At 70.9% G+C, this 40952-nt stretch carries 40 protein-coding genes; 17 read left to right on the plus strand and 23 right to left on the minus strand.

Features of this window, described 5'->3' with window-relative positions; genetic code table 11:
* Positions 1–109: 109 nt before the first annotated feature.
* Positions 110–1822, minus strand: coding sequence for a SpoIIE family protein phosphatase (locus VH112_07180; GenBank protein ID HEX4540013.1), 1713 nt, complete (start codon positions 1820–1822; stop codon positions 110–112).
* Between the two features lie 184 nt (positions 1823–2006).
* Between VH112_07180 and VH112_07185 the strand changes: the two genes are divergently transcribed.
* From VH112_07185 to VH112_07195, 3 genes are all read left to right on the plus strand, one after another.
* Positions 2007–2399, plus strand: a complete 393-nt coding sequence (locus tag VH112_07185) for an NYN domain-containing protein (protein HEX4540014.1) — start codon at positions 2007–2009, stop codon at positions 2397–2399.
* 130 nt (positions 2400–2529) lie between these two features.
* Positions 2530–2769 (plus strand): twin-arginine translocase TatA/TatE family subunit, encoded by a 240-nt coding sequence (locus VH112_07190; protein HEX4540015.1) that lies wholly within the window; start codon positions 2530–2532, stop codon positions 2767–2769.
* Between the two features lie 151 nt (positions 2770–2920).
* Positions 2921–3553: a hypothetical protein gene (locus VH112_07195; protein ID HEX4540016.1), complete on the plus strand. Its 633-nt coding sequence runs from the start codon at positions 2921–2923 to the stop codon at positions 3551–3553.
* 24 nt (positions 3554–3577) lie between these two features.
* Here the strand turns inward: VH112_07195 and VH112_07200 are convergent, their stop codons facing one another.
* On the minus strand, positions 3578–4003 hold the full coding sequence (locus tag VH112_07200) for an SCP2 sterol-binding domain-containing protein (protein ID HEX4540017.1): 426 nt from the start codon (positions 4001–4003) through the stop codon (positions 3578–3580).
* 118 nt (positions 4004–4121) lie between these two features.
* Here VH112_07200 and VH112_07205 point away from each other — a divergent pair, with 118 nt between their 5' ends.
* The 5 genes from VH112_07205 (at position 4122) to VH112_07225 (ending at position 9839) form a co-directional block, all read left to right on the plus strand.
* Positions 4122–5384 carry an alkyl sulfatase dimerization domain-containing protein gene (locus VH112_07205; protein HEX4540018.1) on the plus strand — a complete coding sequence of 421 codons (1263 nt, stop codon included), beginning with the start codon at positions 4122–4124 and terminating at the stop codon, positions 5382–5384.
* Between the two features lie 69 nt (positions 5385–5453).
* Complete coding sequence (locus VH112_07210; GenBank protein ID HEX4540019.1) at positions 5454–6824, plus strand: S8 family serine peptidase; 1371 nt, start codon at positions 5454–5456, stop codon at positions 6822–6824.
* 110 nt (positions 6825–6934) lie between these two features.
* Positions 6935–7705 (plus strand): cytochrome c oxidase subunit II, encoded by a 771-nt coding sequence (coxB, locus tag VH112_07215; GenBank protein HEX4540020.1) that lies wholly within the window; start codon positions 6935–6937, stop codon positions 7703–7705.
* Positions 7702–9381 (plus strand): cytochrome c oxidase subunit I, encoded by a 1680-nt coding sequence (ctaD, locus tag VH112_07220; GenBank protein ID HEX4540021.1) that lies wholly within the window; start codon positions 7702–7704, stop codon positions 9379–9381. The genes coxB and ctaD overlap by 4 nt, the downstream gene beginning before the upstream one ends.
* Positions 9381–9839, plus strand: coding sequence for a cytochrome c oxidase subunit 4 (locus tag VH112_07225; protein HEX4540022.1), 459 nt, complete (start codon positions 9381–9383; stop codon positions 9837–9839). Before ctaD ends, VH112_07225 begins: the two co-directional genes overlap by 1 nt.
* A gap of 344 nt (positions 9840–10183) precedes the next feature.
* On the opposite strand, the gene VH112_07230 is transcribed toward VH112_07225, so the two are convergent.
* From VH112_07230 to VH112_07250, 5 genes are read right to left on the minus strand one after another with little or no spacing between them, the layout of a single operon-like run.
* The gene (locus VH112_07230; protein HEX4540023.1) at positions 10184–11803 is read right to left on the minus strand and encodes a ubiquinol-cytochrome c reductase cytochrome b subunit; all 1620 of its coding nucleotides are present in this window, start codon (positions 11801–11803) and stop codon (positions 10184–10186) included.
* A 17-nt stretch (positions 11804–11820) separates the two neighbouring features.
* Positions 11821–12807, minus strand: coding sequence for a Rieske 2Fe-2S domain-containing protein (locus VH112_07235; protein ID HEX4540024.1), 987 nt, complete (start codon positions 12805–12807; stop codon positions 11821–11823).
* A 35-nt stretch (positions 12808–12842) separates the two neighbouring features.
* On the minus strand, positions 12843–13814 hold the full coding sequence (locus VH112_07240; GenBank protein HEX4540025.1) for a c-type cytochrome: 972 nt from the start codon (positions 13812–13814) through the stop codon (positions 12843–12845).
* Between the two features lie 6 nt (positions 13815–13820).
* Entirely contained in the window at positions 13821–14420 is a 600-nt protein-coding gene (locus VH112_07245; GenBank protein HEX4540026.1) for a cytochrome c oxidase subunit 3, read from the minus strand.
* A gap of 11 nt (positions 14421–14431) precedes the next feature.
* On the minus strand, positions 14432–16699 hold the full coding sequence (locus VH112_07250) for an ATP-binding domain-containing protein (protein ID HEX4540027.1): 2268 nt from the start codon (positions 16697–16699) through the stop codon (positions 14432–14434).
* 112 nt (positions 16700–16811) lie between these two features.
* Here VH112_07250 and hemE point away from each other — a divergent pair, with 112 nt between their 5' ends.
* The 4 genes from hemE to lnt all read left to right on the plus strand — a co-directional run bounded on the left by hemE (position 16812) and on the right by lnt (position 21734).
* A complete protein-coding gene (gene hemE / locus VH112_07255) occupies positions 16812–17846 on the plus strand; it encodes a uroporphyrinogen decarboxylase (GenBank protein HEX4540028.1) in 1035 nt (344 codons plus the stop codon).
* Positions 17843–19252, plus strand: a complete 1410-nt coding sequence (gene hemG, locus VH112_07260; protein HEX4540029.1) for a protoporphyrinogen oxidase — start codon at positions 17843–17845, stop codon at positions 19250–19252. The genes hemE and hemG overlap by 4 nt, the downstream gene beginning before the upstream one ends.
* A 101-nt stretch (positions 19253–19353) precedes the next feature.
* Positions 19354–20184 (plus strand): Ku protein, encoded by an 831-nt coding sequence (locus tag VH112_07265; GenBank protein ID HEX4540030.1) that lies wholly within the window; start codon positions 19354–19356, stop codon positions 20182–20184.
* Positions 20185–20207: 23 nt separating this feature from the next.
* Positions 20208–21734: an apolipoprotein N-acyltransferase gene (gene lnt / locus VH112_07270; GenBank protein ID HEX4540031.1), complete on the plus strand. Its 1527-nt coding sequence runs from the start codon at positions 20208–20210 to the stop codon at positions 21732–21734.
* On the opposite strand, the gene cobT is transcribed toward lnt, so the two are convergent.
* The 3 genes from cobT to VH112_07285 all read right to left on the minus strand — a co-directional run bounded on the left by cobT (position 21718) and on the right by VH112_07285 (position 24562).
* Complete coding sequence (cobT, locus tag VH112_07275; GenBank protein HEX4540032.1) at positions 21718–22779, minus strand: nicotinate-nucleotide--dimethylbenzimidazole phosphoribosyltransferase; 1062 nt, start codon at positions 22777–22779, stop codon at positions 21718–21720. The two genes, lnt and cobT, sit on opposite strands and share 17 nt — an antisense overlap.
* Positions 22780–22790: 11 nt before the next feature.
* The gene (locus tag VH112_07280) at positions 22791–23312 is read right to left on the minus strand and encodes a GtrA family protein (GenBank protein HEX4540033.1); all 522 of its coding nucleotides are present in this window, start codon (positions 23310–23312) and stop codon (positions 22791–22793) included.
* Positions 23313–23383: 71 nt separating this feature from the next.
* Positions 23384–24562: a glycoside hydrolase family 1 protein gene (locus VH112_07285; GenBank protein HEX4540034.1), complete on the minus strand. Its 1179-nt coding sequence runs from the start codon at positions 24560–24562 to the stop codon at positions 23384–23386.
* A gap of 73 nt (positions 24563–24635) precedes the next feature.
* Between VH112_07285 and tesB the strand changes: the two genes are divergently transcribed.
* Entirely contained in the window at positions 24636–25481 is an 846-nt protein-coding gene (tesB, locus tag VH112_07290) for an acyl-CoA thioesterase II (protein ID HEX4540035.1), read from the plus strand.
* A 13-nt stretch (positions 25482–25494) separates the two neighbouring features.
* Here the strand turns inward: tesB and VH112_07295 are convergent, their stop codons facing one another.
* From VH112_07295 to VH112_07305, 3 genes are all read right to left on the minus strand, one after another.
* Positions 25495–26766: a citrate synthase gene (locus VH112_07295; GenBank protein HEX4540036.1), complete on the minus strand. Its 1272-nt coding sequence runs from the start codon at positions 26764–26766 to the stop codon at positions 25495–25497.
* 65 nt (positions 26767–26831) lie between these two features.
* A complete protein-coding gene (locus tag VH112_07300; GenBank protein ID HEX4540037.1) occupies positions 26832–27266 on the minus strand; it encodes a GNAT family N-acetyltransferase in 435 nt (144 codons plus the stop codon).
* On the minus strand, positions 27267–28817 hold the full coding sequence (locus VH112_07305) for a citrate synthase (GenBank protein ID HEX4540038.1): 1551 nt from the start codon (positions 28815–28817) through the stop codon (positions 27267–27269).
* An 86-nt stretch (positions 28818–28903) separates the two neighbouring features.
* Here VH112_07305 and VH112_07310 point away from each other — a divergent pair, with 86 nt between their 5' ends.
* Positions 28904–29749: a PAC2 family protein gene (locus VH112_07310; GenBank protein ID HEX4540039.1), complete on the plus strand. Its 846-nt coding sequence runs from the start codon at positions 28904–28906 to the stop codon at positions 29747–29749.
* Positions 29750–29837: 88 nt separating this feature from the next.
* Here the strand turns inward: VH112_07310 and VH112_07315 are convergent, their stop codons facing one another.
* Positions 29838–31247 carry an amidase gene (locus VH112_07315; GenBank protein ID HEX4540040.1) on the minus strand — a complete coding sequence of 470 codons (1410 nt, stop codon included), beginning with the start codon at positions 31245–31247 and terminating at the stop codon, positions 29838–29840.
* Between the two features lie 60 nt (positions 31248–31307).
* Here VH112_07315 and VH112_07320 point away from each other — a divergent pair, with 60 nt between their 5' ends.
* Complete coding sequence (locus tag VH112_07320; GenBank protein HEX4540041.1) at positions 31308–31781, plus strand: hypothetical protein; 474 nt, start codon at positions 31308–31310, stop codon at positions 31779–31781.
* Positions 31782–31787: 6 nt separating this feature from the next.
* On the opposite strand, the gene VH112_07325 is transcribed toward VH112_07320, so the two are convergent.
* Positions 31788–32465, minus strand: coding sequence for an NUDIX hydrolase N-terminal domain-containing protein (locus VH112_07325; GenBank protein HEX4540042.1), 678 nt, complete (start codon positions 32463–32465; stop codon positions 31788–31790).
* A 25-nt stretch (positions 32466–32490) separates the two neighbouring features.
* Positions 32491–32937, minus strand: a complete 447-nt coding sequence (locus tag VH112_07330) for a hypothetical protein (GenBank protein ID HEX4540043.1) — start codon at positions 32935–32937, stop codon at positions 32491–32493.
* Between the two features lie 62 nt (positions 32938–32999).
* Here VH112_07330 and VH112_07335 point away from each other — a divergent pair, with 62 nt between their 5' ends.
* Positions 33000–33281 carry a hypothetical protein gene (locus tag VH112_07335; GenBank protein HEX4540044.1) on the plus strand — a complete coding sequence of 94 codons (282 nt, stop codon included), beginning with the start codon at positions 33000–33002 and terminating at the stop codon, positions 33279–33281.
* Positions 33282–33290: 9 nt separating this feature from the next.
* Here VH112_07335 and VH112_07340 read toward each other — a convergent pair whose 3' ends face one another.
* From VH112_07340 to VH112_07365, 6 genes are all read right to left on the minus strand, one after another.
* Entirely contained in the window at positions 33291–33530 is a 240-nt protein-coding gene (locus VH112_07340) for an NIL domain-containing protein (GenBank protein ID HEX4540045.1), read from the minus strand.
* A complete protein-coding gene (gene larE / locus VH112_07345; GenBank protein HEX4540046.1) occupies positions 33527–34387 on the minus strand; it encodes an ATP-dependent sacrificial sulfur transferase LarE in 861 nt (286 codons plus the stop codon). Before larE ends, VH112_07340 begins: the two co-directional genes overlap by 4 nt.
* Positions 34387–35070: a chlorite dismutase family protein gene (locus VH112_07350; GenBank protein ID HEX4540047.1), complete on the minus strand. Its 684-nt coding sequence runs from the start codon at positions 35068–35070 to the stop codon at positions 34387–34389. Before VH112_07350 ends, larE begins: the two co-directional genes overlap by 1 nt.
* A gap of 88 nt (positions 35071–35158) precedes the next feature.
* Positions 35159–36781 (minus strand): chaperonin GroEL, encoded by a 1623-nt coding sequence (groL, locus tag VH112_07355; GenBank protein HEX4540048.1) that lies wholly within the window; start codon positions 36779–36781, stop codon positions 35159–35161.
* A 194-nt stretch (positions 36782–36975) separates the two neighbouring features.
* A complete protein-coding gene (locus VH112_07360; GenBank protein HEX4540049.1) occupies positions 36976–37251 on the minus strand; it encodes a ubiquitin-like small modifier protein 1 in 276 nt (91 codons plus the stop codon).
* A complete protein-coding gene (locus tag VH112_07365) occupies positions 37248–38498 on the minus strand; it encodes a threonine synthase (protein HEX4540050.1) in 1251 nt (416 codons plus the stop codon). The genes VH112_07360 and VH112_07365 overlap by 4 nt, the downstream gene beginning before the upstream one ends.
* Before the next feature lie 206 nt (positions 38499–38704).
* Between VH112_07365 and VH112_07370 the strand changes: the two genes are divergently transcribed.
* Positions 38705–39610 carry a glucosyl-3-phosphoglycerate synthase gene (locus VH112_07370; protein HEX4540051.1) on the plus strand — a complete coding sequence of 302 codons (906 nt, stop codon included), beginning with the start codon at positions 38705–38707 and terminating at the stop codon, positions 39608–39610.
* On the opposite strand, the gene VH112_07375 is transcribed toward VH112_07370, so the two are convergent.
* Positions 39589–40629: a glycerate kinase gene (locus VH112_07375; GenBank protein HEX4540052.1), complete on the minus strand. Its 1041-nt coding sequence runs from the start codon at positions 40627–40629 to the stop codon at positions 39589–39591. The genes VH112_07370 and VH112_07375 overlap by 22 nt on opposite strands.
* Positions 40630–40952: the final 323 nt, after the last annotated feature.

Below are 40952 nucleotides of genomic sequence, written 5' to 3' on the forward strand. Positions count from 1 at the left end.
CCGCCGAGCAGCGCGCGCCGGGTCACGCCCAGACGGCCGTCATCGACGACGTCGCCGGTCGCCGGTTGTGGTTCGTGCCCGATCGGATTCATCCCCAGCCTTTCCGGCGTCAGGCGGCGGGCCCCGGTCGTCGCCGCACCAGCAGAAGGGCGGTGTCGTCGGCACCGCCCGCCACCCGGGCCATGGACTCGATGGCCTCGTCACACAGTCGGTCGAGCGACGAGCCGTCACCGCTGAGCACGTCGGCGAATGCCCTGATCCCGTCCTCGAGGTCGTGGCCGTGGGACTCGACGAGCCCGTCGGTATAGAAAGCCAGGATGGCGTCCTCGGGAAGGGACCACGTGTGCTCCTTGTACCCGCCGACGCCGGCGCCGAGCGGCGGTCCCTGGTCGGCCTCGAGGCTGCTCGTCAGCCCGCCGGGGCGGGCGACGAGAGGCGGCACGTGTCCGGCGTTGGCGAACCGAAGCTGGCAGGTGGCCGGATCGAGCACTGCATAGATGCACGTGGCGATCTCGGCCTCTCCGACATCGATCATCAGCTCGTCGAGCGCTCGCAGCACCTCGCCGGGCGGCAGGCCCAGCTTGGCGTAGGCCCGCACCGCGGTGCGGATCTGACCCATGATCGCGGCGGCGTGGACGCCTCGGCCCATCACGTCGCCCATCACCAGCCCGACACCACCCGATCTCGACCGTATGACGTCGTACCAGTCACCACCGACCTCGGCGTGGCCCGCCGCCGGTACGCACCGGGCGGCGACGTCCAACCCGTCAACCGATGTCACGTCGGCGCGCGGCAGCATGCTGCGTTGCAGGGTGGTCGCGATCTCCTGCGACTGATGGAAGCGCAGCCCATGCTCGACGGCGACGTTGGCCCGAGCCGAGAGCTGGTCCATCATGCGCAGGTCGTCTCCGTTGTAGCTCGGTCGCTCGCCACAGGCCCCGAAGAGAACGACCGCGACGACCTCACCGCCGGCGATCACCGGCACGCCGACCGTGGTGTGCGGCCGCTCGCGCGGCAACTGCGTACGGGGGCACAGCGCCTGGATCCATCCCGGTGGCGTTTCTGCATCGACCCGGTGGAGCGCCGGTGTGCGACTCCGCGCTGCCCTGGTGACCGGATCGTCTCCCGGGAACCGGATGCTCACACCGGGGTCGGGACGAGCGCCGCAGAGCTCCCGGGTCGCTGCGAACGCGACGGGTTCCGCCGTCACCTCCGGTCCATCGCTCCAACCATCTCGCCGCGCCGCCGGCAGCACGAACACCGCACACATATCGGCGATCGCGGGCACGACGGCATGAGCCAGCGCCTGCAGCTTGGCTCCAGGGTCCAAAGCCGCGTTCACCTCTGCCGTGACGCCCGAAAGAAGCTCCAGCCGCTCGCGATCCCGGGAGACTGCGTGCTCCGTCAGCTCCAGCTCGGTGATGTCCTCGGCGATCGCTCCCACGCCGCACCTGGTTCCGTCAGAGCTGTCGATAGGGATGTAGCTCATCCGCCACACGCGCGCCGTCCCGGGGGCGTGCCGCAGCTCTCCCTCCACGCGCTCGCCGAAGATCGGCCTGCCGGTCTCCAGCACCTGGCGCAACGACCGATCCACTCCGGACGCCAGGTCCGGGTGGACCTCACGGACCGTCCGGCCGCACCGCTCGTCGGAGGTGCCGCCGTCCATCGCCAGCAGGGCGTCGTTGACCCGGGCGAAGCGGAGCTCGGTGTCGAAGATCATGAGCCCGACCGGAAGGCCGCGGAACAGCGCGTCCAGCGCCGCGGGCGAGCCGGCGTCGATGACCTCGCTGGCGTCGGGAGACGCCTCGCCGGTCATCGGCATCCGTCGCTCCGGCCTGGTGTCACAACAGCATGATGAAGACCGCGTGTAAGGGTGCTCCCCATCCTCCCCGTCTCCTGACCCCGACTCACCCGTCCGGCGCCGGGCGCACACCCTAATCCCTCGGCCGATGCCCGATCGCTCCACCACTGTCGAGACCACCTGGACGCCGTAGGGTAGCCCGGAGATGGGCCGGATCCTCGTCGACGGCATGAACGTGATCGGCTCCCGTCCGACGGGCTGGTGGCGCGACCGGGCCGCCGCGGCGCGGGAGCTCTTCGGCCGCCTGCAGCGCCTGGCCGCCGCCACCGGCGACGACGTGACCCTGGTGCTCGACGGGCGGCCACAGCCCGAGCTGCCGGAGGGCGAGCACCCCGGGGTGCGGGTCCTCTACGCCCGGCGCTCGGGCCCCGACGCCGCCGACGAGCGCATCCTCGAGCTGCTGGCCCAGGAGCCCGAGCCGGGGTCAGTTCGGGTGTTCACCTCGGACCGGGCCCTCCGCCAAGAGGCGGAGCGGCTCGGCGCAGCCGTGGCGGGGGCTGGGACCCTCCTCACCCAGCTCGACGAGCTGGCCGGCTGAGCGTGCTGGCGCAGGGTCGCCCCGGCGGGACCGCGCCAGGGCAGCCCCGCAGTCGTCATCTTCCGGCCCGGCTGCACCAGCCCGCTTCGGGCCTCTAGCCTGGTGGGCACCGCAGTGGAAGGAGATGCGTGTGCTCGCCAATATCGCCGGGCCCGACCTCTTCATAGTCCTGGCCGTGGTCGCGCTGCTCTTTGGCGGGACCCAGCTTCCGAAGCTGGCCCGCTCACTGGGATCGGCGTCCCACGAGTTCCGCAAGGGCGTCGAAGAGGGGGGCCACGCGGAGGACAAGGCGACGGACGACAAGGCCGAGGGCAAGGGCAAGGCCCAGGAAAAGGCCACGACGGAGGACAAGGGGCAGGCAAGTACCTAGGCGGTCCCAGTCCGATCTGGCACAGTCCAATCGGGCACAGTCCGATCGCGCCCGGTCCGAACGGGCCGGACTTCCGTTCGGGCTTCATCAGGGGGCCGAGTACGTCTTCGCCGCGCTCCTGGTCGAGACTTCACTGCACGTACGCGGACCCATGGGAAAGGTCCTCCTAGCTGCCGCCGCCTATCTGGTGGCGATGGCCCTGCTGTCCCGGGGCCCCCTCGGCCTGGTCCACATCGTGGGCCCCCGCCTCCACCAGGGCCTCGATCTGGTGCTGGTCATCGGTCTGGCCGTCTCGCCGGTCATAGCCAGGAACGACCTCGACGTGGCGGGGGTCATCGTGGCCGAGGCGCTCGCCATCATCCTCCTCCGGTTGGCCTTTCGCACCCGCTACGTCCCGGCCGCCGCCGCCGTCGGCACCGGGGGAGCAGCCACCCGGGCTGTTCCGGCGTCCAGGGAGCCGGGCCGCGCCCCCGTCTCGGAGGGCAGCGGCAGTGCTGGGCCTCCTGGCGAGGCGGCGCAGTCGCCGGCAGCGAGTGCCGGCGACGGGGCTGCCGCCCCCTCTGCTCGCCGTTCACCACGAACAGCAGAGGGCGGGAACGGGTCCCCCTCTGGGCCTGCGGCGCCGCCGGCGACACAGCGCCCCGTGCCCACGACGGCCTGGACGCTGGGGGTCCTGGCAGCACGGGCCCGCCGACGAAGGGCCGGTCCGGACCGCGCCCTGGGCGAAGGGGCTCGCAGGCTCGGCACGGCGCTGGGGCGCGCCAACCGGCGGCGAACTGACTGACGCGAGCCCTCTATGAGGCGAGCGCTACTGGGCGAACCACGTCTGCATGGTCTGGGCGAAGAACATGTCGCCAGTGAGCTTGAGCTTGCCCGACATGAAGGCCTGCATGCCGTCGAGCTTGCCCGACACGAAGCGCACGAAGTCGGCCAAGGCCAGCCCCAGGGTGACCCGAGGAGACTCGCCGGCGCCCTTGGCCACCGAGCACGCTCCGTTGTCCACCTTGAACTGGTAGCTGCGGGTCCCGTCAGGAGTGGCGATGTCCCACTGGACGAGGGCCGACTGGCCGGCCGCCTTCTCGGGGAGGAAGGCCTCCTGCATCCCCTCGAAGATCTGGTCCAGCACGGTGTCCACGCCGGTCGCGGAGACGAACTCGTTGATCTCCTCGTCCGACCTTCCATCCACGAGCTCAGCCAGCTGCTCCCGGCCCAGCTGCTCGGCGTTCTCGGCCATGGACGCTCCTCCTGCTCGTCGGTAGCGGCGAATCCTAGGATCTCGATGGTCGGGGCCACAACGGTCCGGCGTGCGCCCGCCCGGGAGGCGGCGCAGGAAACAACTATCGGGGGCGACGATGACGAACAGCGTGCTGGAGACGGCCGACCGCCTGTGGCGCGGTGAGGCGGACATCGCCGAGCAGCATCAGTTCTTTCCCGACACGAGCCTGACGGAGATCGCCGACGGGGTGGTCTTCGTGCGCTCCTTCGCCAACGTCAGCGCCGTGGCCACCGGCGAGGGGCTGGTGCTCGTCGACACGGGCAGCCCGTTCTTCGCCCTCGCCATTCATAGCCAGCTGCGGCGGTGGTCGGCCGACCGCCTGCACACGGCCATCTATTCGCACGGCCACATCGACCACGTGTTCGGCGTCGGTCCCTTCGAGGAGGACGCCCGGTCGAACAGCTGGCCCGCACCGACCGTGGTGAGCCATGAGGCCCTCCCCCCGCGCTTCGACCGCTACCTGCTGACCGCCGGCTACAACGGCATCGTCAACCAGCGCCAGTTCCAGGCGCCCGACCTCGTGTGGCCGACGAGCTACCGCTACCCCGACCACACCTATCGCGAGCAGATGAGCCTCGAGATCGGCGGGCTGCTGTTCGAGCTGCATCACGACCGGGGGGAGACCGACGACCACACCTGGACCTGGATCCCCGAGCGCCGCGTGCTGTGCTGCGGTGACTTCTTCATCTGGGCGTCACCCAACGCCGGCAATCCGCAGAAGGTCCAGCGCTACCCGAGCGAGTGGGCGGCGGCGCTGCGCAAGATGGCCGCGCTCGGTCCCGAGGTGCTCCTGCCTGGCCACGGCTTCCCGATCGTCGGCGCCGACCGGGTCGCCCGGGCCCTCACCGACACGGCCGAGCTTCTCGAGAGCCTGCACGACCAGACCGTGGCCCTCATGAACCAGGGAGCCCGGCTCGACGAGGTGATCCACAGCGTCGCCGCCCCCCGCCATCTCCTCGAGCGACCGTACCTCCACGCCATCTACGACGAGCTCGAGTTCGTGGTCCGCAACACCTGGCGCCTGTACGGCGGCTGGTACGACGGCAACCCGGCCATGCTCAAGCCTGCCCCCGAGGCCGACCTGGCCGGGGAGCTGGCCGATCTGGCCGGCGGGGCCCAGCGGCTGGCCGATCGGGCCCGACAGCTCGCCGAGGCCGGCGATCTCCGACTGGCTGGCCATCTGGCCGAGGCCGCGGCGCTCGCCGCCCCCGCGGATCCCGAGGTGCACCGGGCTCGAGCTGAGGTGTACGAGCGACGGGTGGCCCACGAGGACTCGGTCATGTCGAGGGGCATCTTCGGCTGGGCCGCCGCCGAGTCGCGCCGCCTGGCGCAGGGGTGACGCGGGTCCCCTTCGGCATCCCCCGAAAAAGGCAGGGAGTGGGCCGAAAGGGGCGAATATACACACGCAATGACTCGTCGCTCGGTCTTCCGTCGCGCCGGGGTCGTCGCCTCTGTCTTCGCAACGCTTCCCGTCCTGGCGTGGGCCTGCTCCGCCTCGGGTACCCCCGCAGCCCCCAACGACCCGTTCTGGCCCCAGCAGTGGAACATGACCCAGATCGGTCTACCGGCGGCGTGGGGCGCGAGCACCGGCCGGGGCGTGCGCATCGGGATCGTCGACTCGGGAGTCGACCTCGGTCACCAGGATCTGACCGGCAAGGTCGTCGCCGGCACCAACTGCATCAACTCCGGCGGGGACTCCACCAAGTGCAACGGGAGCCCCCAGGACGACAACGGGCACGGGACGCACGTGTCGGGGATCGCCGCCGCCTCGACGAACAACGGGCTGGGAGTGGCGGGCACCGCGCCGGACGCCCAGCTGGTCGTGGCGAAGGTCCTTGACGCCCGTGGGTCGGGCAACTTCTCCGACGTCAACGCCGGCATCATGTGGGTCGTCGACCATGGCGCCCGGGTGGTGAACCTGAGCCTGGGTGACTCCACGCCGATCGTCCCCGGCCTGCTGGGGCAGAACTCGCTGGAAACCGGCATCGAGTACGCCTGGAGCCACGGGGCAGTGCCGGTGCTGGCCTCAGGCAACACCAACTACTTCGGTCTCGGCAGCCAGAACTACGGCAACACCGACGCCGTCGTGGTCGGAGCCACGGGGTCCAACGGCCAGCCGACCAGCTATTCGAGTCCGCCCGGCAATGCCAAGTGGTCGTTGGTCGCGCCGGGCGGTGCGGGCTACGACTCAACCGGCCAGCCGACCTGCGACGGCGCCGCCCGGGCCCAGTGCATCATCTCGACCTACTGGAGCTCGGGCCAGGCCAACTCCTACGGCTATGACGAGGGAACATCCATGGCGACCCCGCACGTGACGGGGACGGTGGCACTGCTCCTGGCGATGGGGCGAACCCCGACCCAGGCGGTGTCGGACCTCCTGTCCTCGGCCAACAAGGCAACGGCCTGCGGGTCCGGCTGCGCCGGCCGCCTCGACGCCTCCAGCGCAGTCGGTGCCGGTCCCGCCCCCGCGGCGCCGTCGGGGCCCGCCGGCGGCTCGTCCGGCCACGCGGCCACCTCAGGGGCGGCCTCCGCCCGACCCGCAGGCTCCGGATCCACGGGCACCCAGGCGCCGCGGCCGGGAACATCCCCCACGGTGTCAGCCATCGCCAGCCCGCCGCCCGGCTCCCGGGCGAGCGCAGCCGGGAACCTGGGCATCCCGACCGCCGGCCAGGGTCGCGATGGCCGAATGTCCGGCGCCGCCGGCGTCCTCGCCGTGGTCACCTTCCTCGTGGCCGGGTTCACCGCGGCCTTCCGGGTCCGGCGGCAGTTGCGGGGCTGAGCCGTCCGACGCGGCCCGTACCAGCCGGACGACGTGGGCTGTGACCAGCGGCGAAGTGCGGGCCCCTCCGGCTTTCGATTTCGCCGGCACGTCCCGCTAGATTGCCCCGCGTGATCCGCGAGCTTCGCCGGGCGGGTGGCCACGGCTCCTCTTCGCGACGGGGACTCTGGGCGGCAATCGGGCTGCTCCTCGTCGCCATCTCCGGCTCCGCCTGCACCATCCCCACCTTCGGTGCCTTCAAGGGCGCGACGGACCAGGGCCATGCCGCGTTCCACATGTGGGAGTGGTCCCTCCTCGCCGCCATGGGCGTCGGGGCCATCGTGTGGATACTCATCTTCTGGTCGATCATCCGCTACCGGAAGCGGGGCGACGAGCTCCCCAAGCAGATCCGCTACAGCACCCCCGTGGAGATCGTCTACACCATTGTCCCGATCCTCATCGTGATAGGGCTCTTCTACTTCACGGTCATCGTGGAGGACCGGATCGACGCCGTGAGCCCCACTCCGGCGGTGACAGTGAAGGTCACCGGCTATCAGTGGGGGTGGCGCTTCGACTACCAGGGATCGGGGGTGTCGCTGGTCCCGTCGCCCAACCACCCGGCCCAGCTCGTGCTGCCGGTCGGCGTGAGCACGAGGATCAATCTCGTCTCCAACGACGTGGTGCACGGCTTCTACATTCCAGCGTTCAACTTCAGCCGGTACGCCCAGCCCGGAGTGACCAACACCTTCGACTTCAACCCCACCGAGAGCGGGACTTTCATCGGTCGGTGCGCGCAGTACTGCGGGCTCTACCATTCGCAAATGCTGTTCAGCGTCAAGACGGTGAGCCGGGGTCAGTTCAGGACCTGGCTGGCCGGCCAGACCTCGGGAGCGGCGGCATGACGATCATCGGCGAGCGTCCGGCGACCATCGTTCACGAGCCTGACCACGAGGCCGAGCCCTCGGGGATCTACAAGTGGCTCACGAGCACCGACCACAAGGTCATCGGCAAGAGCTACCTGATCACCTCGTTCCTCTTCTTCCTCCTGGCCGGCGTCCTGGCCATGGTCATGCGCACCCAGCTGACCGAGCCCAACAGCACCATCGTGAGCCAGCACGCGTACAACGAGCTGTTCACGATGCACGGCAGCCTGATGATGTACCTGTTCGCCGGGCCGTTCGCCTTCGGCGGCTTCGCCAACGTCATCGTGCCGCTCCAGGTGGGCGCCCCGGACATGGCCTTCCCCCGCCTGAACGCCCTGTCGTACTGGCTGTACCTGAGCGGCGGGCTCATGATGATCTCGGGCTTCTTCACCGCCAGCGGCGCCGCCGACTTCGGCTGGGTGGCCTACGCGCCCCTCTCCAACGTGACGAGCACGCCAGGGGCGGGCCCGGACCTGTGGATCATGGCGCTGATCCTGACCGGGTTCTCGGCCATCTTCACCGGGGTCAACATCATCACCACCACGTTCTACCTGCGGGCGCCGGGCATGACGATGTTCCGCGTCCCGATCTTCACCTGGAACATGGTCGTCACCGGGATCCTGATCCTCATCGCCTTCCCCGTCCTCACCAGCGCCCTCGTGCTGCTCATGGCCGACCGCCACTTGGGCACCCACGTCTTCACAGTGCAAGGCGGTGGTGTGCCCGTGCTCTGGCAGCATCTCTTCTGGTACTTCGGGCACCCGGAGGTGTACATCCTCGCCTTGCCCTACTTCGGGATCGTGACGGAGATCCTGCCCGTCTTCTCCCGAAAGCCTGTCTTCAGCTACAAGGGCCTCGTCTTCGCGACCATGGCGATCGCGGGGCTGTCCACCGGTGTGTGGGCCCACCACATGTTCACCACGGGAGTGGTCCTGCTCCCATTCTTCAGCGGGCTCTCCTACCTCATCGCGGTGCCCACGGGGATCAAGTTCTTCGCGTGGATCGGGACGATGTGGCGCGGCCAGCTCACGTTCGAGACGCCGATGCTGTTCGCCATCGGGTTCCTGGTGACGTTCCTGCTCGGCGGCCTCTCGGGCGTGCTCCTGGCCTCGCCGCCGGTCGACTTCTTCGTCCACGACACCTACTTCGTGGTGGCCCACTTCCACAACGTGCTGTTCGGGACGGCGGTGTTCGCAGGCTTCGCCGGGATCTACTACTGGTATCCCAAGATCACCGGGCGCAAGCTCCACGAGGGGTGGGGCAAGTGGCACTTCTGGCTGACGCTGGTCGGGTTCACCGTCACGTTCATGCCCCAGTACCTGCTCGGGCTCAAGGGCATGCCCCGCCGCATCGCCGTGTACTCGCCCACCGACGGGTTCACCTTCCTCAGCCGCATCTCGACGGCGGGGGCCTACATCCTGTTCCTGTCCGTGGTGTGCCTCCTGATCAACTTCTACGTCTCCTGGCGCCGACCGATACCCGCCGGTCCCAATCCGTGGGACGGGCACACCCTGGAGTGGGCAGCCGACTCGCCGCCCGCACACCACAATTTCGAGCGGCTCCCCCTCATCCGGTCCGAGCGCCCGGTGTGGGACATGAACCACGGAGAGCCTGACGCCCCAGGGATCGAGGGACCGACTGGGGTCACGGTTTGATGAGCAACGTCCCGCCCGAGGGCACCATCCCGGAGGACAAGGCGTTCACGCGACGCCGGCGGGCCTGGATCGTCGAGGCCCGGTTCCTGGTCGGCGTGGCCGTCTTCTTCGCCGCCGTCTGCGCCATGTACTGGTTCGGGTCCTACGAGAACGCAGGGACCGTCCTGCTCGTCTTCACCGCCTTCCTTGGTCTCCTCCCCGGGGGCTACCTGCTGTGGTGGTCACGGCGCATGCGCCCTCGGCCGGAGGACCGCGATGATGCTGTCCTCGACGAGGGGGCCGGCCACATCGGCGCTTTTCCCGACTCGAGCATCTGGCCCTTCATCTTCGGCATCGGCGCCGGCGTCTTGGCGTCGGGCTTCGTGTTCGGGGCCTGGCTCTGGGTCCTGGGCGTGAGCATGATCATCTCGGCCATCGTCGGCGTCGTGATCGAGAGCCGCCGCGGCGGCACCGTCTGAGCACGGAGTTCCCGCCGGACGTCGGTGCGGGAGCGTCACCCTCGGCTTGGCCCCGTTCTTTCGAAATGGGGGCCAGCCGAGGTGCCGCTCCCTCGCCTCCTACAAGCGAGGCAGTGGAGCCCGCCCGTCAGAGCGCCCTGAACGCGACACGTTCGCTCATCGACGGCCTCAGCAGCTCCTCAGCAGCTCGTCGCGATCGGGGCACAGAAACCTCGGCGGCGAAGGCGCAAAGGGCCGAGCTCACCGGGCGAGCTGGCCGGCGCATCGGCGGCGATTTCGTAGAACGCCGACGATGCGACCGGGCCAGATCGCCCGCGCGGGCCGGCCGGCGCTGGACGCCGGGGTCAGCTGCTGCCGGCGGGCCGGTGCCGGGGCCGCAGGAGGCCTCCGAACCGGCGCGGAGGCGTGACGCCGGTGGCCTCCGAGCGGTCGGCTCCGACGCCGACCTCCTCCTCGCCGCCCTCCGGCCCACGGCCGCCACCGCGGCGCACCGCCTCTTCCGGCAGCTCCTCGGGCGGCGGCTCGCGGACGTCGTCGCCGGGGTGGATGTCGGCCGGGACCGTCGTGTACCCGCCGTCGGGCGACCGCACGACAACGTTCGAGCGCTTGCGCAGTCCCGCGCTCGGAGCACGCGACAGCTCCTTGCAGATCTGGTACGTCGCCAGGCCCACCACGATGGGAATCGTGGGGGTCCCGATGCGGAACGTCCACAGGACCCCGTTGAGCGACACCTTGAGGGTGTTGGCCAGGACGTCGGTCGAGCTGGCGAAGAACAGCATCACGTAGAACGTAAGGACGCCGACCCCGAGCCCGGTGCGGACAGGTCGATCGCGGGGCCGGTCGAGCAGGTGGTGCTCCTGGGTCTTGTCCTCCGGCCTGAACCTGGCCTCGATGAACGGCCAAGCGTAGAGGATGCCGAAGGTGAGCCCGGGCAGGATGACTGCCGGGTAGAAGGGGGCCGAGATCAGGTACCGGCTGGCGAACTGGGTCTCCCACGCGGGCATGATCCGCAGGGCCCCGTCCAGCCACCCCATGTACCAGTCGGGCTGCACGGCATAGCTGACCTTGAAAGGCTCATAGGAGCCGTAGAGCCAGATGGGGTTGATCTGGAACAGGCCCCCGAGCAGGGCGAGACCGGCGAAGATGATGAAGAAGTACCCGGTCGTCTTGGCCACGTAGGTCGGCCAGAAGGACGACCCCACCACGGTTCGGTTCGTTTTCTCCTTCCCCGGGAAGTCGGTGTGCTTCTGGTGCCACATGATCCCCAGGTGGGCGGCGAGGAGGCCGGCGATCACAGCGGGGATGATGAGGATGTGCAGCGAGTAGAAGCGGGGGATGATGTCGCCGTTGCCGGGGAAGTTGCCGCCCCACAGGAGAAAAGCCCCCCACGTCCCGATGATCGGGATGGACAGGAATATCGAGAAGGCGATGCGCAGGCCCGCGCCCGAGATCTGGTCGTCCGGAAGCGAGTACCCGATAAACCCGTTGACGATGACCAGGATCAGCATGGTGAGCCCGATCATGTAGTTGAGCTCCCGGGGCCGGCGGAAGGCCCCGGTGAAGAAGATCCGGCACAGGTGCACGACCACGGCGGCGGCGAAGATGTCGGCCGCCCAGTGGTGCATCTGACGCATGACCAGGCCGGCCCGCACGTTGAGGCTGAGGTCCACCGTCGACTGGTAGGCCTCCGAGACCCGCTGGCCCCGCAACGGGACATAGCTGCCGTTGTAGACGACCTCGTGGGTCGACGGCACGAAGAACAGCGTGAGGAAGATCCCCGTGATGATGAGGATCACGAAGGAGTACATGGCGATCTCGCCGAGCAGGAAGGACCAGTGGTCGGGGAAGATCTTGTTCAGCGTGGTCTTCCCGAACCGGGCCACACCGAAGCGGTCGTCGACCCACCGCGCCAGCTCGATGGTGCGGTCCTCGACCGAAGGACGCGGCTTGTCGCGTGACTTCATCGTCGGTCGCTTGATCACTATCCCGCCGCCTTGTTCTTCGGTGGGTTCAACGTCGTCGACGTGTTGCGTTCCCAGTACCCCGGACCGACCGGCTCCTGGTAGTCCGACTGGGCCCTCAGGAATCCGTCGCCGTTGTCCATGATCGGGAGCTGGGGTATGAGGCGGGGCGCGGGGCCGAAGATCGGTCGGGCTCCGTTGAGGATCGTGAACACCGACTGGTGGCACGGGCAGAGCAGCTGCTGCACCTGCTGCTGGTACAGGCTCACCGGGCAGCCGGCATGGGTGCACAGCTTGGAGTAGGCGAGGTAGCCGTGTGGTGACCACGTCTCCCGCCCCGGCAGGGTGGTGATGGGCACCGACGACGCTCTGATGAGCAGCGTCTGGGACACGGCATCGCCCTCGTGGCCCTCCGGGAACACGGTCAGCACCCCACCCACGTCGACGTCGTCGGCCATAACCGGATTGCCGTCGATGCGGACCAACCGGGAGCCCGGACGAAACTGGGTGAAGTCCAGCGCGTTCCCCGGCCTCGGATTGTAGAGAGAGCGGATGAACGGGAAGATGCCGACGATCGAGAAGACCGTTATGGCCGCACCGAGCAGCTTGCCGAGGAAGCCTCGTCGCTCGACGGCCACCGCGCCTCTCGAGAAGGCGGCGCCGAAGGCCTCCTTGTCCTCCTCGGTGGTGGGCAGCTCGTGGCGATCCTCGCGGAATGGTCCTTGCGGCATGAGGTACTTGCCCCAGGCGGCGACGCCAATGCCGATGCCGGCCAGGCCCACCCCCAGCAGGGCCCCCTCAGCTTGGGTCTGGCCGCCCAGCGAGTAGATGATGGCCAGGCCGATGGTGGCCAGCACGCTGACGGCGAAGCACAGGGCGACGAAGTTCTCGACCCGGCGCGGGCGCTGGACCGGGATCTCGAGGCGGAGGTCCTCGACCGCCGTGGCCGTGCCACCGCCGGAGCTCGTGCTGCCCGGGCCAGCGCCACCCGCGCCGCCTGAGCTCACCTGCTCGCTCCTGCTCTCATCCTCGCCGCCAGGGCTCACGTTTCAACCTTCTCGGTGGTCTCTGTCCGCGGGGCACCAGGGGCACTCGTACCCGCGTCCGCTGTTGGAGAGGCAGGGGGCCGGCTGTCGGCATCGGGGGCACCGCTCGTGGAGTCTGAACTGTTCGGTCCTGCTCTGATCCCGATCCAGTAGGCCGCGAGTATCAGCACGCCGAGGCCCACCACGATGGCGATGAAGCCCTCCGTCACCGGCCCCACGTGACCCAGCCCGAGGCCTCCCGGGTTGGCAGGATGCTGCAGGTAGGTCACGTAGCGCACGATGTCGTTGACGTTCTGGTCGCTCAGGGTGCCGGGCCCGAACCGCGGCATGTTCCCCGGCCCCGTCCGCATGGCCTCGGCGATCTGCGTCGGCGTCGCCTGGTAGAGGGACGGGGCGAAGGCGCTGTTGGCCAGGGCGTCACCGACCCCGGTGATCACGTGGCAGCCGGCGCAGTTCAGCCCGAACAGGTCGTTGCCGCTCGACTGGCTGGCCGACGCGGTGTTCACGACGGGGATGCCCGGCCCTCCCGCCCCGAAGGACGTGACAAAGGAGACGATGGCGAGCTGTTGGGTCCTGCTGAACAGCACGGGCTTGCGCACCGCCTGGGCGCCCGGGTACGCCAGCGGCATCCGCCCCGTCGAGACCCAGAAGTCGACGGTCGCCGCGCCCACCCCGACCAGGTTGGGGCCCCGGTCGCTCCCCTCGGCGCTCAGCCCGTGGCAGCTGGAGCAGTTGTTGATGAACAGCTGCTGTCCCGTCCCCGCCAGCGCGGTCGGAACCGGCAGCGTCGACGAGGTGGTCGCGGGGTTGGCGACAGAGGTAGGCGTCGATGAGGCCCCGCCTGGAGTGGTGGTCGGAACGGTGGCCGGCTGCGCCCGCGCTGGCGTCGGGCTGCCTCCGAACGACAGCAGGCCCAGGGCGACCACGAAGGCCACCAGGGCAGCGGGGAGGAGGAGTCGATTGCGCATCACGGTCTAGTGGAGGAGGAACAGCGAAGCGTAGAGAGCTACCCAGACGATGTCGACGAAATGCCAGTAGTAGGCGACGGCCTGGAACGCGGGAACCTCGCCCGGGTCGCCGCGGGGGCCGATCATGCGCCCCAGGAGAGCGACCATCGCCAGCAGGCCCAGGGTGACGTGGAGTGCGTGCAGGCCCGTCATCATGAAGAACATCGACCCGTAGGCGTTGGTCTTGGGAGTGAAGTCGACCGTCAGCCACTCGTACAGCTGGTTGGCGACGAACGCCGCCCCCAGCAGGAAGCTCATGATCGTCCAGAAGCGGGCCGAGCTCCGGAGGAACTTCTCCTCCTGCCACACCGCGTGCTGCATGGTCACGCTGGACATGACCAGGATGAAGGTGAAGATGCCCGCCCGGATGGGATCGACGTGGGTCGCCGTGGGCGGCCAGGGGTTCCCGTCGTGGGCGCGGATGGTGAAGTAGGACGCGAACAGCCCGCTGAAGAACATGAGCTCGGAGGCCAGCCAGATGATGGTCCCGACGCCCACCATGGACGGGCGCTTGGCGTGCGCCGGTCCGAAGCCCGGGGTCCCCTCGACCGGGATGGCCTGAGTCACGGGTCCAGTTCTTAGTCGAAGGGGCCGCTACCGATCACATCGGCGCCGACCGGCTCCGGCGAGCCCGTGGAGGGGGCCATGGCCGACGGCAGGGGATGCTCGTGCACGACAGTCAAACGCCGGGTGGCGCGGGTCAAGGCGACGTAGAGGGCCCGCAGTCCCTGGGGCTCCTCGTCGACGATCGAGGCGGGCTCCACCACGACCACCGAGTCGAACTCGAGGCCCTTGACCACCTCGACGGGGACCACGGTGATGGCGAAGTCGAGCCCGTCCCGGCTGGCGTCGCCGAACGAGAGCCCGGCTCGGCTCAGCCCCTCGGCCAGCGCCGGCGCCAGCGAGCCGGGAGCGACCACTCCAACGGTGCCGCCCCGGACCAGGGCCGCCTCCCTGGCCGACCGCGCCACGACCTCGGCGACGAGGCCGCCCGGACCGGCGGCGACCACTGCCGGGGCCTCACCTGTCACCCGCACCGAGCGAGGTGGATCGACCCACGGTGCTGCCACCCGGAGGACGTGGCTCGACACCCTCATGACCTCGTCGGGCGTGCGGTAGTTGACGCTCAGTTCCACTGTCCGCGCCGCTCGTCCGGGTGCCAGGTGGGCCAGGACGTCCGTCCAGGCCTTGGGCGCAACCGGACCGGTCGCCTGGGCCAGGTCGCCGACGACGGTCATCGAGCCCGACAGCGAGCGGCGCGACACCATGCGCAGCTGCATGGGCGACAGGTCCTGGGCCTCGTCCACCACGATGTGGCCGTACGAGCGAAGGTCGTCCTCGCCACCGGACGACACCGGCCCGAGCAGCACGCGGGCCTCGTCGATGAGGGGGATGTCGGCGACCGACCAGGGGATCTCGTCCAGCGAGCTGCTCCTGGGGCGATGCAGGGCGCCCACCTCGGGATCGGCCAGCCCGGCTCTGCGGCCGGCGAGGCGCAAGAGGGCGGGCGCCCCGTAGAGGTCGTGCAGCAGCTCCTCGGGCCGCAGGCGGGGCCACATGCGGTCGAGCGCCTCGGCCAGGGCCGGCACCCGGCGGACCTCGCTGATGAACTCGTCGTCCTCCAGCTCGAAGCCCGCGACGCGGTCGGCGGCGCCAGCGCGCGCCAACGACTCCCGGTACTGGGCCAGCAGGCGGCGCCCCACGAGGGTCTCCAGCTGCCGCCGCCGGGAGTTGTGGGTGCCCGGACGCCGGCGGACCGCGGTCACCACCTCGGCCGAGACCTGGGCCGTGAAGCGGAGCACCGCAGACCCGAACGGCACCTCGACATCGCGGGTCAGCGCTCGTTGCCGGTCCCGCACCGCCCGGGCGATCAGCGTGGCCATCCGGATCTCGCCCTTCAGGGCGGCGGTGCCCGGGTCGTCCGATCCCCGGGCGTCGACGCCGGGTACCAGGCTCTCGGCCGTGCCGAGCACGACGCCGTTCTCACCGAGGGACGGCAGGACCTGCTCGATGTAGCGGAGGAAGACCCGGTTGGGCCCCACGACGAGCAGGCCCTGGCGCTCCAGAGGGAACCGGTGCGTGTACAGCAGGTAGGCGGCGCGATGAAGGGCGACCGCGGTCTTGCCTGTGCCCGGACCACCCTGGACGACGACCACACCGGGCAGCGGGGCTCGGATGATCTCGTCCTGCTCCCGCTGGACCGTCGCCACGATGTCACGCATGTGGCCGGAACGAGTCCGCTCGAGAGCCGCCAGCAGCGCTCCGGAGCCGACGCGACCCTCGGTGTCACCATCGGCCAGCCCGTCTTGGCCGCCCGGCTCCCCCGAGGGGAGCGTGAGGAGCTCGTCCTCGATGCCCAGCAGCCGCCGGCCGTCGGTCGAGAAGTGCCGCCGGCGGACGAGACCCATGGGGTGGCGGGCCGTCGCCCGATAGAAGGGCTCGGCGATCGGCGCCCGCCAGTCCACCACCAGCGGCTCGTGGTCGGCCCCGGAGACGGCCAGCCGGCCGATGTAGAACGTCTCACCGGCGCCGTCGGTGTCTTCGGGCCGGGCTCCCGGGCCGGCGGTGCCCGCGGGCCGGCCTCCCGGGCCGGCGGCCGCCCCGTCAGGGCCGGCCCGGTCGATCCGGCCGAAGCACAGGGCGTGGCGACCGATCTCCAGCTGGTCGAGCCGCTGGAGGCTGGAGCGGACGATCACGTCCCGCTCCTGCCTGGCCTGGTGGGTGCCGCCCTTGCCCTGGTCGAGAACCGCCTCCAACCGCCGGCGGGCGGCATCGCGCATAGCCGCCAGCCGCTCGTAGGCGTGGTCGATATAGGCCTGCTCGCTCTGGAGGTCGGGATGGGGCACCGGCAGGTCCCGGGTCGGTCCACCGTGGGCGGGACCGTCAACCCTAATACCGTTCAGCGTCGAAGCCGAATGCCGGGGGCGACTCCGCAGTCCGCGCAGGTAACGTCGCCGCGTGCCGCTCGAGGACTCCCCGTTCCTGCGGGCCTGCCGGTGCCGGCCCGTCGATCGAGTGCCGGTCTGGTTCATGCGCCAGGCTGGTCGGTCGCTTCCCGAGTACCGGGCGCTGCGCGGTGACGGAAGCGTCCTCGAGGCCATCGTCCAACCCGAGCTGGCCGCCGAGCTGACCCTCCAGCCGGTCAGGCGCTACGGCGTCGACGCCGCCATCCTGTTCTCGGACATCGTCGTCCCGGTGGCCGCCATCGGATTCGGCGTCGACGTGGTGCCGGGGGTGGGTCCGGTCGTGGACAGCCCCTTCTCGGGTCCGGCCGACCTGGCCCGCATCAGGCCCCTCGAGGCGGAGGAGGACATCCCCTACGTCCTCGACGCGGTGCGGCTCGTGGTGCAGGAGCTCAACGTGCCCCTCATCGGCTTCGCCGGAGGGCCGTTCACCGTGGCCAGCTACCTCATCGAAGGAGGGCCGCCGCGCACCTACACCCGCACCAAGACCCTGATGCGGACCGACCCGACGACCTGGGCACAGCTGGTGGAGCTGCTCGCCGACCAGGCCCTTGCGTCGCTGCGAGCTCAGGTGCTGGCCGGCGCCACCGCCATCCAGCTCTTCGACAGCTGGGTCGGTGTCCTGTCGCCGGACGACTATCGGGACCTGGTCCTGCCGGCCACCACGCGGATCTTCACCGGGCTGGCCGACCTGGGCGTGCCCCGCATCCACTTCGGGGTCGGCACCGGGGAGCTGCTGGCGCTCATGGCGACCGCCGGCGCCGACGTCGTCGGTGTCGACTGGCGGGTACCCCTGGACGCCGCCCGACAGCGCGTTGGACCACGGCGGGCGGTCCAGGGCAACCTCGACCCGGCGATCTGCCTGGCGCCCTGGGAAGTCGTGGCGCCCGAGGCTCGCAAGGTCCTGGCCGCGGGCGGCGGCCGGCCGGGCCACGTGTTCAACCTGGGCCACGGGGTGCTGCCCGAGACCGACCCTGATGTGCTGCACCGGATCGTCGACCTGGTCCATGAGGAGGGTCGGATCGGATGACGCCGAGCGACGAGGTGGTGGTGGTCGGCGGCGGCATCACCGGCCTGGCGGCGGCGTGGGAGCTCTCGCAACCGGCGGGCGGCGGCAGTCCCGCCCGGGTGACGGTGCTCGAGGCGGCGACGCGCCTCGGCGGCAAGATCGACCGCCAGGACCTGGCCGGCGAGCCGGTCGACGCCGGGCCCGACGCCTTCCTCGCCCGGGTGCCTGATGCCGTGGCCCTGTGCCAGGAGCTCGGGCTGGGCGAGGAGCTGGTCGCTCCCGCCACCAACACGGCACTCATCTGGACGCGGGGCCATCTGCGGCGCCTGCCCGACGACACCGTGCTGGGGGTCCCCACGCGGCTTCGGACGCTCGGGGCCTCGAAGATCGTCTCGCCGGCCGGGCTGGCCCGCGCCGGCCTCGACCTGATCCTTCCCGCTGACGCCTCCGCCGACGACCGCTCCGTCGCCGCCCTCGTCGACGCCCGGTTCGGTCGCGAGGTGCGCGAGCGCCTGGTCGACCCGCTCCTGGGTGGCATCCACGCCGGGTCGACCGAGCACCTGAGCCTGGCTGCCACCGCCCCCCAGCTCGACGCGGCAAGACGCGAGCACCGAAGCCTGCTGCGCGGCCTGCGTCCGCCGCCACGCGATCCCGGCGCCGCGCCCAACCCCGTCTTCCTCGCCCCGCGCCGCGGGCTCGGCCAGCTCGTCCAGGCACTGGCGCGCCAGCTGGCCGAGCGTGGCGTAGAGCTGCGCACCGCGGTCGCGGTCGAGAAGCTCGAGCGAGCGGAGGGACGGTGGGAGGTGGGCACGCCTCATGGGCCCGTCGTGGCGGACGCGGTCGTCCTGACCGTGCCGTCCTTCGTGGCCTCGGACCTGGTGGCGTCCCAACTACCGGAGGCGGCGTGCGAGCTCGATGCCGTCGAGCACGCGTCGGTGGTCCTCGTCACCCTGGCCTATCCGTCCCACGCCGTCTCGATGACGCCGGAAGTCAGTGGGTTTCTCGTTCCCCGGGTCGACGGGCGCCTCATGACCGCGTGCACCTGGCTGTCGGCCAAGTGGCCGCACCTGGCGCGCCCCGGCACGACCTTGCTGCGGGCGTCAGCCGGCCGCTGGGGAGACGAACGCGCCTTGGACATGGCCGACGAGGAGCTTGTAGGCCTACTGCGGGCGGAGCTGCAGGAGGCCATGGGGATCAGCGCACCTCCCGACGCTGTCGCCATCGCTCGCTGGCCTCGCGCCTTCCCGCAGTACCAGGTCGGGCACATGGAGCGTGTGGCCCGGATCGAGGCCGCGCTGGCCCGCCAGCCGGGCCTGGTCGCCGCCGGGGCCTCGTACGGAGGGGTGGGCATCCCCGCATGCATCGGCCAGGGGCGCCGGGCGGCCCGGGCCGTGCTCGACCAGCTGACGGCGGGCGCCCGGCGATGAGCCCGCGGCCAGCGGCGGGGATCCATCCCGCCGCTGGTGTGGGGTACGCGTGGCGAATTTGGGAGAATCGGAAGGGCTGGGCAGGAGAGCGAGGTGATGAGGTGGCCAGAGCTATCTGGAGCGGATCGATCAGCTTCGGGCTGGTCAACGTGCCCGTGAAGCTGTTCACCAGCGTGCGCAAGAAGGACGTGCGCTTCAACCAGCTCCACGCCAAGGACGGCGTGCGCATCCAGCAGAAGCGGGTGTGCCCCGCCGACGGCGAGGAAGTGGGTTGGGACGACCTGGTGAAGGGCTACGAGATCGCGCCCGGGCAGTACGTCGTTGTCACCAACGAGGAGCTCGAGGCGCTCGACCCGGAAGCCACCCACACCGTCGACATCGAGGACTTCGTGGCCCTCGAGGACATCGATCCGCTCTACTTCGACTCCTCCTACTACCTGGTGCCCGACGCCCCCGGCGTCAAGCCCTACCGCCTGCTGCTCGACGCCATGAACGACAGCGGGCGGGTGGGCATCGGTCGGGTGGTGCTGCGCACCAAGCAGTACCTGTGCGCGGTGCGGCCCCTGGGCGACGCGCTGGTCCTCACCACGATGAACTTCGCCGACGAGGTTTCCCCGGCCAGTGAGCTGGAGGGGGTCCCAGGACCGGGGGCGGAGCCGTCGAGCCGCGAGATGAAGGTGGCCAAGCAGCTGATCGACTCGCTGACGGCCAAGTTCGAGCCCGACAAGTACCACGACACGTACCGCGAGGCGGTGCTCGCGCTCATCGAGGCCAAGGCCCAGGGACAGGAGGTGGTCTCCGAGCCGCCGCCCGAGAAGGCCGCACCGGTGGTCGACCTCATGTCGGCGCTCGAAGCCAGCCTGGCCGCCGTCAAGGACAAGGGCGAGACCGAGGACACCGGGCGGCAGGAGAAGCGACGCGCAACTTCCTAAGGATCGGCGCGCCGCTGGGGAGAATGTCCGCCATCAGGGTCGCGGCCGTCGGGCTGGCGGCCGGCCTGACGACGGCCTTCTCCTTGCCGCCGTGGGGGTTCTGGATCCTGGCCCCCGTCGGTCTGGCCGTCCTCTACCGGCTGCTGGAAGGCCGCGGGGCGCCGTCCCGGGCGTTGGCCGGGCTCACCTTCGGCGTCGGGCTGCTCGCCATCGGCCTGTTCTTCACCACCGCCTTCAACGCCGGCGGGTGGGTGGTGCTGGTTCTCCTCGAGTCGGCCTTCGTCGCCGTCGCCTGCGCCCTGGTGCCCCCGGTGCGGGGACGGAGCCTGGCCTTCCCGGCCGTCCTCGTCCTCGCCGAGGTGGTCCGGGGCTCGTGGCCCTTCGGCGGCCTACCGATGGGTGGCATCCCACTGGGCCAGGTGAGCAGTCCCATCGGTCCCGCGGCCCGGCTGGGCGGCCCGATGCTGCTGCTGGCGCTGGCCGCGCTCGGCGGCGTCGTCCTGGCTGAGGCGGCCCGCCTCGTCCCGCTGGGCCAGACGATCGATCCGCGCCGACGGGCCCACGCGCTCGCCACCGCGGGGCTGGCCGCCGTGGCGATCGTCGGCCTGGCCGTGGCCGGCGACCTGGCTCCCGACGGCGGGGCGGCCGTGGGGAGCGACCGGGTCGCACTGGTGCAGGGCGGGGGGCGGCGGGGCTTCCGGGCCTCCCAGGTCGACCCCGCCACGGTGTTCGACGCCCAGCTCACACCGAGCCTGGCCCTTCGGCCCCCACTTGGGCTCATTCTGTGGCCCGAGAACGTGCTGGACCTGAACCAGTCCCTCCAGGGCTCCGCCGAGGCCCAGGAGGTGAGCCAGCTGGCTCGGGCCAAGAGGGCCACCGTGGTCGCCGGGGTGACCGAGCCGGTCGGGACGAGCCAGTTCCGCAACATCGCGGTGGCGTGGGCGCCGTCGGGGGCCATCGTCGCCACCTACGACAAGGTCCATCGGGTCCCGTTCGGCGAGTGGATCCCGTGGCGGCCCTTCTTCGGCCTGCTCGCCGACCTGTCCGCCGTTCCCCGCGACGCCATCCCCGGCCACGGTCCGGGGATCCTCCACACCCCGGTCGGGTCCCTCGGCGTGATGATCTCCTACGAGGTCTTCTACGAGGACGCCGGCCGGGCGGCGGTCCGGTCGGGCGCCCGGCTCCTCACCGTGCCCACCAACACCGCCTCCTACACCACCAGCCAGGTGCCGACCCAGGAGCTGACCACAGCCAGGCTCCAGGCCATCCAGGAGGGACGCGATCTCATCCTGACCTCCCCCACCGGCTTCTCCACCATCATCGACCACCGGGGCCGCGTGCTGGCCCGGTCGAATCTCGGATCCCAGCAGGTCGTCGAGGGCACGCCGGCGATGCGCACCGGGCTCACGCCCTACGCCCGGGTGGGGGACGTGCCGGTCCTCGCAGCCAGCGGACTGGCGGTGCTGGCAGCGTGGGTCCTCGAGGTCCTGGGCCGCCGTCGTCGGAGGGCGGATCCGCGGGACCCGCAGCTCACTACTGCTTCTCGCTGACCCCGGCGGAGTCGAAGGTGGCCATCTCCCGCACGATCCGAGCCGCTCCCTGGAGCACCGGAAGCGCCACACAGGCGCCGGTCCCCTCTCCCAGGCGCAGGTCCAGGTCGAGCAGAGGCGACAGGCCGAGGTGCTCGAGGCCGACCGACGCTCCGGGCTCGCTGGAGCGGTGCCCGGCGACACAGAAGGCGGCGCACCCCGGCGCCAGCGCCTCGGCGACGACGCCCGCAGCCACGGCGATCACACCATCGACGAGGACCGGAACCCGAGCGGCCGAACCGGCCACGATGAACCCGGCGAGGGCGGCGATCTCCAGGCCGCCCAGTGACGCCAGCACGGCCTGGGGCTCGATGTTCGCCTCCGCCGCGGTCCGGGCCAGGCCCCGCTCGACGACGTGGACCTTGCGGTCCCACTCGTCGTCGCCGATGCCGGTGCCCCTGCCAGTCACCTCCGCCGCCGGCCGACCCGTGAAGGCGGCGATCAAGGCGGCCGACGGGGTCGTGTTGCCGATGCCCATGTCACCGGTGACCAGGCATCGGGCCCCCTTCGTCACCAGGTCGTCGGCCACGGCCGCCCCCACGTCGAGGGCGGCGGTCGTCTCCTCCGCCGTCATGGCCGGCTCTTCGGCCAGGTTCGCCGTCCCGGGCCGCACCTTCGCCGACACCAGCCCGTCGGCGGGGGCCAGATCGGCGGCGACCCCGACGTCGATCACCACCACGCCCGCCCCAGCGTGACGGGCGAGGACGTTGATGGCTGCGCCGCCGGCGCAGAAGTTGGCGATCATCTGGGCGGTGACCTCGGCCGGCCACGGCGACACGCCCTCGGCCAACACACCGTGGTCACCAGCGAAGACGGCGACCACACCAGGCTCGGGGACCGGTGGAGGGGACTCCGCGGCGATGCCGGCGAGCTGGACGGCGAGGGCTTCGAGGCGGCCGAGGGATCCTCGCGGCTTGGTGAGCCGGTCGAGATGGGCGGCGGTCGAGCGCGCCGCCGCCTGGTCGGGGCGACCCAGGCGGGCCCGGGCGTCCGCGAAGTCGAGCACCTGGGGCTCGCTCAGTCGTCAGGCGTGCCGGGACGGTCGAGGATGACCGCCTCGAGGCGCGCCGGGCGCTGGTGACCGTGGTCGATGAACAGCAGGCGGTTGAAGATCGCGAACTTGCCGACCCAGATCACGCCCCACGCCGCCAGGGCCGAGGCGTTGACGATCACAGCCGTGCCCAGGTGGGAGGAGGTGACGAGGTGCGCCTTGCTCTCGGCGATGTCCACGGCGAGGATCGACAAGGCCAACCCGGCGAAGGCCAGGGCCCAGAAGGGCACGATCTCCTTCCACAGGTGCGACGGACCTCTCTTGCCCCACGCCCACCGCCGGTTGAGGTAGTAGGAAGGCACGGTGGCAACGGCCGTGGCGATGATGTTGCAGGTGACAGCGGAGCCAACCTGCATCACGCCGAAGGTCAGGAAGAGCACGGCCTGGCTGACCGCCACCGAGATCACCGACACCAAGGTGTAGCGGACGGCCTTCTTGCCGTTCGGCGTCGACGCCCACGCCTTCACGTCGCCGGGAGCGAGGCTCACCCCCTTCATCATATCGTCACAATCCCCTCAACCCCGCGTCGCCCTCGACGACGCCCCGACGGTCATCCGCCTCACGGCGGACCGAGAGCGTTCGCCCTGGCCACGGAGCCGAGCCACGCGGCGCTGGGTTTGGGCTGGCGCTCGAAGGTCTTGCGGTCAACCGCTACCAGCCCAAATGTCGGGCGGTAGCCGAGGGCCCACTCGAAGTTGTCGAGCGCGCTCCAGTAGGTGTACCCGCGCACGTCGATGCCATCGTCGAGGCAGTGGTGGACCCCGGCCAGGGCGCGGCGGACGTAGGCGATCCGGCGATCGTCGTCCTCGGTGGCGATGCCGCTCTCGGTGACCAGCAGCGGTACGCCTTCGGTCACGTCCCAAGCCCGGCGGAGGGCCGCCTCCAGCACCTCGGGCCAGAACTCATAGCCCATCTGGGTCGTCTCCACGCCCGGCTCCGGCCCGAGCGCCCCAGCGGGGCCAACCCGCGTGCGCGAGTAGCACTGCACACCGAGGAAGTCATCGCCCCGCGCCGCCTGGAGAAAGACGTCCTCCATGGAACGGCGGATGCGTTCGACCGTCGGCTGGCCGCCGTCGACGGCCTGGTAGTCGGACATCGCCAGGGTGAGGCCGATCGGCGCCGTCCCCGGTCCCGAGCGGATCGCCGCGGTCGCCTTGCCGTGGGCGTCGATCAGCACCTCGTTCACGATCCGGCGCAGTGCAGGATCGCGGCTCCCGGGGGGGAAGACCCCCGCCATGAACCCCATGAGGGCCACGATGTTGGGCTCGTTGATCGTGCACGCCCACCCGATGAGGTCACCCAGGTGGGCGGCGGCGTGCTCGCAGTACCGGGCGAAGAGGTCCGCAGCGCCATGGTCGGCCCAACCGCCGGCCTCCGCCATCCACCTCGGGGTGGTGAAGTGGTGGAAGGTGACCACCGGTACGAGGCCGTGCTCGTGGCAGCAGGCACAGACGCGCCGGTAGTGGTCGAGCGCGGCGAGCGACCACTCCCCCCGCTCGGGCTCGATTCGGCTCCACTCCAACGAGAAGCGGTAGGTGTCGAAGCCGAGGCGGGCCAGCAGGGCGATGTCGTCGGGATAGCGGTGGAACTGGTCGCAGGCGTCGCCGCTCGGCTCGACGCAGCCCGAGCCCGGCTGATGCTCCCAGGCCCACCAGTCGTTGTTCCAGTTCCCGCCCTCGACCTGGTGGGCGGCGGTGGCTGTACCCCACAGGAAGCCGTCGGGGAAACGCGCCGCCATCTGGCAGACAGTAGCGGAAGGGGGACGGCGCCAGTCGGACGGACTGTGCACAAGGGAATGACAATATGACCGGATGACAGATGCGCTCGACGCCCTGGTCGCCCTCCTCGATCTCGAGGCCATCGAGGTGAACATCTTCCGCGGCATCAGCCCCGAGGAGAAGCGACAACGCGTCTTCGGTGGCCAGGTCGCCGGTCAGGCCCTGGTGGCCGCGGGCCGGACCGTCGAGCGGGGCAACGTGCATTCGCTGCACGCCTACTTCCTCCGTCCCGGCGACACCAGCGTCCCCATCCTCTACGAGGTCGACCGGATCCGCGACGGCCGATCGTTCACCACCCGGCGCGTCGTGGCCATCCAGCACGGCAGGGCCATCTTCAACCTGTCGGCGTCGTTCCACGTCGACGAAGAGGGCGTGGACCACCAACTGCCCATGCCCGACGCGCCCGACCCCGAGTCACTGCCGACCTTCCAGGAGCGGCTGGCGCCGTATGCCGAGCAGCTCGGCGACTGGCTGACCCGTCCGCAGCCGATCGACCAGCGCTATGTCGGCAACGGCGGAGGGCTCTTCCGGGCCGGCGTCGGCCCACCCCAGCAGAAGGTGTGGATCAGGGCCGACGGCCGTCTGCCCGACGACCCCCTGCTCCACGCCTGTGTGGTCGCGTACGCCTCCGACATGTCCCTGCTCGACTCCGTGATGCTGCCCCACCGGGTCAGCTGGGACGATCCCCGCTTGATGGGGGCCAGCCTGGACCACGCCATGTGGTTCCACCGACCCTTCCGGGCCGATGAGTGGATGCTCTACGACCAGGAGAGCCCCTCGGCCTATGGGGCACGGGGCCTGGCCAGAGGGACCATCTTCACCAGGGACGGCCGCCTCGCCGTGTCCGTGGTCCAGGAGGGGCTGGTCCGCTTCCGCTGAGCTGGCTCCAGGGTCAGCGGCGCTCCTCGAGCGGCACGTAGTGGCGCTCGTCCTCGCCCGCGTAGAGCTGACGGGGACGGGCGATCTTGGAGTCCTGGTCCAGGAGCTCCGTCCAGTGGGACAGCCATCCCGAGGTCCGCGGGATGGCGAACAGCACCGGGAACATGTCGATCGGAAAGCCCATGGCCTGGTAGATCAGCCCCGAGTAGAAGTCGACGTTGGGATAGAGGCGACGAGACGTGAAGTACTCGTCGGACAGGGCCCGCTCCTCGAGCTTGAGGGCGATGTCGAGCAGCGGGTTCTTGCCCGTGACGTCGAAGACCTCGTCCGCCGTGCGCTTGATGATGCGAGCCCGGGGGTCGTAGTTCTTGTACACGCGGTGGCCGAAGCCCTGCAGGCGGCCCTCGCCGCGCTTGACGGCGGCGACGAAGTCGTCGACGTGGTCGATCGAGCCGATCTCGGTGAGCATGCGGATCACGGCCTCGTTGGCTCCACCGTGGCGGGGGCCGTAGAGCGCGGCGCAGGCGGCGGCGCAGGCCGAGTAGGGATCGGCGTGGGACGAGCCGACGACGCGCATCGCCGTCGTCGAGCAGTTCTGCTCGTGGTCGGCGTGGAGGATGAACAACACGTCGAGGGCGTGGGCGAGGGCCGGGTTGGCGTCGAACCGGGGCTCGGCGATCTTCCACATCATGGACAAAAAGTTGGCGGCGAAGCCCAGCGAGTTGTCGGGGTAGACGAAGGGCATGCCGACGCTGAACCGGTGGGCGGCCGCGGCCAGGGTGGGCATCTTGGCGATGAGGCGGATGATCTGCTTGTCGCGGGACTCGGGGTCGAAGATGTCCTTGGCGTCGAGGTAGAAGGTCGAAAGGGCGGCGACCGCCGAGACCAGCATGCCCATGGGATGGGCGTCGTAGTGAAAGCCCTCGAGAAAGCGCTTGCGCACGTTCTCGTGGATGAACGTGTGGTGGGTGACCTCGCGCCGCCAGACGTCGAACTCCGCCGGCGTGGGCAGCTCGCCCTTCAGGAGGAGGTAGGCGACCTCCAGGTACGAGGAACGCTCGGCCAGCTCGTCGATGGGGTAGCCGCGGTACCTGAGGATGCCGGCCTCGCCGTCGAGGAACGTGATGGCGCTCTGGCAGGCCGCCGTGGACGTGAACCCAGGATCGTAGAACCAGATGCCGGGCAGGAGCTTCGACCACGCCGCCGCCGAGATCCCGCCGTTCTCGATGGGGATCTCGACCGACTGGCCGTTGCGGTTGTCGGTGATGGTGACGCTCTCTGGCACGAGTCGGTCCCTCTTCCTCTCGCCACCCCTCCGTCCATAGTACGGCGGGCCCGAGGCCTCCTGAATCAGGATCGGTGCCGGTAGACGTTGGTGTCCCGGGGCTCGAACCCCAGGCGGCGGTAGAGGCGGTTGGCCGCCTCCCGGGAGGGCCGGGACGTGAGATCGACGCTCCTGGCGCCGGCTGCGGCCGCCCGCCGGATGGCCTCCTCGTTGAGCGCCTCGCCGACGCCCCGCCCTCGGGCGCCGTCGTCGACCACCACGTCCTCGATCCACGCCCGCACCCCTGTCGGGATGCGGAAGACCACCAGGGTGAGCGTTCCCACGATCTCACCCGCCGGGAGCCGGGCGACGAGCAAGGTGGTCGCCGGAGACTCCACGATCTCGGCCAGCTCGGCCGGGCCCGGAGGCGGCGAGGACGACGACAGCTGGGGCACCAGCCCGGCGAAGGCTTCGACCAGCTCGGCGGTGACCTCGGTCGCCGCCTCGACCCGCACCTCCACCTACTCGGCGTCCGGTACGGGCTGCGGAGGCGGCGGTCCCGTGTAGTGCGCGCTCGGTCGAATGAGACGGTTGTCGGCGGCCTGCTCGAGGATGTGGGCGCACCAGCCGATCGTGCGGCTGCTGGCGAAGGTCGGGGTGAACAGCGATCTTGGCAGCCCACACTCGCTCATCACCACGCCGGCGTAGAACTCGACGTTGGTATAGAGCGACCGGCCCGGCTTGAGCTCGGCGAGGACGTCGACCACCGTCTGCTCGACCTGTCGGGCGAACGCCGCCAGCGGCCCGCCGAGGTCGAGTGCCACCCGCCGCAGCATGAGCGAACGGGGGTCGTCGGTCTTGTAGACGCGATGGCCGAAGCCCATGATCCGGCCGCCCCGCTGCACCACGTCACGGATGTAGGCGTCGGCGTTCTCGGGCCGGCCGATGGCGTCGAGCATGTCCAGGGCCCGACTGGGGGCGCCGCCGTGGAGCGGCCCGGAGAGGGCGCCGATGGCACCGACCACAGCGGCGCCCAGGTCGGCGCCGGTCGAGGTGATGACGCGAGCGGTGAAGGTCGACGAGTTGAACCCGTGGTCGATGGTGGAGATGAGGTACTTCTCGAGGGCCCGGGCCTTGGCCGGATCGGGCACCTCTCCCGTGAGCATGTAGAGATAGTTGGCCGCGTAGTCGAGCTCAGGATGCGGCTCGATAGGCTGCTGGCCCTCGCTGAGCCGGTAGAGCGCCATCACGAGCGTCGGGACCAACGCGCACAGCCGCATGGCCTCGTCCTCCAGCTCGGAGGCGCCGAGATCCAAGCTGGCCCGAAAGCCGAGCGAGCTGGCGGACAACGACACCGCCGATCGCAGCGCGTCGAGCGCCACGAACCGGTCGCCGGCGGCGGCGATGGCGGGCAGCAGCGGACGCACCGAGTCGGGGATCGTGCGGCTGGCCCGCACGCGCCGGCGGAGCTCCTCGCGCTGGCTGGCGGAGGGCAGCTCGCCGAAGAACACGAGGTGCCAGACGTCCTCGAGCGAACGCTTCTCGGCCAGCTCGACGGCCGAGTACTGGCGGTAGTGATAGAAGCCCTCGAGGCCGCGGACGTCACCGATATCGGTCTCGGCGACGACGACACCCTCGAGACCCCTGGGGACATCGGTCACGGCCTGCTCGACGGGCCGGATCTGGGCGATGCGCATGAGGTCGCGCATCGAGAGCACACCGACGAGCTCGGCGTCCTCGACGACAGGGATGTGCCGGTACCCGTGCTCGGCCAGATTGCGCCAGGCCTCGGTGACCTCGACGTGGGGGGCGACGGTGTCGGGCCGCTCGGTCATCCACTCGGACACCTTGGTCACGGACGCGTCGGCGCCCGAGCCGGCGAAGCGGACGAGGTCGCGCTCGGTCAGGATGCCGACCGGGCGTCGATCCTCGACCACGACGACCGATCCCAGCCGGTGCTCGGACATTCGCTCGGCCGCCTCGGCCACGCTCTCGCGCGGCGACGCCGTGATGGCGGGGCTGCTCATGACATCGGCGACGGTGCGAGTACGGGGTCCGGTGGCGTCGGTCATGAGCCTCCTCTGCATGCCTCTCCAGCGAGTCTACGAGGTGCGTCTCGACCGGGGCCTCGGCGGGCGCGGGCGCTACGGTGGAACGGATGGACGCGCTGCGCTGGAGCGACCGCCCAAAGCTCCGCCGCCCGGTCCTGGTGGCGGCCTTCGAGGGGTGGAACGACGCCGCCGACGCCGCCACCACGGCCGCCCGGTACCTGGCGCGGTCCTGGTCGGCGCGGCCGTTCGCCGACCTGGATCCTGAGGAGTTCTTCGACTTCACCGCCACCCGCCCGCAGGTCCGCCTCGACGAAGGGACCGTCAGGCACATCGAGTGGCCGGCGAACACCTTCGCCTCCGCTGCCCTGCCGGGCCGGTCGCGCGACGTCGTGTTCCTCCACGGCACCGAGCCCCAGCTGCGGTGGAGGACGTTCAGCGAGGTGCTCGCCAACACGGCCAGGGAGCTCGGCGTCGAGCTGGTCGTCACCCTCGGGGCGCTGCTGGCCGACGTGGCCCACAGCCGGCCCGTTCGGGTGACGGGAAGCGCGGCGGATCCTCAGCTCGTGGCCCGTCTCGGGCTGCGCCGCTCGGGCTACGAGGGCCCCACGGGGATCGTCGGGGTCCTGCACGACAACCTTTTCCAGGCCGGCGTCCCCTCGGCGTCGCTGTGGGCGACCGTCCCCCACTACGTGGGCCAGACGCCGTCGCCCAAGGCCACGCTGGCCCTGGTCGAGCGCACCGCGTCCCTGCTGGGCGCGGGCATCGAGCCGGTCGATCTCCAGATCGCCTCCTCGGCCTACGAGCGACAGGTCACCGAGCTGGTCGAGGCCGACGACGAGGCGGCCGCGTACGTGGCCCAGCTGGAGCAGGCCGACGACGAGGAGGACGAGATGCCCTCCGGCGACGCCCTGGCGGCCGAGGTGGAGCGCTACTTGCGCGATCACGGCGACTGATCCGGAGTCGTCTCGTTCCCTCGTCTCGTCGAAAGCGGGCGAGGCGCTTGGGCGCGGTGCCCACTTTCGCCCCGCCGTGCAGCAGCGCTCAGGCCGAGCGGGCGAAGGGCCGGGGCGCCACCCGGGTCCACGGCCGGACCTGCTCGTAGATGCGGGCCAGGCGCAGGACGGTGGCGTCGGCGTGGCGGCGGCCCATGACCTGGAGGCCCACGGGCAGCCCGGCCTCGGTGGGCGCCGACGGCACCGACACGGCAGGGTTCCAGCACAGGTTCCCCACCATCGTGAAGGGCACCACCATGGCGGGGTGGACCTTCTCGCCGGCGATCTCGGTCGGCATCGGTCCTGCGGCGGCGAAGGCGGGCACCGCGGTGGCCGGGGTGAGCAGCACGTCGACGTCCCTGAAGATGGCGGCGACCTCCTCCTCCAGTTGGGCTCGCCGCCGCAGGATGCGCGCGTACCGTGGCATGGCGACGTCGGCGGTGGCGTCGAGGGCCAGGCGGGTGAGCGGGTCCATGTCCTCCACCTGCTCGGGGTACATGCCCTCCTCGAGGTCCATCCACAGGTCGCCGGCACCGGACGTCAGCCAGGTCCGCACCGGATCGGTCAGCGTCACTGGACGGTCCACCAGCTCGAGCCCGGCTGCCTCCGCCAGGGCGAGGGCGGCGGACTCGGTGAGCTCGGTGACTTCCGGCTCGACCACGGCGAAGCCGAGGTCGGGTGACCACGCCGCCCGCAGGCCGACAACGTCCAGCTCCTCGATGGCCCGCTCGAAGACGACGCCGGCGGGCGGCAACGAGACCCGGTCGCGATCGTCGGGCCCCGCGGCCACGTCAAGGTGACGGGCGGCGTCGGCAACGGTCGTCGTGAGCGCGCCGGGACAGGTCGTCTGGGAAGGGGCAGCGTCGGGATGGGGGATGCGGCCGTAGCTGGCCTTGAACCCGACCAGCCCGCTGAAGGCGGCGGGGATGCGCGTCGAGCCGCCGCCGTCGCTGGCGGTGCAGAAGGGGACCAGCCCGGCGGCGACGGCAGCCGCCGAACCGCCGCTCGACCCGCCGGGCGTCCGCTCGAGGTCCCACGGGTTCGCCGTCGTCCCCCAGGCCCGGGTGCTCGTGAAGCACACGGTGCCGAACTCCGGTGTCGCCGTCTTTCCCACCGGCACGGCGCCGGCGGCGCGCAGCCGGCGAACGTGGACCGAGTCCGCTGTCACCGGCGGCCTGCCCTTGAAGAGCAGCGAGCCGTACGAGGTGGGCATGCCCGCGCAGTTCTCGAGGTCCTTCACGCCAAAGGGCACGCCGGCGAGGGGACCGGGGTCCTCGCCCCGCGCCCGGCGGGCGTCGACCTCCTCGGCGGCCTGGCGGGCCAGGTCCAGGTCGAGGTGGACGAAGGCGTTGAGCTTGTCGTCAGCGGCGCCGATGGCGGCGGCGTGCTGGTCGAGGACCTCGGTGGCCGTCCGCTCGCCCCTGCGCACTGCGTCGGCCAGGTTCACCACGGTCTCCATGGCGGCAACGCTACTGGCCGGCCCGGAGACCGGCCCGGGAGGGGGCCCTAGGGTGACGGGATGGCGCCGCTGGTGGCCAGCTGTGTCTGGGACGTCACACCGGAGCTGGTGGTCGCCCTCGACGACCGCTTCGGCGAGTCGACCGACGCCTACGTGAACGGGTCCCAGGTCTGGTTGCGCGACGACGGTCCCCGTGGGGTGACCCTGGAGTGGCGTCTTCACCCCGTCGCCGGGTACCAGCGCCCACCGGGGGTCGACACCTACTCGGTCTTCCCGACCGTGGCCCTGGCGGTGGCTACGGGCGCGCAGCCACCGGCTCTGCCCGAGTCGCTGTGGGACGGGCTGGAGGCGTTCGCCGCCTACGGCGACGAGCTGGAGCCCGCGCCGCTCGGCCGCGCAGGCGCCGAATCCATCGGGATCACGCCCCGCGCGGTCGGCCTCGTCGACCACGGCGCCATCGGCGACGCGTGGGAGCGGAGCCGGGGTCAGCTGTCGGTCGTGACCCTGCTGCTCGAGCAGCTGGAGACCAGATAGGTCGTGCTACTCGGCGCCGCGCCAAGTGGGCTGGCGGGGCTGGTCGAACAGCACCTCGACGGGCTCGCCCCGTATGGCCGCGAACACGTGCTTGGACCAGTTCTCGGCTCCAGCGAGGGGCTGGGGCAGGCGCTCCTCGGAGAACCACCCAACGTCGGCGCACTCGAGGGGGTGGGGGCGCAGCTCGCCTCCGAGGACCCGGCAGTGGAAGATCAGCGAGTAGAGCGGCACGCGGGTGAAGCCCTGCCGCAGACCGTCGAGCACCGCGATGAGGCGCAAGGGCTCGACCTCCATTCCCGTCTCCTCGAGCACCTCCTTGACCACCACCTCCGACGCCGAGTACCCGACGTCCGCCCAGCCGGTCGGATAGAGCCACACGCCCGAGTCGGCCCGCTTCACCAGGAGCAGCTCACCCTGCTCGTTGCCGACCACGGCGCCCACGGCGACCTTTGGCGTGACGTAACCGGCGACGCCCTCGCCCACCGCGTCGAGCCACTCCGCCACCACAGTGGCGGCGTCGGCTTCCGCGCTGGCGGCGACGCGGATGTCGGCCGCGACCTTCAGCACCTCCTCGAAGCGCTCCTGCTCGTAGAGATTCTCGGTGAAGCCGAGGCCCGTCCGGGCGATGGCCGAGAGGCTCTCGCTCCAGCGGATCAGGTCACGGGATGACAGCCGGTCGGCCACCTCCGCGAACCTAGTACCGGTCGGATCACGAACCGCTCCCGTGGCGGCGCCGGTGGGCCATGGCCTTGGCCGCCCCCCAGGCCAGCCCCACCTCGACGAGGTCGGGGTCGACGTCGCCCAGCGACGCCGGCGCCAGGTCGTAGTCGTCCTCCGGAAAGCTGGACTCGGCGAACGCGTCGCGCCGCACGGGCGGTATCCCGGCGGCGCGCAGCACCTCGGTGGGGTACCGCACCGCCTGGCGGAGCAGGCTGAGGGGCGTCGTCGACTGGGCGTCGATGTCGGTCTCGAGGAGTGCCCTGATGCCGGCGGCGACCTCGGTCTGCGCTCGTCGGCCGGCATCTGCCGCCGCCGTCATCACCTCGTCGCCCGCCGCGCCGTTGTACTCGAGGAGTCGTCGCTCGACGCAGCGCTCGACCCAAGCCGGCACGGCCGCCTCGATGCCGTCGAACAGGGCCTGGGCATGCTCCTCCATGGCCTCATGTTGCATGCTGGCGGGGTGCGGCCCAAGCCGGTCACCCCGGGATCGCTGGGCCGGTGAGGATCAGAGCCCTCTCGGTCTTCGAGGGCGTCGTCTACCACTGCCACGCCGTCGAGCTCTCGAACCCGTGCCGGCCCACGCTCGAGGTCGACGCCGTCACCCGTCCCGGCGATCTCGACGTCGGCCCGCTCCTTGTCACCTTGGCCGAGTACGTCCGAATGGTCGGCGCCGACACGGCCCGTCGCTGCGCCCCGCGCCTCCGCGACCAAGGTCGCCTGGTCGAGCACCTCGGCGTGACCCACCTTGCCTTCCCGACCTGGACGGTTTGCGAGGACTGAGGCAGAGAGTCAGCTCTCGACCACGTCGCCCAGCAGATCGACCTGCACGCCCTCGTCGCGCAACCAGGCGATGGCGCGATCGATCGCCGCGGGCTCGCCGGCCAGCTCGCAGACGATCCAGCCGACGTTGCCCTCGACGCTGGCCCGGCGGATGTTGGGGACCACGTCGCGCTCGCGTGCCAGCCGAGCGACGATCGGCTGGGTGATGAGGTGCTCGGGAAAGGTGAGCTTGATCTTGGCGCCGATCACCGGTGCTCCCGCTCGAGGGCACCGTTGGCCCCGGAGGCCGCGGCGAGCGAACGGTTGAGGTTGCCGGTCCGGAAGCCCTCGAGATCGAGGGTCACGTAGGCGTACCCGGCCTCGCGAACGGCGGCCACGATCGCCTCTCGGCACTCGACCGCCCGGGCCAGCTCGTCGCCGTCGAGCTCGATGCGGGCGAGCTCCCCGTAGTGGCGGACCCGGAGCTGACCGAAGCCGAGCAGCCGGAGGGCCGATTCGGCCCGAGCGACCGAGTCGAGGACGCCGAGCGTCACGGGCGTCCCGTACGGGACCCTCGACGCCAAGCAGGCCGCCGCCGGCTTGTCCCAGGTGCGCAGGCCGAGGAGCTTGGACGCGGCGCGCACGTCCGCCTTGGTGAACCCGGCCTCGACGAGGGGGAACACGGCCCCGCCCTCCTGCGCCGCCTGCTGTCCGGGGCGATGGTCGCCCAGGTCGTCGAGGTTCACGCCGAGGGCGATAACGGCACCCTCCGCGGCAGCGATCGGGCCCACGACCGCCATGAGCTCGGCCTTGCAGTGGTAGCAGCGGGTGCCGTCGTTGGCCGAGTAGCCGGGGTTCGCCAGCTCGTCGGTCTCGACGGAGATCCAGCGCAGACCCCACTCGGCGACCAGCGCCTCGCAGTCGGCGCGCTCTTCGGGCGCCAGCGACGGCGAGACGGCGGTGGCGCAGAGGACTCGATCGGGTCCCAGGGCGTCGGTGGCCGTCCAGGCCAGGAAGGCGGAGTCGGCGCCGCCGCTGAAGGCGACCACCACGCGGCCGAGTTGACGAAGCCCGTCACGCAGACGTTCGAGGTCGGGATCGGTCGCGCCCGGCCGGACGACGCGCATCAGGGCCGGGCGATCTGCTCGAGCACCTCTTCGGTATCACCGATCATCCCGGTGTAGAAGGGCCCGAACTCGGCGTACTGGGCCGACGCCTCGTCGAAGCGCATCGTGTAGACGACGTCCTTGAGGTCGTCTGGGCGGACCGCGAACAGCGTGACCCCCCACTCGTAGTCGTCGATGCCGGTCGAACCGGTGATCAGCTGCAGGACCCGGCCGGCGAAGGTGCGGCCTGTGGCGCCGTGGCCGCGCATCAGCGACTCTCGCTCCTGGTACGGGAGGGCGTACCAGTTCTGCCCCTCGTTGCGGCGCTTGGACATCGGGTAGAAGCAGATGGCCCGCTTTCCCTCGGGGGGCAGCTGTGGGTAGAGGCGGGGGCGCTTCATCTCGTCGGGGAAGCCCTGTGCGTACTCCGAGACCTCGGTCAGTGAGACGTAGGAGTCGGTCACCTCGATGCCGGCCGCCTGGAGCGCGGTCTGCAAGGCCCGCAGCCGCCAGAGGTCGGGCCCCAGGGCGAGGAAGCCGAGGTCGGCCTTGTGCCCGAGGACGGCGAAGGTGACGACCTGCTGGCCGTCGGCCTGGGCCGCCTTGACGGCGTGGATCACCGCCTCGCGACTCACGTCCGCACGCAAGCGGGCGAAGAGGTGGAGGACTCCCCAACCGGTCGACGGTGAGAGGGGCTCCGGCACGGCCTCAGTCTACGGGGACAGCCAAGGGGCGCCTTGCGGCGCCCCTTGGTGTCACTCGCTCCGGTTGACCAGCTCGTGCCGGTGAACCCTAGAAGTCCTCCATCCCACCGCCGGGCATGGCGGGGGCCTGGTCCTCGGGCTTGTCGACGATGACAGCCTCGGTGGTGAGGAAGAGACCGGCGATCGACGCTGCGTTCTGCAGCGCCGAGCGGGTGACCTTGGCGGCGTCGATGACGCCGGCCTTGACGAGGTCCTCGTACTCGCCGGTGAGGGCGTTGAAGCCCTCGTTCGGCTTGGTCATGTTGCGAACCCGCTCGACCACCACGCCGCCCTCGAGGCCGGCGTTGACGGCGATCTGCTTGAGGGGCTCCTCGACGGCGCGGGCCACGATGCGGGCGCCGGTGGCCTCGTCGTGGTCGAGCTTCTCCGCCGCGTCGAGCACGGAGGCCTGGGCCCGCAGGAGCGCCACACCCCCGCCGGCGACGACACCCTCCTCGATGGCCGCCTTGGTGGTGCTCACGGCGTCCTCGATGCGGTGCTTCTTCTCCTTGAGCTCCACCTCGGTCGCTGCGCCGACCTTGATCACGGCCACGCCGCCCGACAGCTTGGCCAGGCGCTCCTGGAGCTTCTCCCGGTCGTAGTCGGAGTCGGTGTTCTCGATCTCGGCCTTGATCTGGGCGATCCGGCCCTTGATGTCGGACTCGGTGCCGCCGCCCTCGACGATGGTGGTCTCGTCCTTGGTCACCACGACCTTGCGGGCCTTGCCCAGCAGGTCGAGGGTGACGTTCTCGAGCTTGAGGCCGACCTCCTCGGTGATCACCTGGCCACCGGTGAGGATGGCAATGTCCTGGAGCATCGCCTTGCGGCGGTCGCCGAAGCCGGGGGCCTTGACGGCCACGCTCTTGAACGTGCCCCGGATCTTGTTGACCACCAGGGTCGCGAGGGCCTCGCCCTCGACGTCCTCGGCGATGATGACCAGCGGGCGTCCCGACTGCATGACCTTCTCCAGCACCGGGAGCAGGTCCCGGACGGCCGAGATCTTGGAGCCGACGAGCAGGATGTAGGCGTCCTCCAGGGCCGCCTCCATGCGCTCCGGATCGGTGACGAAGTACGGAGAGATGTAGCCCTTGTCGAAGCGCATGCCCTCGACGAGATCCATCTCCATGCCGAAGGTCTGGGACTCCTCGACGGTGATCACGCCGTCCTTGCCGACCTTGTCGATCGCCTCGGAGATCATTCCCCCGATCTCCGGGTCGGCGGCCGAGATGGCTGCCACCTGGGCGATCTGGTCCTTGGAATCGATCTCGTTGGCCGAGGCCTTGAGGGCGGAGACGGCGGTGTCGACCGCCGCTTCGACCCCCCGCTTCAGCGACATCGGGTTGGCACCGGCGGCGACGTTGCGAAGGCCCTCGTGCACCATGGACCAGGCCAGGACGGTCGCCGTGGTGGTCCCGTCACCGGCGACGTCGTCGGTCTTCTTGGCTACCTCCTTGACCAGCTCGGCCCCGATCTTCTCGTAGGGGTCCTCCAGCTCGATCTCTTTGGCGATGGACACGCCGTCGTTGGTGATCGTCGGCGCGCCCCACTTCTTGTCCAGCACGACGTTGCGGCCCTTGGGGCCCAGGGTGACGCGGACCGCATCGGCCAGCTGGTTCATGCCGCTCTCGAGCTGCCTGCGGGCATGCTCGTCGAAGGCGATCAACTTGGGCATATCGTGGTTCCCTCCAATGGGTGGACCGTTAGCACTCTCATCCCGTGACTGCTAACAGCAAACCACGCACGGCCCCGTTCCGCAACCGGGCCCGTGCGGGCCCGGGACCGCTTTTTCGGCACCGCAGGTGCCGAGGTGCGCGGGTGGCGCCGGATCGGGCCGCCTATGCGCCCAAGCTCGGGCGCTTCGTCCGGTCAGCCTCCGGCGACGGCGGGGATGATGGACAGCGTCTGCCCGTCGGGCACCGGGGTGTCCAGACCCTGCAGGAAGCGGACGTCCTCGTCGGCCAGGAAGACGTTGACGAAGCGGCGCAGCTTCCCGGTGTCGTCGAAGAGGCGCCCGGCGAACCCTGGGTAAGAGGCGTCGAGCGCCTTGAGGATGTCACCCACGCTCGACCCCTCGACCGCGACCTCGCCGACGCCGTTGGTGAGGGTGCGCAGCTGGGTCGGCACACGAACGGTCACGCTCATGGCCGGTCGACCTGCTCGAGGGCGGCCAGCGCCTCTTCAAAGGCGTCCATCGACGGGGCGATGGTGGCGCTGGGACCCACGTGGGGCGTCACCGCGTCGACGGTCTTCAAGCCGTGCCCGGTGACGTAGGCGACCACCCGCTCGTCGGAGCGGACCACGCCCGCCGCCGCCAGCTTGGCCAGGGTCGCCACGGTCACACCCCCCGCCGTCTCGGCGAAGATGCCCTCGGTGCGGGCCAGCAGGGAGATGCCCTCGACGATCTCGTCATCGGTGACGGCGTCCAAGGCGCCGCCGGTGGAGCGTACGGTGTCGAGGGCGTACCAACCGTCCGCGGGGTTGCCGATGGCCAAGGACTTGGCGATCGTCGCGGGCCGGACGGGACGGATGTGGTCGACCCCCTCGGCGAAGGCCGTGGCCACGGGAGCGCACCCGGTGGCCTGAGCTCCGGAGATGCGCACCTCAGGAGCCTCGGGGAGCAGGCCCACCTGCCCGAGCTCCTGAAAGCCCTTGTGGATCTTGGTCAGCTGGCTGCCCGAGCCGACGGGCACCACCACGTGGTCGGGGGCCTCCCAGCCCAGCTGCTCGGCCGCCTCGAAGGCGAGGGTCTTCGACCCCTCGGCGTAGTAGGTGCGCACGTTGACGTTGACGAAGGCCCACGAGGGGTGCTCGGCCGTCAGCTCCGCGCACAGCCGGTTCACGTCGTCGTAGTTGCCCTCGACGGCGATGAGCCTGCCGCCGTAGACGGCGGTGGTCACGACCTTGGCCAGCTCGAGGTCGTGCGGGATGAACACGACCGACTCCATGCCCGCCCGGGCGGCGTGGGCGGCCACGGCGTTCGCCAGGTTGCCGGTCGAGGCGCAGGCCGCCACCTTGAAGCCCAGCTGCCGGGCTTTGGTGAGCGCTACCGACACGACCCGGTCCTTGAACGAGCCGGTCGGGTTCACCGTGTCGTTCTTGATCCACACCTCCCCCAGCCCCAGCTCGGCCGCCAGGCGGTCGGCTCGGACGAGCGGCGTGAAACCGGCACCGAGGTCGACCGGGGCCTCAGCCTCGACCGGCAGCAGGTCGGCGTAGCGCCAGATGGTGTCGGGGCCGGCGGCGATGCTGTCGGCACTCACGTGGTCGGCAATGGCCTCATAGTCATAGGTGACCTCGAGGGGCCCGAAACAGTAGTCACAGACGTGCAGAGCCTCGGCCGGATACACGCGCGCGCATTCCCGGCAGCGGAGGCCTTCTATGAACGACACAACTCCTCCTCATCGCTCGGGCATTGGCACCTGGCGCCCCCCGCTCCCCGGCGGGTCTGGCGCTGGTTGTCGCGGCGTCGTTGGGCCCGGTCCCTCGACCGCTCTGGATGATGGCTTCTCCAATAGTGAACGACCTGCGCCCGCCCGTCAAAGCGGTTTCGGGGGACAGTCGGGCGGAGGTGCCCGCGGTGGTGGATGATGGCCCCATGGTTCCCGGCCGGTCACGGGCCTTTCATCACCGCGACTTCCCCCTCGAGTCCCTCGCCGCCGCCAAGGGGGGCCGGCGGGTGTCGGTCTGCCTCCCGGCGCGTGACGAGTCGGCGACGATCGGCCCGATCCTGCGGGCGCTGCTGAGCGGTCGGGTGGCGGCGTCCGGTCTTGTCGACGAGGTCCTTGTCGTCGACGACGGCTCGACCGACGGCACCGCCGAGGTCGCCCGGTCGGCGGGGGCTCGAGTGGTGCGGGCCGCCGACGTGCTCGGCCAGCACGGCGGGGAGCCGGGCAAGGGCCAGGCGTTGTGGAGCGCGGTGTTCGCCAGCGAGGGGGACGTCGTCGCCTTTCTCGACGCCGACGTGACCAACTTCCAGCCCTCGTTCGTCGCCGGGCTGCTGGGCCCCGTCCTCACCTACGACGATGTGGCCCTCGTCAAGGCGTTCTACGACCGCCCGTTCGAGGGGCAAGCGACTGGCGGCGGGCGGGTGACGGAGCTCGTCGCCAGGCCCCTGATCGCCGTGCTGCTCCCGCACCTGTCCGGCATCGTCCAGCCCCTTGCCGGTGAGTGCGCAGCGCCGCGGGAGGTGCTCGAGCGCCTGCCGTTCGCCCAGGGCTACGGCGTGGAGCTCGGGCTGCTGGCGGACGTCGCCTCCCGCTTCGGACTGGGCTCGATCGCCGAGGTCGACCTGGGCACCCGGGCCCATCGCAACCGCCCGGTTTCCGAGCTGGCACCCCAGGCGGTCGCCATCGTCCAGGTCGCCCTGGACAGGGCCGGGGTGCCGGCTCGGGAACAGCCGTCAGCGACGCTGGTCGTTCCTGGCGCCGCCCCGCGCACCGTCGCCAGCGGGGACCTCCCGCCCCTGCTCGACGTGCCCGCCTACACCCGCCGCAGCGCCTGAAGCGCCTGAAGCCCCTGAAGGTAGCGAGCCACTTCCTCCTCGACGCACTCGAGCGTGCGGCCCATCGCCCGCTCCCGCCCGCAGCGTTCGACGAGTGAGATGACCGACACGTCGTGGTGACTCTCCCCGCCGAGCTCTTTCAGGTTGGCGTCGACCACCTCGCCCACCACGGCGAGGACGGGAACGTTCGCCCGGGCCGCCAGCTCGGCGACCTCGCCGACCACCTTTCCCCGGAACGACTGCTCGTCGAGGAACCCCTCACCCGTGACAACGAGCTCGGCCCGGTCGATCTCGTCGGCCAGACCCACCGCCTCGGCCACGAGGTCGAACCCCGGAACGAGGGTGGCGCCGAGAGCAGCCAGGCCCCCGGCGAGCCCGCCGGCGGCTCCGCTGCCGGGCAACTGCCGGACGTCGACCCCGTACTCGTTGTCGTACAGCTGGGCCAGGCGCTCGAGCCGCCGCCGAAGCAATGCCACCTGGGCCGGGCTGGCCCCCTTCTGAGGGGCGAAGTCCTCGGCGGCATCGACGAACGTCGTCGTCACGTCGCACGCCACCACGAGCTCGACCTTGGTCAGGCGAGCGTGCGGGTCCAAGGCCCGTATGGCGCCGAGGCCGCCGTCGGTCGTCGCCGAGCCCCCCACCCCGACGATCACCCGGCGGGCGCCGGCCGCCACGGCGGCGGCGATCAGCTGACCGGTCCCGGTGGTGGACGCGGCCACCGGGTCGTTGCCGCGGGGCCCACCCACGAGCTCCAGTCCCGAGGCGCGGGCCATCTCGACCACGGCCGTCTTGTCGTCGAGCCGCCACTCGGCCGTCACCGGGGCACCCAGCGGACCCTCCACCGACGTCCGCCGGACCCTCCCGCCCAGGACGTCGAGGATCCCCTCCCCCCCGTCAGCCATCGGCACCTGGGTGCAGCTCCAGCCGAGCGACGCACCGGCCCGGGCAACAGCAGCAGCCACTTCAGTGGCGGCGGCTGTTCCCCTGAACTTGTCCGGCGCAGCCACGAGGTGAGGCACCGGGCCATCGTGCCCGACGGGTCGACCGATGGGCGACCGGCCGTCGCCCCGCCCATGAGCCCGGCGGGTCTCCGAGGGGCCCTCCTGGCGCGGGGGCCCACCGACGGCGGGCGGCGGGCGGCGGGCGGCGGGCGGCGGTGGCGGTAGGGTCCGGGGGCATGGGCGGACCGGAGCTCGTCATCGTCTCCAACCGGGGTCCGCTGTCTTTCGCTCTGGACGACGACCAGCAGCTCGTCGCCCGACGTGGCGCGGGCGGCCTCGTCTCCAGCCTGAGCCCGCTGGTAGCGGGGACCGACACCATATGGATCGCCGCCGCCATGGGC

It is taken from the genome of Acidimicrobiales bacterium, assembly GCA_036270875.1.
Taxonomy (GTDB): domain Bacteria; phylum Actinomycetota; class Acidimicrobiia; order Acidimicrobiales; family AC-9; genus AC-9.

Bases quoted from the DNA above. Each gene is read 5' to 3' on its own strand.
- VH112_07180 (HEX4540013.1), bottom strand. From the start codon at position 1,822: ATGCCGATGACCGGCGAGGCGTCTCCCGACGCCAGCGAGGTCATCGAC.
- VH112_07185 (HEX4540014.1), top strand. From the start codon at position 2,007: ATGGGCCGGATCCTCGTCGACGGCATGAACGTGATCGGCTCCCGTCCG.
- VH112_07195 (HEX4540016.1), top strand. From the start codon at position 2,921: ATGGGAAAGGTCCTCCTAGCTGCCGCCGCCTATCTGGTGGCGATGGCC.
- VH112_07200 (HEX4540017.1), bottom strand. From the start codon at position 4,003: ATGGCCGAGAACGCCGAGCAGCTGGGCCGGGAGCAGCTGGCTGAGCTC.
- VH112_07205 (HEX4540018.1), top strand. From the start codon at position 4,122: ATGACGAACAGCGTGCTGGAGACGGCCGACCGCCTGTGGCGCGGTGAG.
- VH112_07210 (HEX4540019.1), top strand. From the start codon at position 5,454: ATGACTCGTCGCTCGGTCTTCCGTCGCGCCGGGGTCGTCGCCTCTGTC.
- ctaD (HEX4540021.1), top strand. From the start codon at position 7,702: ATGACGATCATCGGCGAGCGTCCGGCGACCATCGTTCACGAGCCTGAC.
- VH112_07225 (HEX4540022.1), top strand. From the start codon at position 9,381: ATGAGCAACGTCCCGCCCGAGGGCACCATCCCGGAGGACAAGGCGTTC.
- VH112_07230 (HEX4540023.1), bottom strand. From the start codon at position 11,803: ATGAAGTCACGCGACAAGCCGCGTCCTTCGGTCGAGGACCGCACCATC.
- VH112_07240 (HEX4540025.1), bottom strand. From the start codon at position 13,814: ATGCGCAATCGACTCCTCCTCCCCGCTGCCCTGGTGGCCTTCGTGGTC.
- hemG (HEX4540029.1), top strand. From the start codon at position 17,843: ATGACGCCGAGCGACGAGGTGGTGGTGGTCGGCGGCGGCATCACCGGC.
- lnt (HEX4540031.1), top strand. From the start codon at position 20,208: ATGTCCGCCATCAGGGTCGCGGCCGTCGGGCTGGCGGCCGGCCTGACG.
- VH112_07285 (HEX4540034.1), bottom strand. From the start codon at position 24,562: ATGGCGGCGCGTTTCCCCGACGGCTTCCTGTGGGGTACAGCCACCGCC.
- tesB (HEX4540035.1), top strand. From the start codon at position 24,636: ATGACAGATGCGCTCGACGCCCTGGTCGCCCTCCTCGATCTCGAGGCC.
- VH112_07305 (HEX4540038.1), bottom strand. From the start codon at position 28,817: ATGACCGACGCCACCGGACCCCGTACTCGCACCGTCGCCGATGTCATG.
- VH112_07310 (HEX4540039.1), top strand. From the start codon at position 28,904: ATGGACGCGCTGCGCTGGAGCGACCGCCCAAAGCTCCGCCGCCCGGTC.
- VH112_07315 (HEX4540040.1), bottom strand. From the start codon at position 31,247: ATGGAGACCGTGGTGAACCTGGCCGACGCAGTGCGCAGGGGCGAGCGG.
- VH112_07320 (HEX4540041.1), top strand. From the start codon at position 31,308: ATGGCGCCGCTGGTGGCCAGCTGTGTCTGGGACGTCACACCGGAGCTG.
- VH112_07330 (HEX4540043.1), bottom strand. From the start codon at position 32,937: ATGGAGGAGCATGCCCAGGCCCTGTTCGACGGCATCGAGGCGGCCGTG.
- larE (HEX4540046.1), bottom strand. From the start codon at position 34,387: ATGCGCGTCGTCCGGCCGGGCGCGACCGATCCCGACCTCGAACGTCTG.
- groL (HEX4540048.1), bottom strand. From the start codon at position 36,781: ATGCCCAAGTTGATCGCCTTCGACGAGCATGCCCGCAGGCAGCTCGAG.
- VH112_07360 (HEX4540049.1), bottom strand. From the start codon at position 37,251: ATGAGCGTGACCGTTCGTGTGCCGACCCAGCTGCGCACCCTCACCAAC.
- VH112_07370 (HEX4540051.1), top strand. From the start codon at position 38,705: ATGGTTCCCGGCCGGTCACGGGCCTTTCATCACCGCGACTTCCCCCTC.